Raw genomic sequence first — 57,671 nt, 5'->3', positions numbered from 1 at the left:
AATCCTTCTTTTCCATATCTATGCAAAGTATTGCAGCAGCCTGACTGTAATTATCCATTGAACCTGGTGCTATAGTCAGAAGCTCGTAGCCATGCTCATGAAGAAAGGCGGAAAGAATGTTGAGGGTGTGCCGTTCTTCTGCTAGCTTCAGAACAGAAGTATTCTCGCTGGTTGTCAGTGCTATGAGGCTTTTTTTATTTGATGCCAAAGCCTTCGCCGTCTGGTTAGGAGAATAATTTAGAAGATTGATTACGTGAAGGACCCTCTTTCTGGTCTCATCAGATATTCGTAAATCCGTGCGGCCGTTTACAACATATGAAACTGTGGCAACAGACACACCAGCCTCACGGGCAACATCTTTGATTGTAACTTTCTTTCCTGCCATTTTTGCAGCCTCCAATAAAAAATCCTATTGACATATCACAACAGTCAGTCTTAATATATAAATATAGTTTAAACGGTTAAGCAAATCCTGTCAATCAGGTTTGCTTTTAATTTTATTTGTTTGTTTAAACGGTTAAATAAAATTGGGAGGTTAGAAAATGAAAAGAAAATTATTGGTACTTTTATTGACTGCAACCTGTCTTGCAAACACATGGTTAATGACTGCCTGCGGTTCTCAAACAGCGGAATCTACAGCTACTGTTACTGCTGAAGATGAAGAAAAGGTTGAAAGTGGCTCAGAGCTTAACGAGCATACAGTGACTTATTATGACACGGATGGAACCACAGTGTTGGATACAAAGACTGTGACTCATAAGTCTGAGGCAGAAAGCTTTATTCCAGAGAAGGAGGGCTACACTTTTGTAGGTTGGTATGGAACACCTAAGCTCACTCGTAAGTTTGATTTTTCAAGGCTTATTACAGAAGATACGGCTCTTTATGCTGGATTCGTAAGCTATGCTGAGGACACACGTACTTTCGCTATAGTTGGTTCAGGCAAGAGTGAGGTTTTGGCTGAATCTGACTGGGGAAAAGTTATTGGAGAGGCACAGACACTTACAAAAGAAGAAAATCCAGATGCTAATGTTTACACCATCACTGTTGAGCTTCAGGAGGGAGATCAGTTCCAATTTGCAATTGACTCAAACTGGGCTAATCAGCGTGGCTTTGGATATTTGGAAACAGGGATGCTTGATGGCAAAACCTATTTTAAGAACGCTGGTGGATTAGGAGATACTCCTGCTGAAAAATCAAACATAGAATGTGAAGTTGCTGGCACATATACATTCTCTCTTACAACCTATCCAGCAGAGGATGTCTATGATGAGAGTGATCAGTACTACACCGAGGAGACAAGGGAGAACTTCAACTCTAATCCTTACGACACAATAACCTGGACATATTCAAACTAAAGGAGAAGACATGAATAAGCACGCACTGTTACATAACCCCGAATCAAGATATTGCTTTGCAACAGCGATTGATGAAGTTGTCATAAGACTTAGGACAGCGAGAGAAGATGCCGAAGCAGGACTGAAGGTCAGAATTATTTATGGCGTTAAATATGATTATCAAAAAGAACGATTCACAGCAGAGGTTCCTTTGAAATACAAGGATGAATTGTTTGCATATTATGAGGTTAAACTCAAAATTGATGATGTTAGATTCGTATATATTTTCCAATTGGAGGAAAAAGGAAAGATATTCTACTACAGCGAAGATGGTTTGACTGATGATTACAAATATGAGGATTGTTTTTATAATTTTTTCCAGCTGCCATATATAAATTCCAATGATGTAATGCCAATGGTGGACTGGATGAGAAGCGCAGTTTTTTATCAAATTTTTGTAGATAGATTTTGTATTGGTGACGAAGACAAAGATATGTCCTACATCGATATGAAATGGGGCGATAAGCCCACTCCTAAAAATCACGCAGGTGGCGATTTGAGGGGAATTATTAAGAAACTTGATTATTTAAAAGATTTGGGTATCTCAGCAATTTATTTAACCCCTATTTTTGAGTCAGACTCAAATCACAAATATGATATCAAGGATTATAAAAAGATTGACCCTCAGTTCGGCACCACTGATGATTTAATCGAGCTTGTGCGAAAGGCTCATGAACGTGGAATTAGAATTGTTCTTGATGCAGTGTTCAATCATTGCAGCAAAGAGATGGAACAGTTTCAGGATGTAATAAAAAATGGGAGCAAGTCGCCATACTACAATTGGTTTATTATCGATGGAGACAAGCTAAATACAAAAAAACGTAATTACGAATGTTTTGCCTATTGCGATTATATGCCAAAGCTTAATACGGCATGTCCTGGAGTACAGGAGTTTTTACTTGATATAGCAACCTATTGGATTGATGTGGCAGACATCGATGGCTGGCGTCTTGATGTGGCAGACGAGGTATCTCATGATTTCTGGCGAAGCTTCAGAAAGGCGGTCAAAGACAAAAAGTCAGAGGCTGTAATTATCGGAGAAAACTGGCATGATGCATATCCTGCATTGATGGGTGACCAGCAGGACGGTATTATGAACTACGCATATACGAAGGCGTGCCTAGATTATTTTGCCAGAGAATGCTCGGACGCAGAGGCAATGTCAGATAAGCTAAACGGAATCCTCATGCGAAACATGGAGCAGGTTAATTATATGATGTTAAATCTGTTGGATTCACATGATACACTACGATTTTTCACAGAGGTTAAAGGGAATAAAAAGAAGCTGGAAACAGCATTGGCCCTAACAATGTTTTTCCCTGGTACACCTTGCATGTATTATGGAACAGAGCAGGCTATGGAAGGTGGATATGATCCAGATTGCAGACGTTGTTTTGATTGGAATGAAGCTAACTGGGATAAGGATTTGTTAAATCATATTAAGAACCTGGTATCACTGAAAAGGCATAACAAACTTTTGCAGTATGGAGATGTTGAAATCACATCAAGAGCTAACAGACTTGTTGTAAAACGAAGCTCTAATGGTGAAAGCATAGAGCTTGAGATTACAAGTCCTACAGAGTATAGGATAAATATTTAAAGGGGGCGTAACTAATGAGAAGAAAACTTGCAATGATGCTGATTTGCGCCATAAGTGTTAGTGCGTTCAGCGGATGTGGAAAGTCAGAGGCTACAGAGGACAAAGGTGATGCAACTGCTACAGAAAACACAATCTTTAGTGGAGAGCTAGAAGAAAACGTTACAATTCAGGTGTTGGAAAATGATACCGCTATTTCTAAGGGCTATTTTCAACAATTGATTGATGCTTTCAACAAGGAATATGAGCAGTACGGTATCACAGCTGTGGACGCAAATATGGATCAATATCTTGATTTGGCCAACGATGGCCCTTATGGTTACGGCCCAGATGTGTTATATCAGGCAAATGATGTAATAATGCAGTATGCACAGGGAAAACACATCCTGCCACTACCAGTGGAAAAGCTTGAGTGCTATTCGCAGGTTCCAAAGTCTGCATGGCAAGCTTATCAAGTTGATATTGATGGGCAGACATATACCTGTGGGGTACCTGTGAATGTGCAGTGTCCAATGCTCTATTATCGCAGGGATTTATTGCCAGAGGATTGGAAAGACAATTGGGATAAGGACAGCAACGATGTTCCTGATATGGTTGAAAATTGGAATGATATGTATGCATTCTCGGTTGATAGGCACAATGAAAATGGGGACACCTATGGCTATATGAAGTCTCTTTATGATGTTTATTTTTCCAGCGGATTTTTATTTTCCTATGGTGGATATATTTTCGGAGATAATAACACTAATCCAGAGGACATAGGCTTTTCAGCAGGTGATTCTGCAAAGGGGGCCTGGGTGCTTAGTCAGTTGGCCAGTACAATGAATGAGGATTGTATTGATGATACGATTACCACAAATGCATACAGTAAGCTTGCAGATGGTACATATTTTGCCACAATGTCTACGCCAGATACCTACACTACTTTTTTCGATGAGTTGGTAAATGAATACGAAGCAGATGGCCTTTCAGAAGAAGAGGCTAGAGCTAAGGCGGAAGAGAATCTCGTGATGACAGGAATTCCAAAACTCCCTGAGAGTGGGGATTTGAAGGAGGAGAATCCAAAGCTTATAGATAGCAAGGCGATGGGTGGAGTTAATGGCTATGCAATAAGCTCGTACACAAAGAGCCCTAATGCATGTCTTGCTTTTGTGGATTTCGCCACCAAATACGACATGATTATGTTGAGAAATGAGACTCTTGGAATATCTCCTGCCAGAGAAGATGTATCAAATGAGATAGGAGGTTTGTCTGAGTCGATATATGAAAAACTTGAAAAGGGAAATATTGTGCTGATGCCATCAATTAAAGAAGTGGCACAGATATGGACACCTGGACAGACATTTTTTACTGACATTGCAAAGGATGCCTTTAGAAGTGATTCTGAGAAAAAGTATAAGGATATAGACTCTATGAGGGCTGGGCTTGAAGAGATGTGTCAGCAGATTCATGATGCAATCTTTACCTTGGAATAAGAGGCTTTTATTATGGGAAATTGTTTTGAAAAAATGGGAAATGCAATAAAGACCAGTAGCTATAAAGTGAAGCTTTCTGCACTTTTTATGGGAAGTGGGCAGATACTTTATGGTTCGGTTGCAAAGGGTTTGCTTTTTTTAGCCGTTGAAGTTGCGTTTATTCTGTATTTGGTACGTCGTGGTATTGATGACCTTACTGGATTTTTTACATTAGGTACAAATAAAGCAGATGCATGGCTTGGTACGGTTGGGGATAATTCTGTTGTAATGCTCTTGATGGGAATATTTGCATGGATTGTAATAGCTGGTTTTATCAGTCTGTATATCCTTAATTTGAAGGATGTATATGGAATCGAAGAGCAAGTTAAAAATGGGAAGAGACCAAAAACCTTCCTACAGGAGCTTCAGGAATTACTGGACAGTAAATTCTACATCACTGTGTTGATTTTGCCTGTGATCGGAATTTGTGTTTTCAATATTCTTCCAATTATATTCATGATACTAATTTCCTTTACAAACTATGGTGGTAGTATCGTTCCACCAGAGCTTGTGGATTGGGTTGGTCTGGATAATTTTCGAAAGATATTTACATTATCAAAGTTTGCGCCTACATTCGGACGAATCCTAGGCTGGAATATCTTGTGGGCTTTTGCTTCAACTACATTAAATTACTTTGCGGGGCTAGGCCTGGCACTTCTTTTGAATAAGGATTGCGTAAAGGGGAAAGCTTTTTGGCGTGCATTTCCAGTCCTTGCGTATGCAATTCCAGGATTTATAACATTGCTTGCTTTTAAGTTTATGTTTTCTTATGGTGGCCCAATCAATCAGATTATTAGAGCAAATGGTGGGGTGGCAATTGGCTTCCTTGATTTGGATGCCAAATGGTCTGCTCGTGTGATTGGCCTTTTGGTCAATTGCTGGATAAGCGTTCCGTCGATTATGCTGCTTGCTACTGGACATTTGTCGAATAGGGATATGTCACTTTATGAGGCAGCAAGAATTGATGGAGCAACTGCATTTCAGCAATTTAAAAAGCTTACCTTACCTTTCATGCTATTTGCCACCATGCCTGTTTTGTTGGGACAGTTTATTGGAAATTTCAATAACTTTGGAATTTTCTATTTCTTGAGAGGCAGATTGTATCTGGATGGATATTTCCTGGCAAGTGATACTGACCTACTAATTAACTGGCTGTATAACCTGTCCATCGACAATAATTACTATTGTATTGGTGCAGCTATTAGTTTGATTATTTTTGCGATTACATCAATTATATCGCTTGCTGTATACGTGAATTCGCCATCATTTAAAGAGGAGGATACTTTCCAATGATAAAAAGTAATTCTGCGGGTAAAATAATTGATACGACATTGACTTATGTTTGTCTTATAGCTGTCGCATTCATATTTTTCTTTCCATGTCTGTGGATTGTGTTAGCCTCGTTTTCAAAGTCGGGAAGCATTTATTCCTTTGATGGATTCTTCCCAACAAGCTATAGCATACATACCTTCAAGAAGCTGTTTACTGATACTACTATGTACAATTATCCAAGGTGGTTTTTAAACACCCTTTTTGTGGCTGTGGGAAGCTGTGTCCTTGGAACATTACTCACAATACTTACGGCTTACACAATGTCGCGTTTTGATTTTAAAGCAAGAAAGCCGATGATGAAATCAACCATGGTGCTAAGTATGTTTCCTTCATTTATGGGAATGACTGCCATATATATTTTAATGACTCAGTTTGGATTGATTAATCAGATTTGGGGATTGATACTCATTTATGCAGCAGGTGCACCAATGGGGTATCTGACACAGAAGGGTTTTTTTGATACTATCCCAAAGGCTATTGATGAGGCAGCAAAGATAGATGGAGCAAATTCAGCCCAGATATTTTGGAAAATTAATTTGCCCCTGTCAAAGCCTATTATCGTGTACACGGCATTGACTTCCTTCACTTGGCCTTGGTCAGATTTTATTTTGCCAAAGCTATTGTTAAAGGAAAAGGATTTATACACTGTTGCTGTAGGACTAATGAGTCTGGATGAAACAGAATTCGCTCGCTTTGCAGCAGGCAGCGTATTTATAGCGGTACCTATCGTATTACTGTATTTTTGTCTTGTGAAAAATATGGTCAACGGAATTGCCGAAGGCGCCGTTAAAGGTTAGTTAATAATACACCCATTAAAATAAAGAACCCCCAGTAGGCATCAAGCTCTTAGGTCTCTGAATGAGGCATGTAGCCGAAATATGATCCCAAAAGGATGATTGCTTTAGCAATCAACTTTTGTGGTCTAGTAAGCTTTAGCTTACATCTAGTAAGAGACTCTAAGGCTTGTAGCCGTAACTGGGGGCTCATTGTGTATATTATTCGTATTCTGGAACGATAGTTTTAATTGAGCCATCGCTGTTATACGAGAGCTCGCAGTACTTTACGTTTCTGCGGTGATTGATGCCGTTTGAAAGCTCGCAATCGTGATAGAAGAGGTAGGACTTTCCGTGGTACTCTACTATTGAGTGGTGGGTTGTCCAACCAAGTACTGGCTCAAGGATTCGACCCTGATAAGTAAATGGACCATATGGTGTATCTGATACCGCATATACGATATAGTGTGTGGTGCCAGTTGAGTACGAGAAGTAGTACTTTCCATTGTGCTTGTGCATCCATGGATCTTCGAAATATCTTCTGTCCTCATCGCCAGCTAAAAGCTCATTGCCATTTTCATCAAGGATTACAATATCTCTTGGAACCTCTGCAAATTCAGACATATCATCTTTCATTAAAGCAATCTTAGGCCATACAGCATGCTCATCCTTTGGTGGCTCAGTGCCATTAGAATCAAAGCTGCCAGTACGATATTTCTCGAGCTGACCGCCCCAAAGACCGCCGAAAAGAATATATACCTTCTCATCGTCATCGATGAAGGAGCAAGGGTCAATGCTGAAGCTTCCTGGTATGCACTCAGGTCGTGGTGTGAATGGTCCAGCTGGATTTTTGCTTTCTGCAATACCAAGTCTGAAGTTACCATCCTTGTCTCTTGCAGGGAAAACTAAGTAATAAACCTCATCCTTTAATACACAGTCTGGAGCCCACATCTGGCTGCTTACCCAAGGTACATCATTCTGATGTAAAACCATTCCGTGGTCGATGACTTCGTCGCTGTCCTCACTCATTGAGAAAACGTGATAATCTTCCATCTGATACTCATCGCCGTTGTCATTGTCCTCACCATTATGAGGTATGTCATGAGAAGGATAGATGTAAATTCTGTCCTGGTAAACGTGAGCAGATGGATCTGCTGTAAATAGTTCAGTAACTAGTGGGGTGTTTTGTGCTTTCATTTCTTCTGTTTTATTCTCCTGTAAGTAATAGTTTTGATGCTTTTGCGCTAGCGGGTTAGCCTTTTACCGCGCCCGCAGTCAATCCATCTACAATCTGGTTAGAGAAAGCGCAATATACAACAATAGTTGGTATGATTGCGATGATGATGGCTGCAAACATCTGTGAGTAGTTTGTATTATAAGGTCCAACGAATTTTGAAAGAGAAACAGGAAGTGTTTTCTTCATATCATCAGATATAAATACCATTGCAAGTAAGAGCTCGTTCCAGTTTCCTACGAAGGTCATAAGGCCTGTTACAAAAAGACCAGTCTTTCCTAGTGGAAGGCAAACCTTGAAGAAAATCTGGTAGATTGATGCACCGTCGATGCAGGCGCTTTCAATAAGCTCGTTTGGCATTCCCTCAAAGAATCCAACCATGATAAAGATTGTGATTGGAAGAGAGAAGGTCAAATATGGAAGAACAAGACCTGTAAGGCTGTTTGAAAGTCCAACCTTTGCAAAACGTGTGAAAAGAGGAATCAAAACGCAGTGTACAGGAATCATCATTCCGGTAAGGAAATATACAAGTGCCAGGTGTGAAAACTTCCAACGCAGACGGGCAATGCCGAATGCTGCCATGGAACCGATAATCATGCTGAGGAGCAGTGTTACAACGCAGACAATAAATGAATTCAGTGTTGCGATACCCAGCTTACCAGCTGTCCATGCGAAGGTGAAGTTTTCAAATGTTGCATCCTGCGGAAGTGCAAATGGAGCAGTGAAAATTTCTTTGTTTGTCTTAAAAGAAACATTGAAGGTCCAAAGCAATGGAGCTAAATAAAGCACTGCCATTACTATCAAAAAGATATATATAATTATTTGCCAAATAGAAACTTTTTTCATAATAAACTCCTATAGTCCACATCTGTTACGCTCTCAATCCTATGTATTACTCCGGTCAGCTTAGAATGCTTCCCTTTTGTAATACATAGAGATTTATAGCTACAGATGTTCACTTCTATTTTATAAACATTTACATCTCGTATGGTTCGGTTTTAACTACTTTATTTATAAACAACGTAACGGCGAGGCAAAGCACGAGGAGTAACACGCCGATTGCACTGGCGTAACCGTATTTGAAATACTTGAAGCCTTGCTGATAAAGGTGAGTTGCAAGCACCTCAGTCTTGTGGTTTGGACCACCCTCAGTCATGTTGAAAATCATGTCGAAGAATTTCAGAGAACCGATGGCGTTAAGTGACATTGCGGTTGCAACCATAGGTCGAACGAGCGGGAGAGTGATGTATCTAAAGCTCTTGGCCTTGCTGCAACCATCAATGTAACTTGCTTCATATAATGATTTGCTAATGCCTGAAATCTGAGCCATGTAAAGCATCATTGACTGTCCAACGTACTGCCATAAAGCAACGAATGCGATTACCCACATTGGAAGTATGATGAAGCCCTTGGTGTCCATCAACCAAAGAGGTCCTTCCATACCTATTTTCTGAAGAAGCTGATTGATACCAAGCTTTGGACTGAAAATGAACATCCACAACAAACCAAGTGCAGCAGATGAAAGAACGCATGGCAGGTAAATGATGTTTTTGAAAAGGTTTCTTCCTTTATCTATATTTGTAAGAAGAGCCGCTAGAAAGAGACCCATTATAAGCTGAGTTACGCAAGAATAAATCAGGAAGAAAATAGAATTCTTTAATGCAATTTTGAGTGTCTTGTCCTGAAGTAATCCCTGATAGTTTTTTAATCCAACCCATTTCGCTGGTGTCAAAGCGTTGTAATCACAGAAAGAATAATAAACTGATTGGCAGATTGGAATAAAAAGGATGAATGTAAATAAAATTAACGCTGGTGCCATGAAAATGACAATGGCTTTTTTATTTCGAAGTAATTTATCCATAACTTATTTTCCTTACTTTTTGCTAGTTATTTACTACCTACCATTCAGCACTAATTTAATTTTATTGGCCTCTGAATGGTAAAAAAATCGGGGCGCAGGGAAGTTGCGCCCCTATAATAAAGGTATTGAAGAAAAAGAATGTTATCGGCAGTTTGCCTTGTAGAACTCTTCCATATCGGTAGCAGCCTCTGCTGGTGTTAAGTCACCAAGGAATACTGATACCATTGTGTCATCGAAGTGTGAGCCTGTCTCTGTTGTAGGCATTGACTCATTATAGAAACCAAATGTACCCTGAGCGTTCTCAAAGATATCCATTACGTATGAAAGCTGTGCAGGTGCTGCTGAAGCATCGTACTCAACCTTTGTTACAGGAATCTTTCCACCAACCTCTGCTGTGTACTTCTGAGCTGTGTCATCTGTGAAGTATTTCATGAATGCAGCACATGCCTCAGGAGATTTTGTTGATGAGCTCATGCAGAGTGAATCAGACTTAGCAATAAGTCTCTTTACGCCTGGGAACTGGAATACACCACACTTAGACTCGAAGTCTGGGTTTTCACCGTTGATCTGACCAATTGCCCATGAACCCTGGATAAGGATTGCAGCTTCTTCGTTGTAGAAGTTTGCTGTAGCAACGTCGTTTGTATCACCAGCAGCTGTAGGCTGGAAGTATTTTGAAAGCTCTACAAGCTTTGTTGCAGCAGCTTCAAGCTTTCCATCCTCCCATGAAGCAGAACCATCTGCAAGCTTAGAAAGGTCAACGCCTTCAGCTTCACAAAGGTAACCAGCTACCATTGAAAGGCACCATGCTGTACCAGCTGAGATTGTGATTGGTGTGTAGCCAGCAGCCTGAAGCTTGTCGCAAGCTGTAAGCATTTCATCCCAGTTTGTAGGAACTTCAACGCCAGCTTTTTCAAACATCTCTGTGTTATAGAAGCAGCAAGCAGCAGCTGTATTAAGAGGTACTGCGTAAATCTTGCCGTCGTATGTCTGCTGTGTAAATACTGCATCACTTGTGAATGTATCCTTCCAACCATCGTTAAGATAGTCATCAAGTGGAGCAGCGATACCAGGTGCTACATAATCTGTAAGCTGTGGACCTGGGCTAACAATAAATACATCAGGTGTCTGGTCTGCAGCAACCAATGCATTTAACTTGTCATAGTACTCTTCGAGGTTTGTTGTAACAACGTTAACGTGATACTTGCCCTCGTAATCTTTGTTGAATCTTTCAACATTCTCCTTGTATCCAAGAGAGATAAGATCCTGTGTAGCATCAAGATCATCCCAGAACATCCAGGTAATCTCCTGTACACCGTCTGCTGATGCATCTGAGCCTGAGCTTGAAGCAGAATCAGATGAACCTGCTGATGAGCCACATCCTGTAAATAAAGATGCAACCATCATTGCTGACATTAAAGTCGCAAACAATTTCTTTTTCATTATGTCTCCTCCTTCTAACGGTTGTTCAACAGAGGCAATTTAAAAGCATCTCCGTTGAATCAGACAAATGAACTTCCCCCTATTCAGTTTTGACATTGACAAACCACAGACACGTCAAATCTGTTTCATTTGTCTGTTAACTTTTCTCTTGTATTTAATTTAGCACACAATTTGTTCACATTCATTTAAATTGTTGTTAGTTGATTATTAAATCTTGCTAATTTGTTAGGGCTTGATAACGTTGTATTGTATAATATTGACTATCAAATTGCAGAGCATTGGGTAAAGTTGCACAAATGTGGATAAAATTGTTGAGAATTTTTGCAAAAATAGCTTGATTATTTACAGAATATGCGCAAGAATTGAAGACGGAGGTTTTTATCAATTATTGCCCTTGATGGGGCTGGAAGGAGAAGGATGTTATGATCGAAAGCCTGGATGGGATTTTTGAGACCGTAAACTATAAGCAGAGCACTAGCTTGAAGCTTTATGATAATACACAGTACGAAGACTATCCAATGCACTGGCACCCAGCAATTGAAATTATTATGCCAGTGGAAAATACTTACAAAATGGTTTTTTCAAATGGGGAAGTAATGCTTCAGGAGGGGGATATCTGCATTATTTGTCCAGGGTGTGTGCACTCTATCGTTGCGCCGCCTACAGGTCGCCGAATTATTTTTCAGCCAAACACCACCACCCTTAGATTCATGAGGGATGTGGAGGTTCTGTTTTCAATTATGTCCCCATATTGTGTCATCACAAAGGAAGAGTATCCTGAGATTCACGGTATAGTAAAAGAGATGCTCATCGATATCCGCGAGGAGTATATGGCAAACGAGCCATTTTCCGAGGTGAATATCTACAGCAAGCTCCTGAAGATGCTAGTTTTAATTGGAACCAACTACTCCAACACTAACGTAAATACGAATTACAATCCAATCGTAAAAGAAGAGTATGCTCCAAAATTTATGGAGATTTGTGACTACATTAACGCACACTGCTCAGAGGATTTGAAGCTTGATGATATCGCCGACATGAGCGGCTTCAGCAAGTTCTATTTTGAACGACTCTTCAAGCAGTTCACTGGCACCAGCTTCTACAAATACGTTAATCAAAAACGTATTGCAAAAGCACAGGATCTTTTGGTGGAGCCAGGCATTTCCGTTACTGATGTAGCACTTAATTGTGGCTTCACTTCAATATCTTCGTTTATACGTATGTTCAAGCTTCAGAAAGGCTGCACTCCTACAGAATTCAAAAGTATGTACTGGAGTACCGATGCCAAGAAACCGAACATTTCGTAATACTACGTGGGACAATGTATACCCTGCGGCTCTACACTGTGTAGTGTGGGGCCGCTATTTAGTACCATAAAAGTGTAGTTGTTAGAGAGTAATTAACTCTGACATCTGCACTTATTTTTTTATAATAAGGGGAGTAATTGGTATGGCGAGCCGCTTTTTGGATTATCACATCCGGCAACAAAAACTGTCAACCAACCCCTTATTATAAGTATTCGCTTAAGCAGGTAGGGATAAGCTCCCGTGTAACCAACTAAAATGAATGGTAATAAGTGTGGGTGGTAAACAATTACTAATTCAAGTATAGGAGGTTATGTATGATCAGCGTAGGTATTGATGTTTCAAAGGAGAAAAGTACAGTGTGTATACTGAAACCTTATGGAGAGATTGTCGCAAGCCCATTTGAGGTAATGCACACAGAGAGTGAGTTGAAGAATCTGATTCAAATGATTCAGCGGCTGGATGGAGAAATTCGTATAGTTATGGAGGCAACCGGCATATATCATTTGCCAATGTTGTCAGCGCTTCAAGACCAGAACTTTTTTCTTGATATTGAAATTCAAGGGATGAAAGGAATGAATGAAAGAGATGCTTTCTGTAAATTTTTAGATAAGTGCTCACTATCAGAACAAAAAAGGATCTTCATTGCAGATCGAGGTTATGCAACTTTTAATATTTTTGCGCATGCAATTAACAATAATCAACTATTTTTGATTCGCATTAAGGAAAATGATGCTCTCGCCCTTTGCTGTAAAGACAAGCATGTGGTTGAGGATTGTCTTTTTGACGGGAATTTTACTATAAATATCGGACGTATACGCCATGGAAAAAATTGTAAATATGAAAACTATCATTTAATAAGAAAAGAATACCGTTATGATTTTATCGAGTATGGCGAAGATAAAGTGGATTTATTAAGACTTCGTGTTTTAAAATTTCCTCTTTCGTCTGGGGTGTCTGAATATATCGTAACTAATCTTCCTAGGGATGTATTTTCATTAGACACAATAAAAGAACTTTATAACTTAAGATGGGGTGAAGAAACGGCCTTTCGGTACTTAAAATATGCGGGAAATATGGTTCATATTCATTCGTTAAAATCAGATTTCTTAATCCAGGAAATATATGGGAAATTGACGCTATATAATTTTTCATCATGTATCGCAAATTCCATAACAAAAAGAGAAAGTGCAAGCAACACTTATACATACAACTTCAATCACTCACAGATACAGAAGTTTGTACGTCTTTACATAATTGGAGTAGTGAAGGATTTAGAGAAATTAATAAACAGATTCTTAGTACCAGTCCGACCGGGACGTAAATTCAAAAGAATAATACGTCGCCAGTCAGCTGTACCGTTATCCTACCGATAACTCAAAACAATTAAATACCTTTCAGTAGGCAGTCTCCCCAGACTGTCTGTTTGCCTTTTTCAAAAATAATATTTTTGACCGTAAACCCGAGAACTGGCTGTATTATGTTTTGAATCATCATGATTTTTATGATACTAAATTTTTTGTATTTTTGCTATCTAAATGACATTGGGACGGCGGCACAAGTGCGACAGCAACACGATGTTGCATAAAGCACGGTGCATATACATACAAAACTCATTTTTTTAATTCCACTTAGCGAATGGAGTATGAATGCAATTATCCTAAGCTTTGTGCAGAGGGGCTTATTTAGACTTCAATGTGTCTGTGTTGTGTAATACAGTGGCTTCGAAGTGCAAAACCAATAGAAGGACACCCACATAAAGCTCCACTAGCAGCTTAAGAAAATCTAACATTTTGTTCAAATGCTGCATGAGAACTGGGAAGGGGGCATGGCGTCTTGGGCTGTGGCCAGTGGGGGGCGGGCAGGCTGCGGCAGGAGGCATTGGGCTATGAGCATATATAAATGGGTACAACAATAGCGGCCCCTTGAAAAAATCAAGGAGCCGCAGGGTTATAGAAGTCCAGCCATTACGAAGACGAGAGGTGAATTCCAGTAAATGGTTATTTCGTTAAGTGAATAGCAGTCCACGTGGTCAATGTAGCATTTCATAGGTGCAGAATCTTTTGGAAGGGTCTGGGCCTTTTCATCCTGGAGGCCAATGTTTGGTCCGCCGGAAACAAGTCCTGGCCAAGGCTGTTCGATATTATCCACAGCTGTTGGACGAAGATGAGGGTTCTTGAATGCTTTCTCACCGCTTCCTGTTACGTAGCTGGTGTCCATGCTGTTGCAGCCAAGGAGATAATCCAGACCGGCTGTTATCGTATTTACGAATTCGGCTTTTGGTTCAAGTTTGTTGGCAACAGTGAGAACCATCATATATTTGAGAAGCTCCATGTTGCTGCCCCAAATAAAGTCTTCCTTAAGCATGCAAAGACCAAATCCGTTTGTCATGGCATGTTTGCAAAGGCGATTTGCTTCATCGAGAAAGCTTGCTCTGGCAAGTTCAGTAAGCTCATTTTTTTCGCCTTTTAGAATAAGAGAGAGGGAACCGAAACCAGCAACATCGCCCCAACCAAAGCAAGTGAAAATATTTCCATGGTATTCCTTTGGAGTGTCTGACTTATCGTGGGCCTTTATTGCAGGGATTAAAGCACATGCGTCTTCGTAATACTTTTTGTCGCCTGTTACCTCGTACATTGAGCAGGCTGCCCAAAATCTGTTTGAGAAATCCTCAGGTTCTGGATACTCTCCGGTGTTAGAGCCTTCTGCATTTTTGAAAAGCTTTGCTTCAGGATTGAGGTCAAGCCACTCGTATGCCTTGTTTGCTCTTTCTAATAGAAGATTCGCATATGCGGTATCGTAATCCTTGTAGATTGTATAGGCTAAAGCGAAGGTCGCAGCAATATCAGCAGTTGCAAGGGATGAGGTTGGGAAAAGGAATAGTTCTTCCTTGTCATCCTCCGGCATAATGAATGGCGCGTGGCTGAAGGTGGTTACCTTGTGCCAAACGCTGCCGTCTTCACGCTGCATTTTCATAAGGAAATCAAGCTCTACTTTAACCTCTGCGAGGATGTTTGGAAGGACACCCTTGTCACATTTTTCTTCAGGAATTTCGAAATCAACATCCAAAAGATTCCTAAACAAGCGAGTGCCATAAAGAAGGTGTGCCACAGCAACAGCGCCTGCAGTAGAGTATCTGCCATAATCGCCAGCGTCGTGCCAGCCACCACAAACATCAACAGGTTCAACGTCCTCACCATAGACAGTGGCCTTTGTCATGTGACAAGGCTCGTGGTAATAATCACCAGCATATTTTTTATCAAGTGCATCACCGCATCTGAGATAGTAGAAGCATTTGCAGATATCGTGCATTAGTTTGTCGTAAACATTCTCAGAAATTTCGAAGGAAGTACTTGTTGCATCGTTTGCGACAACTTTATATTTTCCAGACTGACTAAGCTGGCTGAAATCGGCTACAAACGTATCTTCACCAGATATTTCATCTGTGCCGAAGTGGCTGGTCTGACCCTTTAATACTTCTTTGCCATCAGAATCTTTTACAGTGAATTCATCAGCATTAAAGTTGAGGACAGCCTTCTTTTCAGCCTTTGGAAGAAAGCCAACCTGATTTACAAAGATTTTTTTCATAATAGAAAACCACCCTTTCTAAAACGTTTAAGTATAGTATAGCAATAACTTGCCCAAAAGAATAGAAGGTATTTTGGCTATATTAACTGTAAAGTATTTTTTGCGACGACCGATATAAAAATCGAAGACTAGATACAGGGAAGTATGATGTCTCAAATAACATAATCTATAAATGGTTTGACCATGGGATTACAAGGAGGTATAGCTATGGTAGGTATCAACGGATTAAGCAGTCTTTACAATCAGTATGATGTAAACAGACTGAAGAAGAATAAGACAGCAGAAAAGGCTGAGACTTCAGAGGTAAAAAAGACTGAAACCAAGAAGGCAGAGAGTACAGAGAGCAAGCTTTCTGATAAGGGCAAGGAGTATCTGAAGACCCTTCGTGAGAAATATAAGGATTACGATTTTATAATTGCTGATACAAAGGAAGATCAGGACGCCCTGGCAGCAGCAAGTGATAAAGAAATATCTGTTATGATTTCAAGCTCTGAGCTTGAAAAAATGGCAGAGGATGAAGAATATGGAAATGAGCGCCTGAAACAGATGGAAGATGCTGTTGAGATGAGCAAGAAACTGATGGATGAGCTTGCTGAGAAGGGTGATTTGGATGATGATACAGGAATCAACAAGATTACAATTGAGCTTGCTGATGACGGTTCTATAAAGCTTTTTGCCGAGCTAGAGAAATCTTCAGCTAAACAGAGAGAGCGAATCCAGGCCAACAGAGAGAAGCAGAAGGAAGAGGCAAAGGCAGAGGAGAAAAAAACAAAGGCAAGCGCTTATGAGAAATCCTATGAGAAGAATGAGGAGTATAGACAGCGCACCACTGTCGAAGCATCTTCAGCAGAAGAGCTCTTAGAAAAGATTCGTGGAATAGACTGGACGGCTGTTCCTTATGACGAGATTAAAACAGGTGAGAAGATTGATTTTGCAGTATAATCAACCAGAAGTTTATATACCATCAACTTTTTGTTGATGGATATTGGGGTAGGTTTACAGTATTATACTCGTCGAACCCCAAAACATTTTTATATAACTCCCCTAAATTATATAAAAATAAAATCATTTCTCCCAAATAACATTAATATATCCCGTCAGGCCCGATTTGCCTGACGGGCTTTTTTGTATTAAAATCCACTTATGAATATGAGAAATTTAAAATGCTTCCAAATTGTATATGAGGAAAAGAATCTGCAGGTGGCAGCCGGAAAGCTTTTCTTATCACCACAGGGTCTTAGCAAAATAATCAAGAGCCTTGAGGAAGAGTGCGGCATGCCGCTTTTTGTGCGTTCTAAGGACGGTTTTATGCCTACTGAGGCAGGCAAAATCTATTACGAGAAATCCCATGAGATTTTGAAGGATATTAATGAAATGTTTTTTTCTATTGGTTCCTTAGTCAAAAGAGAAAAGCACTTCAGAATTGGGTTTTCAGCAGGTGTAATCAGAACTATTGACATTCCAGCGGTTAATCGATTTATGAAAGCAAATCCTGAGATAGTTGCTAACTGGGACGAACAGGATAACGAGATAGTATTAGAGCAGGTTTTAAATGGCGTAATTGACTGTGGACTGGTCGTAGGCAGACCAAATGTGCAAGGCTTGATTTGTCAGTTGATAAAGTCTGTGGAAATCGTGCTTTATGTGTATAAAGGCCATAAATTTTGGGACAGAGAGCAGATAAACATTATTGATTTGACAGATGAGCCGATTGTTTCCATGAATAGAAAATATCACATTTATCAAAATCTTATGAATGCATGTCACATGAAAGACTTTCATCCTAATATAGTAGCCAGGGTTGTAGACGGCGCCACTATTTATAGCTTGGTTCGCAATGGTATCGGTGTAGGAATTTCACCAAAGCTATTCCCGAAGGATGATAATATCCGTGCCATTCCTATCACAGATGCATATAGCTGGGATCTTTACGGTGTTTATTTGGAAAACTCACCAGATGCTGAGATGGCAAAACGGTTTATAAACGTGACGCTTGGTGAATAGAGAGAAATCATATTTTATTCACTGAATGTTTCTGCAATAGTAGATGTAGAAGACAATGCACCGAAGGTAGCAGTAGAGGGACTTGGTAATATCCTTACAGAAGAAGAGAAGAACTCTGCAACTGGCAATAAGGATATTGAAGTAAAGCTTGAAGTAAAAAATGAGTCAGAGGAAATTGCACCTCAGGTTGAAGCAATTAAAGAGATGCTTAGTCCAGGCTTCAAGGTTGGTAAGGCTTTAGAGATGAATCTTTGGAAGAATACCACAGTTTGGGACGCTCTTGGAAATAAGGATACCAGCCAATCTAAGAGTGAGAACATTGGTGAAAAGAATAACACTGTTCTTCAGATTGCATTAGAATTATCTGATCTTGTTACCAAGGGACTTGAGGCATTCCGTTTCCATGGAACAAAGGCTGAGGCATTGACAACCCTTAATGAAAAGGCTACAGACCCAATCCAGTATAAGGATAATACGTATTTCTTTGACAAACTGACTAATTATCTTTTCGTATATGCAAGTGGATTTTCATCTTATGTACTTGCAATAATAGATGAAGATTATGTTCCTCCTGTATCAGGTGGCTCATCAGACAATAAAGATGCTAAGACGGTGCCTGTTTACAGATTGTACAACACTTTAACAGGTGAGCACCTTTATACAATAGATGTAGTTGAAAGAGCAAGTCTTCTCAAAAATGAGACGGCCTCAGGCTGGATAGATGAGGGAATTGCATGGTATGTATCTGACAAGGCTGGTAAGCCAGTTTACAGACTTCTTGATATGACAGGCGGTTCAGAACATATATACACAACTGATGCTAATCTTCGATCAGAATATGTATTAAAGGGTTGGAGAGATGAAGGAATATGCTGGTATGCACCAGTAGTAGCTGGTAGAGAAGTGTTCAAGCTTCAAGACAAGAATGGACGCGTATTCTACACCATATCAGAAGCTGAAAAAAAGGCTTGTGAAGAGATTGGATGTGTAGCAGAACAGAATGAGTTTACAGCATACTAATAATTTTTGATTCGTATCTTCTCTACATAATAGCCCCAGGGTGACTCCATATAGAGCCGCTCCGGGGCTATTTTCTTTTCCGGAGGGAATTTAGCAAAACTACTTTCTACATTGTTGGATAAATTCAAAGCTGGGTAGCTGGCTTTATAAATAGACGATTAATCAACCTTGTTCTTTCGTCTATTGATTGATAAATTTTTTCTAAAATCTGAGATTTTTATCAATGGATAACGAGAATATGCGGGATTGAGCGTTCTACATTTATAAATTCTTGTGTTTTGGAAGAATTATTATCAATGGCGTCAACGCAAAGTCTTATAGCACTGTTTAGAATTGATAAAGTCATTCAGAGAGCTCGGCCCCAGAAGGAGGAATGCATATAAGGTGATCATCGCATGAGAGAATTCAAAGGGCTTGAAGGTGAGTTGGAAATCGCAACTAAATCTAACGAAAAAGAGTAATATATGTAAGCTTCGCTTGGTAGACAGGCGAAGCTTTCTTTTTTACTATTAAGAAAAATGTTAAAATATTTAGCAAAGGTGGTAGAAATATGAGAAAGACATACTTAGATAATGTTCGTTGGATAACAGTAGTGCTAGTTGTCATATATCATGTAATCTACATATTCAACGGCGTAGTTGTGCATGGGATTATCGGTCCATTCAGTGACCATCAGCCACAGGATACATATCAGTACATAGTGTATCCATGGTTTATGTTGCTCCTGTTTGTGGTGTCAGGCATGTCAGCTCGCTACGAACTGAATAAGCGAACAGAGAAGGAATTCATCAGAGTAAGGACGAGAAAATTTCTTGTGCCTTCAACAATCGGCCTTCTGGTGTTTGGATGGGTTCTTGGCTACTATAACATGCTGATGGGCGGTGCATTTGATACCATGGACAATGTACCAAAGCCGGTTCTTTTCCTGATAATGGCAGTCAGCGGTTGCGGCGTTTTGTGGTACGTTCAGATGCTATGGCTCTTCAGCCTAGTTCTTGTGCTTATTAGAAAGATTGAAAAAGACAGATTATATAATATCTGTGGGAAGGCCAATCTTTTGATAGTTATGCTGTTTGTTATACCTGTATATGGCGCAGCGCAGATACTTAATACACCGATGATAGTGGTGTACAGATTTGGTATCTATGGGCTTGGCTTCTTAATCGGCTATTTTGTATTTTCTCATGACAAAGTGATGGAACGACTTGGCAAAAATTGGCTGATTTTAAGCATCATCGCCCTAGTATCCTGTGTAGCCTTTGTAATTCTTTATATAGGTCAGCCTTATGCCGATCACGTTGTTCTAGATACAATCATGTGCAATGTATTTGCATGGTTTGGAACAATTGGCATACTTGCCTTCATGAAAAAATGGGGCAATTTCCAGAATGCTTTTTCAAAATGGATGTGCAAAAAATCATGGGGATTATATGTATTCCATTATCTGATGATAGCGGTCAGCGGATGGTATTTGCATACACTATGCCCAGCCCTTGCGCCTGTCATCGTATACCTGCTGGTTACAATAGCAGCCTTCGCAGGCTCATACCTTTTGTATGAGATAATTAGTCGCATACCTTTCTTAAGATGGTGCGTTCTGGGGATAAAAAAGGAGAAGAAGGAATGAGTTTTGCTGACAACCTTATTGAATTAAGAAAGTATGACTTCTTGTGGGCTACTTAAGGAAAAAGCCCACAAGAACTTGGCTTTGCCAAGCAATATTTTCTTTCAGAAAATATTGGTCCATGTCCGGTTCTTGATTTTCTGAGGAAAATCAAAAACCTATAGCAATCTGTCACAGGAGGATGTCGCAGATAAGATAGGCGTATCCCCGAAAGAAAAACATATCTTTGGAATGGTCAAAGTTGGGGATAAGGGGTAGATTGTTATTCCCGCCAAGGCAAGAAAAATCTTCGATATTAAAACAGGTGACAATCTGGTTGTTCGCGGAGATGAATTCTAGGGTATAGCTCTTATAAAGGAAAAATTCAACAAGCTTGATTACCCTCTAATTGAATATTGAACGTAACATAGAGCAGTTATCTCAAATTGAGATAGCTGCTTTTTTGTGAAGACTTTTGTGGGTCCAGGCAGTACTAGAGAAGAAAATGCTTGCAGTACTGCCCTGGAGAAGAGAGATGAGCAGTACTAGGAAGAAAAATGCTTGCAGCACTGCCCTGGAGAAGAGAGATGAGCAGTACTAGGAAGAAAAAAGCTTGCAGTACTGCCTTGGAGAAGAGAGATGAGCAGTACTAGGAAGAAATATGCTTGCAGTACTGCTCTGGAGAAGAGAAATGAGCAGTACTAGGAAGAAAAATGCTTGCAGTACTGCCCTGGAGAAGAGAGACGGGCAGTACTAGGAAGAAAAATGCTTGCAGTACTGCCTTGGAGAAGAGAGATGAGCAGTACTAGGAAGAAAAATGCTTGCAGTACTGCTCTGGAGAAGAGAAATGAGCAGTACTAGGAAGAAAAATGCTTGCAGTACTGCTCTGGAGAAGAGAAATGAGCAGTACTAGGAAGAAAAATGCTTGCAGTACTGCCCTGGAGAAGAGAGACGGGCAGTACTAGAAGCAAAAATGAATGTAGCACTGCCCCAGAGAAGAGAAAAGAGCAGTGCAAAAGAAGAAACCGCCACCAGCACTGTCCGAAACTAGAAAAAATGCCCAGGGTAGAGAAATAAATAGAAATGTGGTAATATACAAAAGGCTATGACCAAAAGTGTCATAAATATTGAAAATACAGTAAATCATTACTTTTAGAAGGAGATATAATTCCTTCCTTACATATCGTCACGTAAAATCACGTGAAGTGGTTTTAAATGGCACATGAATGGCAAAAAAATGGCACATATTAATCAATTTGGAAACGTTTCATGCCAAATATAATAGGTAAACCTAGGAGGGGTAGTAACACCTAGGTTTTTTACATAGGACAGTTATTTCGAAAGAGATAGCTGTTCTTTTTTATTATCACTTTTGAATTGTGTATTCCTTGCTGGATGAGGATTCTGTATAATTAAACATAAAATAATTTAGCTACAATAGGAGGGACATAATATGGAACGAAAAATTATTTTGGAAACAGAGAGATTGTTTCTTAGGGAAATGAATACTGATGATTTCGAGGCACTATACAAAGTCCTTGCCGATAGAGACATCATGCAGCATTATCCATATACCTTTGACGAGAAAAGAGTCAATGATTGGATTGAAAGAAATATGAACCGATATCATGAGAATGGTTTTGGGCTCTGGGCTGTATGTTTGAAAGATACTAGAGAGATGATTGGTGACTGTGGATTGACACTTCAGAATATTGAGGGGAAGATGCTCCCTGAGATTGGTTATCATATCCGCGCAGATCATCAGCGAAAAGGTTATGCTAAGGAAGCAGCAACTGCTGTACGAGATTGGGCGTTTGCAAACACGGATTACCCTGCACTCTATTCATATTGCAAATATACAAATGTCGGTTCTTATAAGACTGCAGAATCTATAGGTATGCATTTCGAGAAGGAATACCCAGATCCCGAAAACAAGATTACTCATGTATCGGTAATCTTTCGTGAAGAGACGACAGTCGCATAAATCGCAATTTATAGGAGGCTTGAAGTGGGTTATACAGATAACAAGGTAAAGGTTACAGTAGTAGAAAGTCATTGTCCAAAGTACAAAGTTGGAGATGTTATTCGTTTTATAGGCAGTGACCTTGATAAAGATAACAGTGATAATGTTTGCATGGTTGCAATGCAGGCAATAATCCTTTCATTTATGCTTTTAGAAGAGGGGGCAATTTAAAAAATGGACCTTATCAGTGTATTGATTGTGGAGAGACTGTAGTATTTAATATTGAAATTGAATCATAAAAATCGGCATTTGTGGGGGAATTATGGACAAGAATTTACTAGATTTTTTAATAACAGCTAAGAAGGCTACTTATGCAGGCAAAGGTGCTGAGACAACTTCATCAAGGATAAAATCGCATGATTTGATTTATGAAGATGGAGATTATATGTATTACGATACATATATAGGAACTGGCAAATTTGCTGGAGAAGAGGCTCTTTGGATTAAAGATGTTCCTTATTGGAGCATGAACTATATTGGTAGAGTTATTGGTGCCAATTTCAGTGGAGATTTTTTGAAAGAAGCGCTACTTCTAGTTCCAGAAGAAAAGCCATTCCGAGGACCAGCAGATTATACTAAAGGTGATTACACATATCATTGTGATGTAGATGGCTCGTTTGACTGGTTCCAGGGAAAAGAAATCATTAGTTATAAAGGCAATGAAATCTATGAATGTGTTTTTCATGGAGGTTTAGTCGAATAAGACAACTTCGAATTTCTCGGGGAGTAGATAATATGAATATAGTAATATATGGTTCTCAATATGGTACAGCAAAGCGATATGCTGAAGAATTATCAAATCGTCTTGGATTTGAGTTGAAATCATATGAGGAAGTGGCAGACGTCAATTTATACGATACAATTATTTATGTTGGTGCATTATATGCTGGCGGAGTACTGGGGATGAAAAAGACATTTAAAGGCATGAAGGATAGCAATGGGCATACGATAGTAATTGCTACTGTGGGACTTGCAGATCCAACAGACAAGACGAATACGGACACGATAAAGAAGGGCATGAAGAATCAACTGCCAACAGAAGTATATGATAGAGCTTCTATTTTCCATTTGAGAGGTGGAATAGATTATTCAAAGCTAGGATTTAAGCACAAAACCATGATGGGAATGTTATATAAAAAAGCTGTAACACTGCCAGAAGACAAGAAAACTTCTGAAGTAAGGGCAATGATAGAAACCTATAATAAACAGGTGGATTTTGTGGATTTAATCACGATAGAGCCAATTGTCAAAGCATGTTTTGAAAAATATTAGCAGGTTTGTTGAGAAGGAGGTTTTATATGTCTTCAAGTAAAGATTATTTGGAATTCATTTTAGAACAGCTATCATCACTTGATGAAATTTCATACAAGGCAATGATGGGGGAATATATCATTTATTATCAGGGTAAGATTATCGGCGGAATCTATGATGATAGATTTCTTGTAAAACCAACTAAATCTGCAAAACAGATGATGGCTAACGCTCAATATGAAACACCCTATGAGGGAGCCAAGGAAATGCTTTTGGTTGATGACATAGATAACAAAGATTTCTTGAATAAGCTTTTGAATTCTATGGTTGATGAATTGCCTGCTCCAAAGAAAAAGAAATAAGCAAATCCAATTTGTATGGGAGAACATGGATGGAACTGAAGAGAATAGATTGCAAACTAACAGTCTGTAAGGTAACTGAGGTATCAAGTATCAATTTAGAGTCGGATTTTTATTTTATTGGTAAGACAGATGAAGAGGTATCGTTAGTTTGTAAAACAGAAGATACTCCTATAAATACGGTGGAACGAGATGATGGATGGCGAGGTTTTCGCATTCAAGGAGTTCTTGATTTTTCATTAATTGGAATTTTGTCAAAACTTTCAGGTATTCTTGCAGAGCACAAAATTGGAATCTTTGCAGTATCGACATATAACACAGATTATATTCTTGTAAAAGAAGAAAATTTTGAGCGTGCATTGAACGTATTGGCTGCTGAAGGATATACAGTGGTATAACTTCAAATTTGTGGGAGGACATAATGGAACAGTACTTGCGAGAAACACAGATGTTAGATTATTCCAATAAAAGTATTCAAGAGTTAATTGAAAAACGGGGTTGGAGAAATCTAGATGAATACCAGCGGTTGAAAGCCATATATAATTATATAAGGGATGAAATTCTCTTTGGTTATAATATAGATGATTGTATTCCTGCTTCTAAAGTATTGGCTGATGGTTATGGTCAGTGCAATACAAAAGGGACTCTATTTATGGCGCTGCTCAGGAGTTGTGGAATTCCGTGTCGTGTGCATGGATTTACCATTGACAAAAAATTACAGGAAGGCGCTATGACAGGATTCGTATATAGAAATGCACCTCAGAATATTTTCCATAGCTGGGTAGAAGTATATTTTGAAGGAATATGGTATGAACTAGAAGCATTTATTTTAGATAGAGCGTATTTAGAAAAATTACAAGAGATGAATCTTGATTGTAGCGGTGCTTTTTGCGGTTATGGTGTGGCTGTAACAGATTTCAGAAATCCTGTAATTGACTTTGATAGGAATAATACTTACATACAGAGTGAAGGTATAAACCAAGACTTCGGGATATATGATTGCCCAGATGAGTTGTTAAAAGAGCATCATCAGGAAATGACAGCACTCAAAGCTTTTGCATACAGAAATCTCGGTAGACATTTGATGAATCGAAATGTTAGAAAGATTAGAAATTGATAATTTCCAATTAGTCGATCTAATTGAATATTGAACGTAACATAGAGCAGTTATCTCAAATTGAGATAGCTGCTTTTTTGTGAAGAGTTTTGTGGGTCCAGGCAGTACTAGAGAAGAAAATGCTTGCAGTACTGCCCTGGAGAAGAGAGATGAGCAGTACTAGAGAAGAAAATGCTTGCAGTACTGCCCTGGAGAAGAGAGATGAGCAGTACTAGAGAAGAAAATGCTTGCAGTACTGCCCTAGAGAAGAGAGATGAGCAGTACTAGGAAGAAAAATGCTTGCAGTACTGCTCTGGAGAAGAGAAATGAGCAGTACTAGGAAGAAAAATGCTTGCAGTACTGCTCGGGAGAAGAGAAATGGGCAGTGCTAGAGAAGAAAATGCTTGCAGTACTGCTCGGGAGAAGAGAAATGAGCAGTGCTAGACAGAAAAATGAATGCAGCACTGCCCAGGAGAAGAGAGATGAGCAGTGCTAGAAGCAAAAATGAATGTAGCACTGCCCAAAAGAAGAGAAGCGGGCAGTGCAAAAGAAAAAAATGCCACCAGCACTGCCCGAAACTAAAAAAATACCCAGGGTGGAGAAATAAATAGAAATGTGGTAATATACATAGGATTTAGACTAAATTTTAAATACGCAAGAATATTTATATATAGAAGGAGATATATTACTATGAAGCTTGGCATTGTTGGATTGCCTAATGTCGGAAAATCGACACTTTTTAATTCACTTACAAAGGCAGGAGCACTTGCAGCAAACTATCCATTTGCTACAATCGACCCAAACGTTGGTGTTGTATCAGTTCCTGATAAGCGTCTTGATGTACTCACAAAGATGTACAATTCAAAGAAGACAGTTCCAGCTACAATCGAGTTCGTTGATATCGCTGGTCTTGTAAAGGGCGCTTCAAAGGGTGAGGGACTTGGAAACCAGTTCCTTGCAAACATCCGTGAGGTAGATGCAATCGTTCACGTTGTACGTTGTTTTGAGGATGCAAACGTAGTTCACGTTGATGGTTCTATTGATTCGCTCAGAGATATCGAGACAATCAACCTTGAGCTTCTTTTTGCAGATATGGAAGTTATGGAGCGTCGTTACTCTAAGACAGAGAGAAGCGCTCGTATGGATAAGACACTTCAGAAGGAAGCTGCTATGCAGAAGCGTCTTTTAGATCACATGGAAGCTGGAAATATGGCAAAGACCTTCGAGCTTAACGATGAGGATGAGGAAGGCTACTTCAAGGAGTACAACCTTCTTACAGCTAAGCCAGTTATCTATGCTGCAAATGTTGAGGACGAGGACCTTGCAGATGATGGCGCTAATAATAAGAACGTACAGGCTGTTCGTGAGTATGCTGCAAAGGAAGGTTCTGAGGTATTCGTAATCTCAGCTCAGATTGAGCAGGAGATTTCAGAGCTTGAGTCAGAGGAAGAGAAGCAGGAGTTCTTAGAGGCTATGGGTCTTTCTGAGTCAGGTCTTGATAAGCTTATCACTGCATCTTACAGACTTCTTGGTCTTATCTCTTACCTTACATCTGGAGAGGACGAGACACGTGCTTGGACAATCAAGAAGGGAACAAAGGCTCCACAGGCTGCTGGAAAGATTCACACAGATTTCGAGCGTGGATTCATCAAGGCAGAAGTAGTTAGCTACGATGACCTTATGGCAAACGGTTCTATGGCTGCTGCCAAGGAAAAGGGACTTGTTCGTATGGAAGGTAAGGAGTATATTGTAAGTGATGGAGATGTAATCACTTTCAGATTCAACGTATAAGGAGGTTCATATGAAGATTACTAATATTAAGGACACAGAAGCATTCTTTAAGGTAATTGATAGCTGTGTTGGAACAGTTGAGCTTGTTACAAACGAAGGCGACAGATTAAATCTTAAGTCTAAGCTTTCGCAGTTTGTTTCTCTTGCAAATATCTTCCAGGCAGATTCAAGCATCATTCCTGAGCTTGAACTTATCGCATATGAGCCTGAGGATTCAAAGAGATTGTTAGACTTCATGATTAACCAGTAACTAGCAGGCAGGAGGGGCCCACTTGTGGGAGTTGCCTGTCTGCCACAGCAGGCCCATTGCCGAAGGCAATTATTCATGGGCCTTGCTTTCCCGATTATGTATGAAAAAAGTATTATAGGGCTCCGATAGCGGGCCCTATTTTTATGGAGAATAAAATGAGAGCATACGAAAGATTATTAAATTATGTAAAGGTTTTTACTACAAGTGATGAGGATAGCACTTCAGTGCCTTCTACAGCCCGCCAGTTTGATTTGGCAAAGCTTCTTGTTGAGGAGCTCAAGGGTCTTGGTGTAGAGGATGCACATGTTGATGACAAGTGCTATGTCTATGGAACTATCCCTGCAACAGCAGGCTACGAGGACAAGAAGGTTGTAGGCTTTATCGCACACATGGACACTGCACCGGATTTTTGCGGCGAAAACGTAAATGCGATAATTGAAGAGAATTATAATGGTGAGGATGTTGTCCTTGGAACATCAGGTCGTGTTATAAAGGTGGCGGATTTCCCACACCTTAAGACATTAAAGGGACGCACACTTATTCATACAGATGGTACAACTCTTCTTGGTGCAGATGATAAGGCTGGAATCGCTGAGATTATGACTTTTGTTGAGGAGATTCTTAAGAGTAATCAGCCTCACGGTAAAATCTGTATCGGCTTCACACCTGATGAGGAAATAGGCGCTGGTGCAGACCACTTTGATGTTGAGCACTTTGGAGCTGACTTCGCATATACTGTAGACGGTGGCGAAGAAAATGCAGTTGAGTATGAGAACTTTAATGCAGCAGCCGCTGAGGTTAAGTTTAACGGAGTAAATATCCACCCAGGTGATGCAAAGGACATTATGGTAAATGCAGCACTTGTTGCTATGGAGTTTAATGCACTCCTTCCACCTTCAGAGGTGCCATCACAGACAGAGGGTTATCAGGGATTCTTCCATCTTACAGATATGTCTGGTGATGTTGCTGAGGCTACACTTTCATATATTATTCGTGATCACGATGAAGAGAAGTTTGCTTACAAGAAAAAGATTATGGAGCACGCTTCAAACATCATCAATCAGAAGTATGGCGAAGGCACATGCGAGCTTAATATCAAGGATCAGTACCAGAACATGCTTGAGATGATTAAGCCTCATATGTTCTTAATAGATTATGCTTTCGATGCATTAAAGGATGCAGGAGAAAATCCAAAGGCTGTTGCAATCCGTGGCGGCACAGATGGAGCACGTCTTTCATTTATGGGTCTTCCTTGTCCAAACCTTGGTACAGGTGGATATAATTTCCACGGCCCAATGGAGCACATCACAGCCGAGGGCATGGATACAGTCGTTAAAGTGCTTCACGGAATCGTAAAGCGATTTGCAAATGACTAAAATATTTTAGGAGCCAGAAGGCAACAAGCAGGAATAGTTAAAGTCAGTTTGTAAGCAGCAAGCTCTTAGTGCTCTTTGCAAGAACATGTAGTTCGGCAAAGAGTATCTAAGGCTTGTAGCTGTAACAAACTGGTCAGAAAAGTTGGGGCTTGTTGGCTTGACTGGCGGACTAGGGGGAATATATGTCAGCTGAGAGACGAAAAGAGCTTTTAATTGATGTTTTAATGGATGCCTTGTCAGGCTTATGCATTGGTATCGCTTTGTATAATTTTGCAGCCGATGCAAAATTCCCATTGACAGGACTGACTGGTATCGCTATGATTTTCTATCAGTACTGGGGATGGAAAATCGGTATCGCTACAATCATCATGAACATTCCACTTATTGTGTGGGCCTACAAGGTACTTGGCAAGAAATTCCTGCTGAAATCCTTCAAGACTATGGCAATTGGCACAGTCATGATGGATTATGTTGCACCTCTTATTCCTAAAGTGGAGGTAGGGAATTTGCTTTTAAATGCACTTGTTGTTGGTGTATTTACAGGCCTTGGATATGCGCTTGTTTATATGCGCAATTCATCAACAGGTGGAGCAGACTTCATCATGATGATTATCAAGGCTAAGCATCCACATATGTCACTGGGAAGAATCTTCTTCATAGTGGATACAGTGATTATTGTTATCGATACAATTGCTTATGCCCATTCCTTTGAAGCGCTTTGCTATGGTTTTGTAATCAGCTATATTGGTTCACTTGTGGTGGACAAGGTGATGATTTCTGCAGATGCAGGTATGATGTGTATGATTGTCACCAACAAGGCAGAGGCTATTGCAGATGCAATCGACAAGGCTGTTGAGCGCGGTACAACTATTTTCACTGCAAAGGGTGGATACAAGGGCGACGAGAGACAGGTTCTGATGTGTGCCTGCTCAGACAAGCAGATGTATCAGGTCAATCGTGTTGCAAAAAAGATTGACGTGGACGCATTTATTGTCATAATGGAATCAAAGGCAGTGTATGGCGAGGGGTTCAAACGTTTCAAACCATAAGGAGTATTTATAATTATGTCAGAGAAAATTTGCGTTCTTGGTGTTGCAGGAGGTTCTGCATCAGGCAAGACTACAATCATCAACAAGTTACAGGATTTTTTTGGAGAGGACATTGCGGTTATTAGCCATGACTCTTACTACAAGGCTCATCCAGAGATGACCTATGAGGAGCGTAGCCAGCTGAATTACGACCATCCAGATTCCTTTGAATCTGACAGAATGGCAGAGGATGTGAGAAAGCTCATTAAGGGCTATGCTATCGATATGCCTGTTTATGATTATGTAAACCACAACCGTTCTAATGAGACTGTCCACATTGAGCCAAAGACTGTTATTGTCATGGAAGGTATTCTTATTCTTGAGAATAAGGAGCTCCGCGACTTGATGGATATCAAGATTTTTGTTGATACTGATGCTGACGAGCGCCTCATGCGCCGTATCAAGCGCGATATGATTGAAAGAGGTCGAAGCATTGAGTCAATCATTGATCAGTACTCAAAGACTGTTAAGCCTATGCACGAGGAATTTGTAGAGCCATCTAAGAAGCATGCTGACATCATCATCCCTCGTGGTGGAGAGAATGAGGCAGGCCTCGAGATGCTCATCACGTACATGAACAAAAAGCTGCACGTAGAGGAATAGAATTGTGCACTTTGATATTTACGCCACAGGTGTTTTTGTTTATTCAACCAAAAATGCCTGCGGCCTTTTTTAATCCTTTTTTTTGGAATGCTTCTATGCTAGAATGGAATGGCAATAATTGATAAATTTTTATCAATATGTAGTAGTTCTATTAAAGGGAGAAATAATTAAAATGGGAAAAAAGCCTATAGTGTTGGCTGTTGCTGGTAAAGGTGGAGTAGGTAAAACTTCGCTTGCATCGGTGATGGTCAAGTTGTTAGTGGAAGCTTATCCTGACAAGAAAATCTTAGCAATTGATGCGGATCCAGCTGTTGGTTTATCTACAGCACTTGGCGTTGAGCCAGAGCTTACTCTCGATGACATTCGTAAGGAAGCTGTTGAGGCCGCTGAAAACGGAGATGCTAAGGCAACCGTTGAGGTCCTTGGTGAAGCAAGATATCGTATCTTCGATGCTATGGTTGAGATGGATGGCTTTTCTTTTATTGCGATCGGACGCCCAGAGGCAGCTGGTTGCTACTGCAAGATTAACACATATCTTAAAGAGGTCATTGCACAGGTGGCCGATAATTTCGACTATATAGTCATCGACGGCGAGGCTGGAATCGAGCAGATTAATCGCCGCGTCATGGAAAAGGTTACTCACCTTGTTCTTATCACAGATTCTAGTAAGAAGGGCTGTGGCGTTGTAAAGACTATCAAGGAAGTGGCAGACAATCTTGTAATGTATGACAAAATCGGTGTGGTTGTGAATCGCGTGCCTTCCGAGGATGTTTTGCAGTACATGGATTTAGCGGATATTCCACTTTTAGGATGGATTCCTGCAGACGCAAATCTTACAGAGCGTGATCTCAAAGGAGAATCCGTATTCTATATCCCAAGCGAAGCACCAATCGTAACAGGTTTACGTAGCTCATTGGAGAAGATGGGAGTAATTTAATATTTATATTGAGCCAAGCAAAAGATAGATATATACATTCAAAGAGACCTTTAGGTGCCATCCCTACTTAGATGGCAGTTTACTGGCATCTTATGTAGGGCAATGAGCACCGCAAGAGCGAAAGCGCGTCTCTGGAATGTATATGTCTAGCTTGCGCTAGGCGGACTAGGGAGAATTATAAAAATGAAGGATTTAAAGCATCTTTATTATTTTGAGAATCTTCTCATGGATGCTGACAATGAGCTGGTTAGACAAGCTCAGGCTGATGGCAGAATTTGTGTGGGTTCAGTGTGCTATCAGATTCCTGAGGTTCTCATGAACCTTGGCAATGCATTTACTGTTAGACTTCGTGCACCACGCACAGGTTCTATGGAAATGGGAACCTATTACCTTACCAGTTTGCTTTGCGAGTATTCGCGAGCATTGCTTGAGCGTGCCATCGAAGGTGGTTATCAGTTTTTAGATTGTCTTATGGCTCCAGATGGCTGCACCATGATCAACCGTTGCGTTGAGAACATGGAGCTTTTGAAAATCAATGAGAAGGAACATTTCTTTTATAAGTACTTAGAGGTTCCAATGAAAGCAGATGATAATGGCCTTAACCTCTATGTTAGTCAGTGCAAGGAAAAGATTCTTACGCCATTACATGAAAAGTTTGGCATTGATATTAGTGATGAAGCACTCAGAAAATCAGTGGAAGAGCATAATAAAATCTGCCGCATCATTACTGAGCTTGGAAACTTCCGTAAGGAAGAAAAGCCTCGTATCACAGGGTATGAATTCCATATTATTACTATGTGTACTTATGTGTGTCCACAGGACCTTCTCCTAGAGAAGCTTGAGGAGACACTTGAGGAAGTTAAGAATCGCCAGCCAGATGAGAAGTGGCCATATCGTGCAAGAGTTGCAGTGGTTGGTTCAGAGATTGACGATATCGATATGATTAAGCTTATCGAGGATTCAGGTGCTTACGTATGCGCCGACAGATTCTGCTTCGGTTCATTACCAGGCCGCGAGGAAATCATCCTTAATGATGATGAGGATGTTCTCACTCAGATTTGCCGTCATTACATGATGACATGCATGTGCCCACGTCATATGGATACACCTAAGATGAATAGAAGACGTGAGTACGTAGATGAAATCGCAAAGAAATATAAGGCCGATGGAATCATCTACGAACAGATGAAGTTCTGTGATCCATGGGCATATGAGAGAATGGTGGGAAGCCATGTGCTTCGTGAGGAGTATGGTTACCCAGTTCTTACAATCGATAGACCTTATGCAGTAGGCAATTCGGGACAGATTCGTACCCGCGTTCAAGCCTTCGTGGAGAGTATCGAAATTAAGAAAATCCAAGGAGGAATCAAGAGTGGGGAAAGCAATTGGAAGCTCTCAACTAGGGAAGCTTTATAGTGGTGACAAAAAAGTATTTAAACATAGAGAGTGGAGAGGTATCAGGGACACTTGGTACGATTACACCAGATGGCTGGGCATTATGGCCATGCTTGGTAAATTCATGCTCCACCCAAAGAACGTAAAGGGCTTCTTCAGATATCGTTGGATGCAGAATTATTTGGCAGTTCCAATGATGATTGATAAGCATTCCATGGGACTTCGTGGAACACAGCTTCGCATCTGCCGTGAGGAATATGATTTGGTTGCAAGCGATGTTGCGAAGCTTTTGACCAAGATTTTCTCAATGGACCAGAACCTTGGCGCCAGCCCAGAGGCTTCAAAGCATGTAGTCCTTATGGATGAAAACGAAATGACAAACATCATGTGTGGATTCCCAAATCTTGAGGGACTCAGCTGGGAGACAGCAAGCTGTTACGTTTGCGTACTCCTTCAGGGAGATGCCATGACACACTATCTTGATGTAGTTCAGGAATGTGGTATGCCTGGTGATGTTTGTCCAATGCCAGCATCTGAGGCTGGTATTTGTATCGATGGTGATATGCCAATCTTTGGTAAGTGTGCTGTTCAGTGTAACACTACCTGTGATGGTTCACTTATGGGAAATGGTGTTATTTCAAGAGCACTGGAGCGTAATGGAATTCCGGTTCATCAGCTTGCTACACCACTTCGTCACACTGAGCCTGGTGTTCAGGAATATGCTGCCCAGGAAGTTAGAAATGCTATCAAGTTCATCGAGGAACAGACAGGCGAGAAGTTCGACTGGGATTACTATTTCGAGTGTGCTAAGCGAATCAACATCGGTGCAAGAGAGTGTTCTGAGTGGCTTGAAATCACAAAGACAGATTATCCACAGGTTGTTGGTAATAATATTTTGCTCTATCGTGAGACAGAGTACATGGCAATCGCAGGAAAGGTTCCAGCCTTTGCCACTCTTGATAAAAAGATTACAAAGATGGCTACAGAAGCCTACAAGAACAAGAACATGCTCGCTAAGGAATACCGTCATCGTGCGGTAATTTGGGGAGTTCAGTCTCAGTTCTACACAGATTTCGTTGCATGGCTTATGAACTGTTGGGGAATTCTTCCAATGTTTGATATGCTTACAATGGTTTCTCTTGATCCGATTTCAGAGGATGATAAGGAACAGGCTATTTACGATATGGCACATCAGTATGAAAACATGATTATGAGAAACCGTACTCATGGTGGTTATGAGGTTCTTCTTGACGATCTTTGGAGATATTGTGAGGAGTTCTGTGCAGACATGGTTATCCTTTGGGAGCACATTGCCTGCAAGGCCCTTGATGGTATGCACGGTATGTTCGAGCAGCAGGCTCGTGAGCATGGCATCAAACTCGTATGGGTTAATCATGACCTCTACGACCCACGCGTCATTCCACGTAAGAACCTTCGCCAAGACGTAAACCGCTACATGCGCAGCGTCCTCCGCGAAGAGCCTCTCGATCCTTCATTAGAGGACTACGATGATACTAACTTGTGGTAAATACGTATTTTAAATTATTTAGACGAGTCGAAAATTTGGGGTGACTGTATTTCTTCAAGGAGACCTTTAAGCACCATCGTTACTTATAAGGTGCGAAGCAGCTTATTACGTAACGTAATGAGCGCGACAAGAGCGAAAGCGTGTCTCCGGAAGAGATACAGGCAGCACAAATTGTAGACGGACTAGGAGAATAGAAAAATGAGATATTTTGGTGGTTGTGACTCAGGTAGTACTTATACTAAATGTGTCATTATTGATGAGAATGGAAAGATGGTAGCAGACGTTACCCTCAAGAGCCGCATCAATGCAGTGCTCTCATGCCAGGATGCCCTTGACCAGGCAGTGGCTCAGGTTCCAGATTTAAATAGTGCCCAGGACTTAACTTACCTTGTAGGTACTGGTTATGGTCGTAACAAGGTTCCATTTGCAGATGAGAACATTTCAGAGATTAGCTGCCACGCTATGGGTGTTCACGTAGCTGACCCGAGCGTAAAGGCTATTATCGATATCGGTGGACAGGATGTTAAGGGTATCGCAGTTGATACTGATGGTACAGTTCTTAACTTTGCCATGAATGATAAGTGTGCTGCCGGTACAGGCCGTTTCTTCGAGGCAATGGCAAGAGCATTTGAAATGGATTTAGACGAGTTCTCATGCCTTTCACTTAAGGCAAAGAATGTTATTCCAATCACAGCTCAGTGTACAGTATTTGCTGAGTCAGAGGTTATCTCACTTGTAGGTGAAGGTAAGCCTATGGATGAAATCGCAGCAGGTATTGAGCTTTCAGTTGCTAAGCGTTGCTTTGTAATGTCAAAAAAGGCTGGTGCTGTAGACCACATCACACTTACTGGTGGTTGTGCAAAGAATGCAGGTCTTAAGGCTGCAATTGAGCAGGTTCTCAAGCTCAAGGTTACAGAACTTCCAATTGACCCACAGCTTATGGGTGCACTTGGCGCAGCCGAGTTCGCACGTCAAAAAGGAATGTAATCCGCCAGTTAAGGAGTTTATTATGTTGAAAGTACTTTTAATAATTGCAATCGTATTTGTATGCTTATTCGTGTTATCGCTGATTGTATACTTCTTCAATTTGGATATGAAGCTTACAAGCGCAATTCAGCCGCTTATTGCGAAGCACTACGATAAGATTAAGAGAGATAGAAAGATTTAAAAAGTCAAATGAAGTTATATGACGAAAGTATAAAGTCGTTGTTGGATTCAGTTGATTTCTCTGAAGCCCGAAAGCTTGATATCGTAAATACGAATTGGGAGGATGTGGGAGACCATAATCTCATCCTTCGTGCAGATATGGCTTTTGAGCTTGGAGGAGGAACTTATCCTGCAGTCAGTGCCATGGGTGTCACAAGCAACAGTGAATTTGTTCCAGCGGATGAGGTCATTTTGATTGGTCCAGATTTGAAGGACATCAAGGCTGACCAGCCATATGCCAGAATTTCAATTGTTCGTGTGGATGATGCAAACATGGGTGATGGCAACGCACTTTATAATGCTATTAGAAAAATTGAATATGTGAGATATCACATTAATCCAAAGGGCTACATGACTCGTATCTCTGCCAAGGGTGGTAGAGAGCCGGTTCGAGTTTCTGCTGAGGCCATCAAAGAAGGTCTCGGTTTCGCCCAGGTAGGAAAGCTATTTTTAGACACCTACCATGAAAATCAAAATATCGAAGCTGTAAAGCTCATATTTATAACTGATCCGAATTTCGATTACAAATCACTTTCGGAGCGGGCAAAGCATCTTGAAGATATCACTGGCACCATAGATCATATCTTCAAGAATGTAACGATGGACTGCGGAAGCTGTTCATTACAGAAGATTTGCGATGAGGTTGAGGGCCTTCGTGAACTTCATTTTAAGGAAAGAAAGGGAGTATAAGGAAATGCCAGAAATGAGTAAAGCAATTATCCCACCACACATGGGGGATAAGGAGCCAAGCAAGAAGATTATCGAGCTTGGAAGAAAGATTACAGACGTTATGCCACACAAGATGTTTGGTGTAAAGGTTGAGGATCCAGAGTACTGGGGTCTTGCAGAAATCGTAACAGAGGAGATGGCTGAAGTTGGCCTTACAATGAAGGTTCGCCATCACTATACATTTGATGAACTTTGCAAAATGAATCCTGAGAAGGCAAAGGATAAGGAGGCTTTCCAGAAGCTTCTTGATGATATGTCATACATCGGTCTTTTAGAGTACGATTATGGCAATCACTACGATCACAACGGACGTACAGCTCCACAGTCAGAGAGAAGATACACACTTCCTATCTTCGTTCCAGGTTCTGCAGAGCTTTTCAACATGGAAGAGTCAGTTCCAGGTGAGCGTTCAAACAATAGATTAAAGCAGCACCCAGCTGTTGCATCATTCTTTGAGAGAATGACATATTTACCACTTGATGGACTTACACACCTTATCCCACCAGGAGGTGCTGGTGTAGGTATGCACGTTATTCCTGTAGAGAAGGCTATCGAGTTCGAAAATGAGAAGCTTGACCTTGAGCAGATTTCATATTGGCTCAAGAAATACGAAGGCCACATCGGTGTAGGTCAGTGTTCATGCCGTGTATCACGTGCCTGCCTTGAAGAAGGCTGCGGTGATGATGAGATGAATTGGTGTATCGGTCTGGGTGATTTCGCAGATTACTGCCGTGAGACTGGTAAGGGTCACGATATCACATACGAAGAGGCTATGCGTATCGTTGAGCGTGCTGAGACACTTGGTTACGTTCACCAGATCACAAACATCGATGGTGAGAACAAGATCTTTGGTCTTTGCAACTGTAACGTAAACATTTGTAACGCCCTTCGTACATCACAGCTTTTCAACACTCCTAACATGTCACGTTCAGCTTACACAGCACACGTTGAGGCAGAGAAGTGTGTAGCTTGTGGTAAGTGTGTTGAGTACTGCCCAGCTGGTGCAGTTAAGCTTGGTCAGAAGCTTTGCAAGAAGGACGGCTCACAGGTAGAGTATCCAAAGGTAGTTCTTCCAGACAGAGTTCACTGGGGCAAGGATAAATATGACGAGGATTATCGTGATAACAACCGTAAGAACTGCTACGAGACTGGTACAGCTCCATGTAAGGTAGCTTGTCCTGCTCACGTTTCTGTTCAGGGTTATGTAAATATGGCTAAGGAAGGCAGATATGAGGATGCTCTTGCCCTTATCAAGAAGGACAACCCTTTCCCAGCTATCTGCGGTCGTGTATGTAACAAGAGATGTGAGGCTGCTTGTACTCGTGGTACAATCGATGCTCCTGTTGCTATCGACGATATTAAGAAGTTTATTGCTGAGCGCGATCTTCACGCTGAGACAAGATACATTCCACCAATCGATATCCCTTCAAACCGCTTAACACAGTGGGATGACAAGATTGCTATCATTGGTGCAGGTCCTGCAGGTCTTTCTTGCGCTTACTACCTTGCAACAAAGGGTTACAAGCCAACAGTATTCGAGAAGAACAGTCGTCCAGGTGGTATGCTCACATGGGGTATTCCAACATGGAAGCTTGAGAAGGATGTTGTTGAGGCAGAAATCGACGTTATCCGTCAGCTTGGTGTTGAGATTAAGTGCAACGTTGAAGTTGGTAAGGACATCACTCTTGATGAGCTTCGTGCTCAGGGCTACAAGGCATTCTATGTTGCAATTGGATGCCAGGGCGGAAAGATTCCACCAATTCCAGGAACAGATGCAAAGAACGGTATCGACATCGCTGTTACATTCCTTCACAAGGCACTTGAGGATCAGAGCCAGAAGATGGATGGCAATGTAGTTGTTGTCGGTGGTGGTAACGTAGCTATCGACTGTGTACGTACAGCTGCTAGATTTGGTGCTGGCAACCCTCAGATGTTCTGTCTTGAGTCAAGAGATGAGATGCCTGCAAACAATATCGAAATTACAGAGACACTTGAAGAGGATATCGCAATCAACAATGGTTGGGGTCCAAAGGAAATCCTTAAGGATGCTGAGGGCAATGTAGCAGGTATCGTATTCAAAAAGTGTACATCAGTTAAGGATGCTGAGGGCAAGTTCAATCCACAGTATGATGAGAACGAGACTATGACAGTAGAGTGCAAGAACATCATCTTCGCTATCGGTCAGGGTATCGAGTGGGGCGGACTCCTCGGTGAGAACGAGAAGGTTGAGTTCTGGCATGGAAATTACCCAGTTGCTGATAAGCTCACATACCAGACAGCACAGCCAGATATCTTTGTTGGTGGTGATGTTTACTCAGGTCCTAAGTTCGCTATCGATGCTATCGAGGCAGGTAAGTGCGCTGCTGATTCACTTCACAGATTCGTACAGCCAGGCTGCTCTATGACAATCGGAAAGAACCGTCGTGACTTTATCGAGCTTGACAAGGACAACATTCTTGTGGAAGAATATGATACAGCAGGACGTAATGAGCCAGCTATTGATACAAGCATTGATATGAAGCATTCATTCAGAGACGCACACCTTACTCTTACAGAGGAGCAGGTTAAGGCAGAGGCTAGCCGTTGCCTTAAGTGTGGTGCTTCTGTAGTTGATGAGAATAAGTGTATCGGATGTGGTGTCTGCACAACTAAGTGTGCATTTGACGCTATCAAGCTTCACAGAACTCATCCAGAGTGTACACACATGGTCCCATCTGAAGATAAGTTCAAGCATATCGGTGCATACGCTATCAAGCGTGCGGCTAAGATTGCGTTCTCAAAGAAGTCAGATGCTGAAAAGCAGGCTGAGCGCGAGCACAAGGCGTATAAGAAGGCAAATAAATAGTCTTCAGGCCTTTGATTAGCCAGATATATACAAAACTTACACAACCTTGGCAAGCGCGAGCAGGGGATACCGTGCCGAGCGAGGGAGGACCTACGCCGGCGGGAGGACCCTCGCGAGAGTGCGGAGGGTGCCCTGCGGGAGCTTGAAAGATTAGATTTGTTTTGTATATATATGGCGTCTTAGAGTTAGAGAGGAAGTATAAATAATGCATGAATTAGGTATTGTGTTTCATGTAGCGAAACAGGTAGAGGAAGTTGCTATTGAGAACAACGCTGAGCACATCAACGAGGTAGTGCTCTCAATCGGTGAGGTTTCCACAGTCATTCCAGATTATTTGATTGACTGCTGGGCTTGGAATGCGAAAAAGTACCCAAGACTTGATGGCAGCAAGCTCACTTGCGAAACAATTAAGGCTGTGACCTTCTGCGAGGATTGCAAGCAGGAGTACGAAACAGTTGCCCACGGTAAGACCTGTCCACATTGTGGCAGCGGCAACACATATCTTGTCACAGGAAATGAAGTTATTCTTAAAGAAGTTATAGCTGATTAATAGAAATCCCACGGCATCTGCCGTGGGATTTTTGCAATTTACAATAAATTAATCTACATTTCGATTTTGAGTTTGCGTACAACAGCAACATCCTTCTCCTCAGTCATTCTGCGGTAGATGTTTGCAAGCAAAGCGCCTGAGATGTTGTGCCATACAGAGAAGATGGCGCCAGGTACTGTGGCCATTGCAAGATTAGGAAATGCTGTGGCTGCAAGTGAAGTAGCAAGTCCTGAGTTTTGCATTCCAATTTCAACAGAAAGTGCCTTTTTCTTAGCAAGTGGAAGTTTAAGGGCTATTCCAAGGAGTAATCCGCAGCTATAACCAAGAAGATTATGAAGGATTACAACTACAAAGATTACAGCGCCAGTTGTAAGAATCTGCTGTGAGTTGTGAGATACAACGGCTGCAACAATCAGTGTGATTGCCAGCACTGAAACAAGTGGAAGTGCTTCCTTTACCTTAGTAGTGAATTTTCCAAAGAAGTGGTTAATGACGAAGCCCAGTGCGATTGGAATGATAACTACCTTGATAATTGATAGGAACATAGCAAGCACATCAACAGATACTGTTGTGTGAAGGAATAAATATGTGATAACAGGTGTAAGCAGTGGTGCAAGAAGAGTGTTTACGCTAGTCATGCCAACAGATAAAGCTACATCACCTTCGCTAAGATATGTGATGACGTTGCTGGATGTACCACCAGGACAAGTTCCAACTAGAATAACACCTGCAAGCAGTCCAGCCTCAAGACCGAAGGTCTTTCCCAGTATAAATGCAAGCAGAGGCATTATTGTGAATTGGGCAATACAGCCAATAAGAATATCCTTTGGATGAGTGAATACTAAAACAAAATCTTCAGGCTTAATTGTAAGACCCATTCCAAACATGACTATCATAAGGAGATAGTTAATCCAACTAGTCTGAATCCAAAGGCATGTGCCTGGCTTAAAAAGAGCCAGCGCTGCGACTACAAGTACAATGATAGCCATGTACTTTCCGATAAAGCTACTGATTTGTTTCATAACATAATTCCATCCTTTCTTATAAATAATAGTTTAACGCTTTAAAGTGATAGCGTTATAAACAAAATAGCACTTGTTAAAATATTTTTCAATAAGTGTGAGACACATCTGTTGATATGGGAAATATTGTTAGTTATAATTTTTAATAAGAATGAATTTTACAGAATATTTACAATAGAAAGGTATATATGAAGAAAACACAAGGGATTTTACAGTACATATTTATTATAGTTGGAGCCATAATGGCCAGTTTTTCAGTCGCACTGATTATATTGCCAAATGACGCCATTGATTATGGAACAGCAGGGGTTGCCATCATTATCAGCAAGCTTACTGGGCTTTCACTGGCGCCTCTTGTATTTTTAGTATTTATACCTTTTATAATAGCAGGACACGTAGTGCTTGGAAAAAGCTTCACTATCAAAGCTACAGTCGGTTCTTTGACCTACACTTTGGGAATACATTTTTTCGAGGAGATTCCCTTCGAGCTTAACACCGAGCATTTCCTTGCAGTTGCTTTTGGTGGGGCAATCCTTGGGGCAGGCCTATCCCTTATCCTTCGAAATGGTGGATGTATAGATGGTTCTGAGATATTAGCCAACATAGTTGTTAAGCGCCTATCTGATAAAACAGGTCGAAATTACAGCATGACTCCCGTTTTGCTTGCATTCAATGCATTAGTTTATTTCACAGTGTTTTTCACGATAGATATGACAGCGGCATTGCTTAGTCTTTTGGTTTATGTGGTGGCTACCACTGTTATCGATCATTACACAGACCATTTCGAAGCCATTAAGCAGGTTACCATTATCACCCAGGACCCAGATAACATTATTGCTGACATAAAGAAACAGCTGAACAAAACCTGTACCATCATGGACTCTAGAGGTGCAATCGCTGGCGAAAACAATACATTAATATGCTATATAAGCTACTTCGAACTTCCAATAATGAAGGACATTATCTCTGCTAATGCTGGAAGCTTTAGTACAGTGTCTACAATTGATGAGATATTGAGGTAAGAAGTGACTGATTCTAGGATTTTTGGGTATTTTATATAATAATTGACACCGCTTTTTATTAAAAGTAACATATTGCACAGAGTAAGTGTAAATGGTATCTTAATATGCGTATTAAGGATTGTAACTTTCGAGGCATTACCTTTTCGACTTACTATGTTCGAAAAGGTTTTTTTTATGCCCAAAATCCTAAAGAGAGGTTCTAACATGCTAATTGTCAAAAAAATCAATAATAACGTGGCCATTGGACAAGACGGCAATGGAAGAGAAATCATTGTAACCGGAAAAGGTATTGGATTTCCTCAAATGCCTTATGAGGTGACAGATTTATCTCTTATCGACAGAACCTATTACAATATTGAACCAAGCCACCAGCGATTACTTGAAACAGTATCGCCAGAACTATTGAGCTTTGTTACACAATTAGTTGATGTAGCCTCTAGCAAACTAGATGGTCAGCTTAATCCTAATTTGGTTTTTATTTTGGCGGATCATATCAACTTCGCAATTAATAGAACCAAGCAGGGCTTAACACTTGGATTACCATACTCAGAAGAAATGGCTTTTCACTATCCTGAGATAAATAAGCTCGCTATATGGATGGTTAAGAAGATAAATGATTGGGCAGGAATTCATCTTGAAAAAGGAGAGGTAACTAGTTTAGTCATTCATCTGATGGGAGCTCTTCAAAAGCCAACAAAGGTTGGCGAGACTACTGAGAGACGAACAGAAAGAATCGTCAAAAAGTTAGATAGCATAATTGAAGAGGAATTAGACATAAAGCTTGATAAAAAGAGTTTTTACTATTTCAGATATAAAAATCATATCAAATACTTTGTAAGAAGGCGTGAGAGAAACGAGCAGTATTCACAGAATACCGAGTTGCTTGAAAGCCTTAAGGTAAAGAACCCTGAGCAATACGAATGTGTAAAGAAGATTGACGAGTTCCTAACCAAAGAATTTGATAAAGAGTGTTCTGAAGAGGAACAGGCATATTTATTATTACATATAGTTGGGTTATCAACACAAGAGGATCGTAACCAATTGGGCGTCACCTCAGAGAAGTAAGCAGGTCTTACTTTCTCTGGGGTTTTTTTATATTATTTTTTAGTCGAATGGACTTTAAACAAAAGGAGAAAAAATGGGAAAGAGTACGTATGAACAACTTGCAAATGAAGTTGTGGATCTCTTAGGAGGAAAGAGCAATGTTGAGTTTTTCAGTCATTGCGTAACAAGATTAAGATTTAATCTTAAGGACCAGAGCCTTGTAAAAAAAGAAGAAATCGAAAAGCTTCCTGGTGTTTTAGGTTCGCAGTGGGCTGCAAATCAGTTCCAGATTATTATTGGTCAGGGCGTTAACGAAGCTTATGATTTGATTTGTAAAGTTGGTGGCTTTGAGAAGAAGGGTACAGTTGATGAGGTTATCGATGGTGACCTTAATGAAAAGAAATCAGGCAATGTTGTGAATCGTGTATTGGACACACTTGCAGGAATCTTCACACCAGTTATTCCATCAATGATTGGCTGTGCAATGATAAAGGCCGTTCTTATTGTTTTAAAGACCTTTAACCTTATCGATCTTGATGGACAGCTTTATGCTATCTTAACTTTTGTAGGCGATGCAGCTTATTATTTCTTACCAATGCTTTTAGCTTGGAGTGCTGCTAAGAAGTTTAAGACCAATGTAGGTTTTGCACTTACATTAGCTGGTGTATTACTTCATCCTTCATTCAGTGCATTAATGTCAGCTGGAGAGCCAGTCAAGTTACTTGGTTTACCTATCACAAATGCAACTTATTCATCATCAGTTATACCAATCATCTTAGTTGTCTGGGTTTTATCTTATGTTGAAAGATTCGTAGACAAGATTGTTCCAAATATTGTAAAGGCTATCTTAAAGCCATTACTTGTAATTATAATCATGTTCCCACTTACACTTATTGTACTTGGACCTCTTGGTGCAATTGTAGGTAATGGATTAGCAGCAGTAGTAACATTTATCAATACACATGCTGGTTGGTTAGTATCAGCACTTATCGGCGGTATCTTCCCATTCTTGATTATGACTGGTATGCACTATAGCCTTGGACCTGTAGTTATGACAGTTTATGCTGCAACAGGTGTTGATAGCATTGTTGGACCTGGTATGTTGGTTCACAGCTTTACTCAGAGTGCTGCTGCTCTTGCAGTTGCATTAAAGACAAAGAATGCTAATACAAAGCAGGTAGGTTTATCAACAAGTTTAACTGCTGCATTAGGTGTTACAGAGCCTGCTATGTTTGGTGTTAACCTTAAGTTCAAGAAGCCTCTAGCTGCTGTTGTTATCGGTGGTGTTGCCGGTGGTTTCTACGCTGGTTTAATGGGTGTTGGCCGTTCAGCGCTTGGTATCACAGGTTTACTTACATTCCCTGCATTCATCACAGAGAATCCTATGAGCATGGTTCACGCAATCATTGCTTCAGCAATCGGTTTTGTCGTTACATTTATTCTTACATTTATTTTAGGTTTTGAAGACACAGAAGAATAATACGAGGTAATAATACATTATGAGTAATTCAATATTTCCAGAAAACTTTTTATGGGGAGGAGCTACCGCAGCAAATCAGCTTGAAGGAGCTTGGAATATAGATGGTAAAGGACCTAGTACTGCAGATATGATGACAGGGGGCACAGTTGACACTCCAAGAAGAATCACAAAAGTGACAGAGGAAGGTACATACTATCCATCACACGAAGCAATAGATTTTTATCATCACTACAAAGAAGATATAAAGCTATTTGCAGAAATGGGATTTAAAGCATACAGAATGTCGATAGCCTGGTCGCGAATCTTTCCTGATTGCGATCAGCAAGAGCCAAATGAAGCAGGCCTTGCTTTTTACGATGATGTATTTAAAGAGTTGAAAAAATATGGTATTGAGCCAATCGTGACTATATCACATTACGAAGCACCATTTACACTTACACAAAGGTACAATGGCTGGGTTGGAAGAGAAGCTATTGATTGCTTTATGCGTTATTGTAAAGTGTTATTCGAAAGATATAGTAAAACAGTAAAATATTGGATTACATTTAATGAAATAAACAGCCTGCTGGTTCCAGCAGGTGGTTATCTTGGTGGAGCGCTTTTGATTGATGACAGTGGCAGATTCAATGTTACTGATATCGACAGCAAGCAAATTCGAATGCAGGCACTTCATCATCAGTTTGTTGCCAGTGCACGTGCAGTTAAATTAGCTCATGAAATTAATCCTGAAATGAAGGTCGGCTGCATGATTAATTATAGCTGCGGCTATCCTAGCACCTGTAAACCAGAGGATGTTATCTTTGCAATGCAGAAAGATCAGATTAGTAATATGCTTTGCGGTGATGTTCAAGTTCGTGGAAAATACCCAGCCTTTGCTAAGCGTTATTTTGAAGAGAACAATATCCATATAAAAATGGAAGCTGGAGATCTTGAGGATATCGCTCAGGGATGCGTGGATTTTTATACATTTAGTTATTATAAATCCCATGTTATGGGAACCAGACCAGAAGGGGATGAGACTCAGGGAAATGTATTTGGAGGCTTTAAAAATCCTTATCTGAAAGCATCTGATTGGGGCTGGCAAATTGATCCAGAGGGACTCCGCTATGTATTGAATCATGTATATGATCGCTATCAGATTCCAATCATGATTGTGGAAAACGGACTAGGCGCTGTTGATACGGTAGAACCAGATGGTTCAATTAATGACGATTACAGAATTTCTTTCCTAAGAGAGCACATTGAACAAATGAGAGAAGCTGTAAGGGATGGCGTTGAGCTTATGGGTTATACCGCATGGGGATGTATCGATCTTGTCAGTGCATCTACAGGTGAAATGAAGAAAAGATATGGTTTCATTTACGTCGATAAAAACAATGACGGAACAGGTACAATGAAGCGATTTAAGAAGAAATCATTTTATTGGTATCAAAAAGTAATAAAAAGCAATGGAAGAGACTTGGATTAGTCTTGAAAGGAGTAATATGGGATTATTTGATATGTTAAAAAAGACAGATGCTAAGGTAGAGTTTCCTTTATCTGTAAATGCAACTGCAGATGGTAGTATTGTTGCTATGGAAGATATTCCTGATGCAGTTTTTGCACAGGGATTAGTGGGACCTTGTATCGGAATTGAGCCAACAAATGGAACCATTGTTGCTCCTTGTGATGGTCAAATTCTTCAGCTTTCAGACACATTGCATGCATTTGGCATTGAGGGAATTGGCGGAGTTCAGATTCTTGTTCATATAGGTATTGATACTGTTAGTATGAATGGAGAGGGATTTACTGCAAAGGTAAAGGTTGGCGACAAAGTTAAAGCTGGTCAGCCTATTGTCGAAGTTGATTTTGATAAAGTTAGAGAAGCAGGACATCCAACAGTAGTTATAACTATTCTCTCAAATGCAAATGCTTTTAAGGAAGTTAATTTCACAAACGAAGCAACAGTTACAAAAGAAAAGGTATTATTTGAAGTAGATAAATAATCAAAGTAAATACCCTAAAATTTTACAAGTGTATAATATTTAATGTACTATGGGCTCCAAATCGGAGCCCATTATTTGTATAATGAAAATATATCTCAATAAGCTTATATTCGATTGCGCAAAATCAAATATCATATTATAGTATGAGCTGACAAAGTTTTATGTGAGGTCATTTATGGAAAAATATAATGTTACAGGAATGAGTTGCGCCGCCTGTCAGGCAAGGGTGGAAAAGGCCGTTTCGGCTGTGCCTGGCGTGGAGAACTGTGCGGTTAGCCTTCTGACCAACTCCATGGGAGTGGAGGGGAGCGCTGATTCCTCAGAGATAATAAAAGCAATTGAAAATGCAGGATATGGAGCAAGCCTTGCGTCAGATGGTGGAGCAGATGGTGAGACCAAGCAGCCTAATTATGATGATGCTTTAGCGGATACTGAGAGTCCAAAAATCAGGAAGCGTCTGATAGCTTCTCTGATTTTGTTAGTGCCGCTGATGTATGTGAGCATGGGACACATGATGTGGAACTGGCCGCTACCGACATTTTTAGACGGCAATCACGTTGCCATGGGAATCTACGAGCTGGTGCTTGCGGGACTTGTTATGGTGATAAACCAGAAGTTTTTCATCAGCGGTTTCAAGGGAGTGATTCACGGAGCACCAAATATGGATACACTTGTGGCTATGGGCTCGGCTGCATCATTTGTATACAGCTTATATGCACTGTTTGCTATGACAGGTGCGCAGCTTAATGGTGATGAAGCAAGAGTTATGGCACTTATGGATGATTTCTATTTTGAATCCGCAGCCATGATTCTCACACTTATCACAGTTGGAAAGCTTTTGGAATCGATTTCGAAGGGGCGAACCACAGATGCTCTGAAGGATTTGATGAAGCTTGCGGCTAAGACCGCTGTCATCCTAAAGGATGGTGCTGAAGTAGAGGTACCAATTGAGCAGGTAAAGATTGGAGACAGATTTGTAGTAAAACCAGGTGATAATATCCCTGTTGATGGAGTAGTTATAGATGGCAGCAGTGCAGTTAACGAGTCTGCTTTGACAGGTGAGAGTATTCCAGTAGATAAGCAGATTGGTGACACAGTTTCTGCCGCCACCAGTAATGAAAGTGGCTATCTGGTTTGTGAGGCCACCAGAGTTGGAAAAGATACAACACTTTCGCAGATTATTCAGATGGTTAGTGACGCTGCGGCAACAAAGGCACCAATTGCAAAGATTGCAGACAGAGTATCAGGTATATTTGTTCCTACTGTTATAGGCATTGCACTTATTACATTTTTAATTTGGCTTTTTGTGGACCAGCCTTTTGGATTTGCTCTATCGCGAGCAATATCAGTATTAGTAATCAGCTGTCCATGTGCCCTTGGACTTGCCACACCGGTTGCTATAATGGTCGGTAATGGCATGGGTGCTAAGCATGGTATTATGTTTAAGACGGCAGTTTCTCTCGAGGAGACCGGCAAGGTACAGATAGTTGCGCTCGATAAGACTGGCACTATTACGAAGGGTGAGCCAAAGGTCATTGGAATCTTTGAGGCAGAGGGGACAGATGATGTTGATTTGCTTCGTACAGCCTTCGCTCTTGAAAATAAGTCCGAGCATCCGCTTGCAAAGGCTATTGTGGCCTATGGGCTTGGTGAGGGACTTGAGCCAGCAGAGGTTTCAGATTTTAAGGTGCTCTCAGGAAATGGTTTAACAGGAATTCTTGATGGCAAACAGGTTTATGGTGGAAATCTTGAGTTCATCAGTTCAAAGGTGTTGATAGAAGATATTTATCTTGGACTTGCTGATACTCTTTCTGAAAAGGGCGAGACACCCTTATTCTTTGCAAGTGATGAAAGGTTCTTAGGAATCATTTCTGTTGCAGATGTAATAAAGGAGGACTCACCAGAGGCAATCAAGCAGCTTAAGAATATGGGAATCCATGTGGTGATGCTTACTGGTGATAATCCAAAGACCGCTGCCGCTATTGCAGCGGAGGCTGGCGTAGATGAGGTGGTTGCTGGAGTGAAGCCTGATGGCAAGGAAGAGGTCATTCGAAAGCTTCAGGAGTTTGGAAAAGTTGCGATGGTAGGCGATGGAATTAACGATGCCCCAGCCCTTACCAGAGCTGACATGGGAATTGCCATTGGCGCCGGTACAGATGTTGCCATTGATGCGGCTGATGTAGTATTGATGAAGAGTAGATTGACAGATGTTGCGGCGGCAGTTCGACTTAGCCGGGCCACACTTACTAATATTCATGAGAATCTGTTCTGGGCATTTTTCTATAATGTGATTGGAATACCTCTTGCAGCAGGTGCTTACATTCATGCTTTTGGTTGGACACTAAATCCTATGTTTGGAGCTGCTGCCATGAGTCTTTCCAGCTTTTGCGTAGTGACAAATGCGCTACGTCTGAACCTTTTCAAGATGACAAATCACGAAAAGGATAAGCCACTTAAGAATTCGCTAGGACATGAGCCATTATTAGAATCAAAAACAATAGTTTCTAAGGAGGAAGATAACACTATGGAAATTACAGTTAAGGGAATGATGTGTCAGCACTGTGAGGCACATGTAAAGGAAGCTTTGGAGAAACTTGCAGGGGTTGAGGAGGCTACAGCAAACCACGATGAAAACCTTGTAACACTTAAAACTTCGGGCGAAGTAGCGGAGGCAGATATCAAGGCTGCAGTAGAAGGAGCTGGCTACGAATTTGTTAGAATTAATTCATAGTTAAGTCCTGTTTTTTCATAAATTTTTCACATTAAATGACGATAATAGATGTGTGAGGTGATGAATATGCCACACACATCTATTTTTCTTTTGAGGGGAGTGATTCATCTATGAAAAATTACAACTTAAGAAGATTCAAGACTATATCAATGATGGTGCTCCTTATATTTTCATTTATAGGAACGTCCTTCACTGCAGAGGCCAAAAAGTCCAAGAGCGACGACCAAAAGGTGGTGGTTATTGACCCAGGCTGTCAGGCTATTGAAAACAATACCAAGGAGTCTGTCGGTCCAGGAGCCTGGAAGTGGGCTGAAGATGACATGGTTGGAGCAACAGGAGCCGTTACTTCGAATAATGAGTATGATATAAATCTTCTGGTAGCACTGAAAACTCAAAAAGAGCTGGAAAAACAGGGCTACAGGGTGGAGATGACAAGAATCACCAATGATGTAAATATTAGTAGTGCTGAGCGTGCAATGTTTGCCAATACGCTAGAGGCAGATTTGTACGTTACTATACGCTCAAGTGCCAAGAGTAGCAAGTCATCTGGAATTACAGTGGTATGCGAGACAGAGGACAATCCTTATAATTTCGTAACTTACAGTTATTGCCGTCTTTTAGCAGACACACTCAGAGGTTGTCTTGCTGAACGAACTGCGGATGCAAGCAAGGATGTGGTGGAGACTGATGATATCATTGGTATAAACTGGTGCCAGATGCCAAATGCTATCGTTATTGTTGGAAATATCAAAAACGAGAGTGATGATCAGAAGCTTGCAAATGAAGAGTATCAACAGAAGTTGGCAGAGGGAATTGCAGCAGGTGTGGACAGTTATTTCGAGCAGAGATAAGAGTTGAATTAGTTTCTTCAGGGAGAGCAGATTTTGCTCTCCCTTTTAAGTTTCGAAAAAAGTTGTTGACAAACAAAATTAAATTGCGTACAATCTAAATATAAAATAGATTGCGCACAATCAAAAGTTATGAAATGGTTTCAGTAAGGAGGAAACGTCATGGGATTTTATGATTTAACAGTAGAGCAGGCAAACGGAGAGCAGCTTTCAATGAAGGATTTCGAGGGAAAGGTAGTAATGGTTGTAAATACAGCTACAGGCTGCGGATTCACACCACATTACGAGGATATCGAAAGGATTTACGAAGCATATCACGAGCAGGGATTTGAGGTAGTTGATGTACCATGCAACCAGTTTGCAGGACAGGCTCCAGAGAGCGATGATGAGATTCACGAGTTCTGCCAGCTCCACTATAATACACAGTTCCCTCAGATGAAGAAGGCTGAAGTTAATGGCGAGAATGCAATTGAGCTTTTCAAATATCTCAAGTCGCAGAAGGGCTTTGAGGGATTTGGTAAGGGACCAAAGGCTTTTGCGATGGGAGCCATGCTTAAGACTATTGATAAGGATTACAAGAACAATCCAGAAATTAAATGGAACTTCACAAAGTTTATCGTTGATCGCCAGGGAAATGTAGTGGCACGTTTTGAGCCTACAGCAGACATGAAAGAAGTTGAGAAGTGCGTTGCATCCCTTATGTAAAATAGGTAAAATATTCTCCGGAGAGTAATATCTGAACAGCATTTCTAGATAGGGGACAGAATTCCCTTTTTGAACGGAGAATAGTTATGAGTTTTGAGTTTGTTTTTGACAAGTTAAATAATTACAAAGCTAATTTAAGCCGGGAGTGGCTTTTAACCAATGGCCTTGGTGGATATGCAGGCAGCACTGTCATCGGTGCCCATATGCGAACCCATCAGGGCTATTTGATTGCCAGCCTTCATCCACCGGTTGACAGATACCTCGTTTTTTCAAAGACCAATGAACGTCTTGTCTGTGGCAGCCGTATTTACGATTTGACTACAGCACAGCACAAAGGTCCATACACCAGCGAGTTTAATCAGGGCAATATGCACCTGAAGTCTTTTAAATATGATGGCACCATCACCTACACTTACGAGGCAGGTGGCATGCGTCTCACCAAGACCATATCTCTTGTATATGGAAAGAATCAGTGCGTGATTGCATACACTCTGGAAAACAATGGTCCAGAGGCAGGTGTCGTTATCACTCCTCTTATGAATTTCAGAGAGCATGGTGAGCACATGACTGTGGATGATTTGCGATGGGCGCTTCCAGATGAAGTCTTTACGGAAATCCGTGATGAAAAGACTGGCAATGTGGGATTTTGTTACAAGCCGGTAGGTCATTCGGATGTGCGAGTTTCGCTGGTCAGTGCAGGCTGCGAGATGGTGAAGCGCAACAACATCTACGATGAGAATATGGAGCTTCAGTTTGAAATCGATAATGAGGCAGACGGTTTGGATTGTCATTTGAAGCCTTATGATTTTGTAATGGAGGTAGCTGCTGGCGGAGTTTCCAGAGCATCCTTCGTATGCACAGTGGATGTTTGTCAAAAGGATGGAAAGAAAAAGACAGTTCTGCCAGCCTTGCCAACTGTGGAGATTGACACAGCCTTTATAGAGATAGAGCGCGCTAAGAAACGTGTGTCAGATTTAATAGATGCAGCAGGCTTTGAGGAGACTGATGAGCTGGCGCAGATTCTTACAGTTGCGGCAGACCAGTTTATTGTTGACAGGGCATCAACTGGGCAGAAGACTATCATGGCTGGTTATCCTTGGTTCACCGACTGGGGACGTGATACCATGATTGCCTTCACAGGTCTTTGTCTTGAAACAGGACGATTTGAGGATGCAAAGTCAATTCTCATTTCATTTTCGAAATATATCAAAAATGGTCTTGTCCCAAATATGTTTCCTGATGATGGAAAAGAGCCGCTCTACAATACAGCGGATGCATCACTTTGGTACTTCTATGCAGTATACAATTATCTGAAATATGTGGATAGTGATGATGCGTGGAAGTTCGTGGAGAATGAGATTTTCCCTAGCCTTCAGGAGATAATGGGGGCCTATAGAAAGGGCACACTTTTCTCAATAGGTATGGATGATGATGCGCTTATGAGGGCTGGTAGCGGACTAGACCAGGTAACCTGGATGGATGTTCGCATAGGAGATGAGGTTGTCACACCTCGTCATGGTAAGCCAGTGGAGATAAATGCTCTTTGGTATAATGCCCTCATGACTATGGAGGAGATTTCCCGTGGCATTGCCCGACGTACCCACAATAAGCCGGAATATTATCTGGCTTACGCAGGTGGCTGTTCACAGCTTGCCATGTGGGTAAAGGATGCCTTCAATGAGGAGTTTTGGAATGAAGAGGGTGGATACCTATATGATGTGGTTGGCGACGATTTCAAAGATGCCACACTCAGACCAAATCAGATATTTGCAGTAAGCCTTCCATTTACTATGCTTGACCCACAGAAAGAAAAGTCAGTTGTTAATGTGGTTAAGGATAGACTTTATGTTGGTGTGGGCCTTCGCTCTTTGGATGTGGATGATCCTCAGTATGTTGGCGTATATCAGGGCGCTCTCGAGAAGCGAGATCATGCTTATCACCAGGGTACAGCCTGGGGATTTCTGCTTGGAGCCTTCATCGAAAGCTACCTGAAGGTTGGCGGTGGTACACCACAGTCCATCGAGGAAGCAAAAGCATTCTTCGAACCAGTGGAGCAGCATCTGCTTCAAAACTGCATCGGCTCTATTTCAGAAATTTTTGATGGAGATGAACCTCACCCTGGTCGAGGTTGCTACGCTCAGGCGTGGTCGGTAGGAGAGGTGCTTAGGGCATATGCGTTATTAAAGAGTGAATAAAGCCTTCTGTATCACAAAGGCTTCTCCTTGATGAGGTGGAAAACTAAAGTAATTAGTATTTTTAAATTATTTATGATAAAGTATATCTGACTTATTAAAAGAATTTGGAGGATTATAAAATGTTACCAGAGCAGTCAATTGAATTTAGATACGACACACAGCTTCTTATCGAGGGCGAGGATCTCGATGAGGATGCCATCAATGATTATATTACAGAGAATTTTGTAGGTGATTGCCTTCTTGCAGTAGGTGATGAGGAGCTTATCAAGATTCACTATCATACAAATGAGCCATGGAAGGTTCTTGAGTATTGCCGTACACTTGGCGAGATTTACGATATCGTAATCGAAGATATGGATAGACAGGCAAGAGGTTTACAAGGCTAGGAGGCTTTTTGTTTAACATAGTTAAAGAAAAGGTCTCCCACAAACCAGCCTCTTTGCCGAAGGCAATCCTGGATGGCTGTGTTTTTCCCGTTTGTTAGGAGTTTATTATGAAAAAAGAGAGTTTTGTACTTCGTGGAGGCATTGCCTTCTCTGAGAGTCAGAACAGTATAATTACATATTATAGAGGCTATTTGGTCTGTGTGGATGGTATCTGTAAGGGCGCATTCACAGAATTGCCAGAGGAGTATAAGGGGCTGCCACTTTATGATTATGGCGAGCGTTTGATTATCCCTGGTATGACAGATTTGCATGTTCATGCTCCTCAGTATTCCTTCCGTGGAATCGGCATGGATGCTGAGCTATTGGAATGGCTTTCCACGTACACCTTCCCAGAGGAGGCCAAGTATTCAAACATGGACTATGCCCGTCATGCGTATGCCTTTTTTACTGCGGATCTGCGACGTTGCTTTACAACCCGTGCAGTAGTTTTCGGAACACTTCACAACGAAGCTACAATTGAGCTGATGAACCAGCTTGAAGAGACCGGACTTATCACTTATGTTGGCAAGGTCAACATGGATAGGAATGGTGGCGCAGGGCTTGAGGAAGAGAGTGCAGAGACATCTCTTGAGCACACTCGTAAATGGCTTGAAGCTATCGAAGACAAGTATGTAAATACTAAGCCAATTCTCACACCTCGCTTTATACCTTCATGCTCAGATGAGCTAATGAAGGGACTGGGCAAGCTGTCAGCTGAGAAGGACCTCAGAATCCAGTCACATCTTTCAGAGAACCACTCTGAAATTGCCTGGGTGAAGGAGCTTGTTCCTGAGTCGACCTGTTATGCAAATGCTTACGAGATGTTTGACACAATGGGTACACCAGAGCGTCCTACAATTATGGCTCATTGTGTTCATTCAGATGAGAGAGAGATGGAGATTCTAAAGAAGCATGGTGCTTACATTGCTCACTGTGCGGATTCAAACATGAATCTTACATCGGGAATTGCGCCGATCCGCAAGTTCCTTGATTACGGTATTAATATTGGTCTTGCCACTGATGTTGCTGCTGGCTCATCAATGAACATGGTAAAGACCATGCTGATTACACTTCAGGCATCGAAGATGTATTATCGTCTTGTGGATCAGAATGTTAAGCCACTCACCTTTGAGGAGGTATTCTATCTGGCTACTGCAGGTGGCGGAAGTTACTTCGGAAAGGTCGGAACCTTCAAGCCGGGTTATGATTTTGATGCATTGGTTATAGACGACAGCAAGATGTTCTCAATGAGAGATATGTCTATCCGAGAACGCATCGAGCGTATGTGTTATAACGATGCAGACGCCTTCATAAAAGACAAATTTGTAAAGGGTAAAAAAGTATTCACCGCCATTGATTAATGGCGGTTTTTTTATGCCTAAACTCGTGTTAAAAAGGATTGAATTTTTTGTGTAATAAAAGTGACTAGCATTGACTAGACACTTTTTTGGGTATATGGTGAAAACATACCAATATGGGGTTTTTGTCGATATACACATTGTCCAATTTGTATCTTACATTTTTGTGCGAAAAGACTAAAATGGGGGATATGTTGGCTTGAGAACCCCATAAAAAGGGGTCTAAGCAGTAAAAAAGAATAGGAGGTGTTTTCTTGGATTTAGCGGAAAAGCTTGTTGAAGAGCTAAATTGCGAGACTGTCTTCACCATCCACGTTGGTAGCTTGGAAATTCCAATTTTGGAATCAGTTGTAGTTACTTGGATTGTAATGGCTATCTTGATTCTCTTTGGTTTTTTGATGACCAGAGGACTTAAGACCCAGAACATCGGTAAGAGACAGGCATTTGCCGAGTTTGTTTATGAGAAACTGACGGGCATTGTTGGAGGTACACTCGGCGAGGAAGGAGAGGCTTATGTTCCTTATCTCGTTACAGTACTTCTTTACATCGGTGTATCAGACATCATCGGCTTGTTTGGTTTCAAATCACCAACAAAGGATTTGAATGTCACTATTGCGTTGGCGCTCATGAGTATTATTCTCGTGGAAGCCGCTGGTATTTACCAAAAGGGAACGAAGAAATGGCTACATGCATTTGTTGAGCCAGTTCCTATCGTTACACCATTCAACATTCTCGATGTATTCACAAGACCATTGTCTTTGTGTATGCGACTTTTCGGAAATGTACTTGGTGCATTCGTAATCATGGAAATGCTTAAGATAGTAGTTCCACCGATTATTCCAGCTATCTTCAGCGTATATTTCGATATTTTCGATGGATTACTTCAGGCGTACGTATTTGTATTCCTGACATCGTTATACATCAAGGAAGCTATTGAATAACATTATCATCAGGAGGAAAAATTTATGAACACATTAGTTGCTATTGGAGCAGGTATCGCAGTTATCACAGGTCTTGGCGCAGGTATCGGTATCGGTATTGCTACAGGTAAGGCATGCGAAGGTATCGCACGTCAGCCAGAGGCAGAAGGAAAAATTCAGAAGTCACTTATCTTAGGTTGTGCCCTTGCAGAGGCAACAGCTATTTACGGTTTCGTTGTCGCTCTTATGATTATGGTTATGTTGTAATTAAACCGTTTATTGAAGTTGGAATAGAAAAAGAGGATAGATAACGATGATTAATATTTCATTTTGGAATATTCTCTGGACAGTTATAAACTTACTTATTCTATTTGTTGCGATGAAGCTTGTGTTCTTCAAGCCAATTGCCAAGACTATTGAAAAGCGTCAGGAAGAAGCTAACGATGTCATTGACAAGGCCGTAACAAGAGAAAAAGAGGCTAAGCAGCTGGCTCAGGAATATCAGGATAAGCTTGATTCTGTCGAAGAGCAGAAGAAACAGATTATTGCCGAGGCAAGAAAGACTGCTGATGGTCAGTACCAGCAGATCGTATCTACAGCAAAGGATGATGCTAAGAGCATCCGCGACAATGCGGTTGTTGAGGCATATCACGAGAAGGAAAAGATTATTGCCAGTGCAAAGAAGGAAATTGCTGAGATGGTTCTTGATGCAACCACAAAGGTAATTGGTAGCAAGGCAGGGGCTGCAGTTGACAGCGAACTGTTTGATGATTTTTTGGATAAAGCAGGTGAATAAAATTGACACAGACTACTAATAATTACGTTAGAGAATTATATAGCCTAAGAAATGCAAGCTCATATTTACAGTCAACAGCTTCTATTATCGAAGCTGTGCCTGCAATCGGAGAGGAACTTTGTGATCCTACAGTTGCTTTCGCAAAGAAAGAGCAAATCATCGAAAGAATTTTCCCTAGAGAAATCCGCAACTTCTTAAAGTTACTTTGTGAGAACGGCGATTTCGATCTGTTCGATGAGATAGTAGCTGATTACAAGACAGCACGCGAAAATTCTGCAGGAAAGGTATCTTCTGCAAAGCTTCGTTATGTCACAGAGCCTACCGAGGAACAGCTTGATGGCATTAGGAAATTCCTAGCAAAAGAATATGATAATGAATTTATCGAAATTAAATTAGAGCAGGATGAGTCACTTAAGAGTGGATTCGTTCTTTCAGTTGGCACCAAGGAGTACGATTGGAGTGAGCAGGGCCGTATCGACCAGCTTACACAGAAGCTTAAGGCTGCTGTTGGTGTCAGCTCAGTTGACCAGGGTATCCTTTCAATCCTTAAGTCAAGCATTTCAGATTTCGAGCTTGAGGCTAAGGATCAGGAAGTTGGTATCGTAAACTGGGTTGGTGATGGTATCGCCAACGTTGACGGTATTGACCATGCATTTTATGGTGAAATCGTTATTTTTGATTGCGGCGTAAATGGTATGGTACAGGATATCCGCCGCGATGAGATTGGTGTCATTCTCTTTGGTCGTGACACTGAGGTTAAGGAAGGCTCAAAGGTAGTTCGTACCGGCAAGATGGCTGGTATCCCTGTTGGTGATGCTTTCCTTGGTCGTATTGTAAATGCTCTTGGTGAGCCACTTGATGGCATGGGCGATATTGATGAAGCTGGCTTCCGTCCAGTTGAGTGCCCAGCACCTTCAATTGTTGAGAGAGAGTCTGTAAGCCAGCCAATGGAGACAGGTCTTCTTTCTATCGATTCAATGTTCCCTATCGGCCGTGGACAGCGTGAGCTTATCATCGGCGATAGACAGACAGGTAAGACTTCAATTGCCACTGATACAATTATCAATCAGAAGGGCAAGGGTGTTATCTGCGTTTACGTTGCCATCGGTCAGAAGGCATCTACAATTGCAAAGCTTGTTAACACATTAAAGGAGCATGACGCTATGGACTACACAATCATCGTTAGTGCCACAGCATCAGACCCAGCTCCACTTCAGTATATTGCACCTTATGCAGGTACAGCACTTGCAGAGTATTTCATGTACTCAGGCAAGGACGTTCTCATCGTTTACGATGATTTGTCAAAGCATGCTGTTGCATACCGTGCTATTTCATTGTTGCTCGAGCGTTCGCCAGGACGTGAGGCATATCCAGGTGATGTATTCTATCTTCACTCAAGACTTCTTGAGCGTTCAGCTAGAATTACCAAGGAAGTTGGTGGTGGTT

The 57,671-nt window shown here is 41.0% G+C and carries 53 protein-coding genes (2 of these 53 cut by a window edge); 46 read left to right on the top strand and 7 right to left on the bottom strand.

Annotated elements, in window-relative coordinates; genetic code table 11:
• Positions 1–385 carry the 5' portion of a LacI family DNA-binding transcriptional regulator gene (locus FXF36_RS16560; RefSeq protein WP_151622970.1) on the bottom strand. The gene continues 410 nt to the left of window position 1, outside the view, so the window shows 385 of its 795 coding nt (coding positions 1–385); it begins with the start codon at positions 383–385; its stop codon lies beyond the left edge, outside the window.
• 157 nt (positions 386–542) lie between these two features.
• Between FXF36_RS16560 and FXF36_RS06210 the strand changes: the two genes are divergently transcribed.
• The 5 genes from FXF36_RS06210 to FXF36_RS06190 are packed head-to-tail and all read left to right on the top strand — an operon-like array spanning position 543 to position 6,634.
• Positions 543–1,355, top strand: a complete 813-nt coding sequence (locus FXF36_RS06210; RefSeq protein WP_151622969.1) for an InlB B-repeat-containing protein — start codon at positions 543–545, stop codon at positions 1,353–1,355.
• A gap of 10 nt (positions 1,356–1,365) precedes the next feature.
• A complete protein-coding gene (locus FXF36_RS06205; RefSeq protein ID WP_151622968.1) occupies positions 1,366–2,994 on the top strand; it encodes a glycoside hydrolase family 13 protein in 1,629 nt (542 codons plus the stop codon).
• A 14-nt stretch (positions 2,995–3,008) separates the two neighbouring features.
• Positions 3,009–4,466, top strand: coding sequence for a sugar ABC transporter substrate-binding protein (locus tag FXF36_RS06200; RefSeq protein ID WP_151622967.1), 1,458 nt, complete (start codon positions 3,009–3,011; stop codon positions 4,464–4,466).
• A 12-nt stretch (positions 4,467–4,478) separates the two neighbouring features.
• Positions 4,479–5,798 carry a carbohydrate ABC transporter permease gene (locus FXF36_RS06195; protein WP_151622966.1) on the top strand — a complete coding sequence of 440 codons (1,320 nt, stop codon included), beginning with the start codon at positions 4,479–4,481 and terminating at the stop codon, positions 5,796–5,798.
• Positions 5,795–6,634 (top strand): sugar ABC transporter permease, encoded by an 840-nt coding sequence (locus FXF36_RS06190; RefSeq protein ID WP_151622965.1) that lies wholly within the window; start codon positions 5,795–5,797, stop codon positions 6,632–6,634. Before FXF36_RS06195 ends, FXF36_RS06190 begins: the two co-directional genes overlap by 4 nt.
• 198 nt (positions 6,635–6,832) lie before the next feature.
• Here FXF36_RS06190 and FXF36_RS06185 read toward each other — a convergent pair whose 3' ends face one another.
• From FXF36_RS06185 to FXF36_RS06170, 4 genes are all read right to left on the bottom strand, one after another.
• Positions 6,833–7,807, bottom strand: a complete 975-nt coding sequence (locus tag FXF36_RS06185) for a glycoside hydrolase family 43 protein (RefSeq protein WP_151622964.1) — start codon at positions 7,805–7,807, stop codon at positions 6,833–6,835.
• A gap of 55 nt (positions 7,808–7,862) precedes the next feature.
• Entirely contained in the window at positions 7,863–8,690 is an 828-nt protein-coding gene (locus tag FXF36_RS06180; protein ID WP_151622963.1) for a carbohydrate ABC transporter permease, read from the bottom strand.
• A 130-nt stretch (positions 8,691–8,820) separates the two neighbouring features.
• Complete coding sequence (locus FXF36_RS06175) at positions 8,821–9,705, bottom strand: carbohydrate ABC transporter permease (protein ID WP_151622962.1); 885 nt, start codon at positions 9,703–9,705, stop codon at positions 8,821–8,823.
• Positions 9,706–9,846: 141 nt separating this feature from the next.
• A complete protein-coding gene (locus FXF36_RS06170; protein WP_151622961.1) occupies positions 9,847–11,148 on the bottom strand; it encodes an ABC transporter substrate-binding protein in 1,302 nt (433 codons plus the stop codon).
• A 422-nt stretch (positions 11,149–11,570) separates the two neighbouring features.
• Here FXF36_RS06170 and FXF36_RS06165 point away from each other — a divergent pair, with 422 nt between their 5' ends.
• Positions 11,571–12,455, top strand: coding sequence for a helix-turn-helix domain-containing protein (locus tag FXF36_RS06165; RefSeq protein WP_151622960.1), 885 nt, complete (start codon positions 11,571–11,573; stop codon positions 12,453–12,455).
• 314 nt (positions 12,456–12,769) lie between these two features.
• Complete coding sequence (locus tag FXF36_RS06160; protein ID WP_151622959.1) at positions 12,770–13,828, top strand: transposase; 1,059 nt, start codon at positions 12,770–12,772, stop codon at positions 13,826–13,828.
• 574 nt (positions 13,829–14,402) lie between these two features.
• Here FXF36_RS06160 and FXF36_RS06155 read toward each other — a convergent pair.
• Entirely contained in the window at positions 14,403–16,040 is a 1,638-nt protein-coding gene (locus FXF36_RS06155; protein ID WP_151622958.1) for a glycoside hydrolase family 9 protein, read from the bottom strand.
• A gap of 207 nt (positions 16,041–16,247) precedes the next feature.
• On the opposite strand from FXF36_RS06155, the gene FXF36_RS06150 reads away from it, so the two are divergent.
• From FXF36_RS06150 to FXF36_RS06035, 24 genes are all read left to right on the top strand, one after another.
• Entirely contained in the window at positions 16,248–16,982 is a 735-nt protein-coding gene (locus FXF36_RS06150; protein WP_151622957.1) for a DUF6033 family protein, read from the top strand.
• 207 nt (positions 16,983–17,189) lie between these two features.
• The gene (locus tag FXF36_RS06145; RefSeq protein ID WP_167511306.1) at positions 17,190–18,044 is read left to right on the top strand and encodes a LysR family transcriptional regulator; all 855 of its coding nucleotides are present in this window, start codon (positions 17,190–17,192) and stop codon (positions 18,042–18,044) included.
• 204 nt (positions 18,045–18,248) lie between these two features.
• Positions 18,249–19,064 carry a hypothetical protein gene (locus FXF36_RS06140; RefSeq protein ID WP_151622955.1) on the top strand — a complete coding sequence of 272 codons (816 nt, stop codon included), beginning with the start codon at positions 18,249–18,251 and terminating at the stop codon, positions 19,062–19,064.
• 550 nt (positions 19,065–19,614) lie between these two features.
• Positions 19,615–20,691, top strand: a complete 1,077-nt coding sequence (locus tag FXF36_RS06135) for an acyltransferase family protein (protein ID WP_151622954.1) — start codon at positions 19,615–19,617, stop codon at positions 20,689–20,691.
• A gap of 1,429 nt (positions 20,692–22,120) precedes the next feature.
• Positions 22,121–22,651: a GNAT family N-acetyltransferase gene (locus FXF36_RS06125; RefSeq protein WP_151622953.1), complete on the top strand. Its 531-nt coding sequence runs from the start codon at positions 22,121–22,123 to the stop codon at positions 22,649–22,651.
• Positions 22,652–22,675: 24 nt separating this feature from the next.
• Positions 22,676–22,861 carry a TIGR04076 family protein gene (locus FXF36_RS06120; RefSeq protein WP_151622952.1) on the top strand — a complete coding sequence of 62 codons (186 nt, stop codon included), beginning with the start codon at positions 22,676–22,678 and terminating at the stop codon, positions 22,859–22,861.
• Positions 22,862–22,952: 91 nt separating this feature from the next.
• Complete coding sequence (locus FXF36_RS06115; RefSeq protein WP_151622951.1) at positions 22,953–23,393, top strand: DUF5680 domain-containing protein; 441 nt, start codon at positions 22,953–22,955, stop codon at positions 23,391–23,393.
• A gap of 32 nt (positions 23,394–23,425) precedes the next feature.
• Complete coding sequence (locus FXF36_RS06110) at positions 23,426–23,962, top strand: flavodoxin domain-containing protein (RefSeq protein ID WP_151622950.1); 537 nt, start codon at positions 23,426–23,428, stop codon at positions 23,960–23,962.
• A gap of 26 nt (positions 23,963–23,988) precedes the next feature.
• Positions 23,989–24,303, top strand: coding sequence for a TfoX/Sxy family protein (locus FXF36_RS06105; RefSeq protein WP_151622949.1), 315 nt, complete (start codon positions 23,989–23,991; stop codon positions 24,301–24,303).
• 29 nt (positions 24,304–24,332) lie between these two features.
• On the top strand, positions 24,333–24,698 hold the full coding sequence (locus tag FXF36_RS06100) for an ACT domain-containing protein (protein WP_027438426.1): 366 nt from the start codon (positions 24,333–24,335) through the stop codon (positions 24,696–24,698).
• Positions 24,699–24,718: 20 nt separating this feature from the next.
• A complete protein-coding gene (locus FXF36_RS06095) occupies positions 24,719–25,417 on the top strand; it encodes a transglutaminase-like domain-containing protein (RefSeq protein WP_524538437.1) in 699 nt (232 codons plus the stop codon).
• 669 nt (positions 25,418–26,086) lie between these two features.
• Positions 26,087–27,187, top strand: a complete 1,101-nt coding sequence (ychF, locus tag FXF36_RS06090; RefSeq protein ID WP_151622947.1) for a redox-regulated ATPase YchF — start codon at positions 26,087–26,089, stop codon at positions 27,185–27,187.
• 10 nt (positions 27,188–27,197) lie between these two features.
• A complete protein-coding gene (locus tag FXF36_RS06085; protein ID WP_151622946.1) occupies positions 27,198–27,437 on the top strand; it encodes a polya polymerase in 240 nt (79 codons plus the stop codon).
• A gap of 155 nt (positions 27,438–27,592) precedes the next feature.
• Complete coding sequence (gene pepT, locus FXF36_RS06080; protein WP_151622945.1) at positions 27,593–28,813, top strand: peptidase T; 1,221 nt, start codon at positions 27,593–27,595, stop codon at positions 28,811–28,813.
• Between the two features lie 182 nt (positions 28,814–28,995).
• Positions 28,996–29,862: a YitT family protein gene (locus FXF36_RS06075; protein WP_151622944.1), complete on the top strand. Its 867-nt coding sequence runs from the start codon at positions 28,996–28,998 to the stop codon at positions 29,860–29,862.
• A gap of 15 nt (positions 29,863–29,877) precedes the next feature.
• Positions 29,878–30,504 (top strand): uridine kinase, encoded by a 627-nt coding sequence (udk, locus tag FXF36_RS06070; protein WP_151622943.1) that lies wholly within the window; start codon positions 29,878–29,880, stop codon positions 30,502–30,504.
• A 172-nt stretch (positions 30,505–30,676) separates the two neighbouring features.
• Complete coding sequence (locus FXF36_RS06065; RefSeq protein WP_151622942.1) at positions 30,677–31,441, top strand: ATP-binding protein; 765 nt, start codon at positions 30,677–30,679, stop codon at positions 31,439–31,441.
• Positions 31,442–31,624: 183 nt separating this feature from the next.
• Positions 31,625–32,857, top strand: coding sequence for a 2-hydroxyacyl-CoA dehydratase family protein (locus tag FXF36_RS06060; protein ID WP_151622941.1), 1,233 nt, complete (start codon positions 31,625–31,627; stop codon positions 32,855–32,857).
• Positions 32,814–34,364, top strand: a complete 1,551-nt coding sequence (locus tag FXF36_RS06055) for a 2-hydroxyacyl-CoA dehydratase family protein (RefSeq protein ID WP_151622940.1) — start codon at positions 32,814–32,816, stop codon at positions 34,362–34,364. Before FXF36_RS06060 ends, FXF36_RS06055 begins: the two co-directional genes overlap by 44 nt.
• Before the next feature lie 198 nt (positions 34,365–34,562).
• Entirely contained in the window at positions 34,563–35,351 is a 789-nt protein-coding gene (locus FXF36_RS06050) for an acyl-CoA dehydratase activase (RefSeq protein WP_151622939.1), read from the top strand.
• Positions 35,352–35,373: 22 nt separating this feature from the next.
• The gene (locus tag FXF36_RS16245; protein WP_167511305.1) at positions 35,374–35,532 is read left to right on the top strand and encodes a hypothetical protein; all 159 of its coding nucleotides are present in this window, start codon (positions 35,374–35,376) and stop codon (positions 35,530–35,532) included.
• Positions 35,533–35,540: 8 nt separating this feature from the next.
• The gene (locus FXF36_RS06045) at positions 35,541–36,260 is read left to right on the top strand and encodes a carbon monoxide dehydrogenase (protein ID WP_151622938.1); all 720 of its coding nucleotides are present in this window, start codon (positions 35,541–35,543) and stop codon (positions 36,258–36,260) included.
• Between the two features lie 4 nt (positions 36,261–36,264).
• Entirely contained in the window at positions 36,265–39,144 is a 2,880-nt protein-coding gene (locus tag FXF36_RS06040; protein WP_243143585.1) for an FAD-dependent oxidoreductase, read from the top strand.
• A 205-nt stretch (positions 39,145–39,349) separates the two neighbouring features.
• Positions 39,350–39,694 (top strand): hydrogenase maturation nickel metallochaperone HypA, encoded by a 345-nt coding sequence (locus FXF36_RS06035; RefSeq protein ID WP_028243097.1) that lies wholly within the window; start codon positions 39,350–39,352, stop codon positions 39,692–39,694.
• Between the two features lie 53 nt (positions 39,695–39,747).
• Here FXF36_RS06035 and FXF36_RS06030 read toward each other — a convergent pair whose 3' ends face one another.
• Positions 39,748–40,716, bottom strand: coding sequence for a bile acid:sodium symporter family protein (locus FXF36_RS06030; protein ID WP_151622937.1), 969 nt, complete (start codon positions 40,714–40,716; stop codon positions 39,748–39,750).
• 188 nt (positions 40,717–40,904) lie between these two features.
• Here FXF36_RS06030 and FXF36_RS06025 point away from each other — a divergent pair, with 188 nt between their 5' ends.
• The 15 genes from FXF36_RS06025 to atpA all read left to right on the top strand — a co-directional run.
• The gene (locus FXF36_RS06025) at positions 40,905–41,738 is read left to right on the top strand and encodes a YitT family protein (protein ID WP_151622936.1); all 834 of its coding nucleotides are present in this window, start codon (positions 40,905–40,907) and stop codon (positions 41,736–41,738) included.
• A gap of 204 nt (positions 41,739–41,942) precedes the next feature.
• Positions 41,943–42,803, top strand: a complete 861-nt coding sequence (locus FXF36_RS06020; RefSeq protein ID WP_167511304.1) for a PRD domain-containing protein — start codon at positions 41,943–41,945, stop codon at positions 42,801–42,803.
• A gap of 73 nt (positions 42,804–42,876) precedes the next feature.
• Entirely contained in the window at positions 42,877–44,262 is a 1,386-nt protein-coding gene (locus FXF36_RS06015) for a PTS transporter subunit EIIC (protein WP_151622934.1), read from the top strand.
• A 19-nt stretch (positions 44,263–44,281) separates the two neighbouring features.
• Positions 44,282–45,730 carry a glycoside hydrolase family 1 protein gene (locus tag FXF36_RS06010; RefSeq protein ID WP_151622933.1) on the top strand — a complete coding sequence of 483 codons (1,449 nt, stop codon included), beginning with the start codon at positions 44,282–44,284 and terminating at the stop codon, positions 45,728–45,730.
• Positions 45,731–45,746: 16 nt separating this feature from the next.
• Positions 45,747–46,247, top strand: a complete 501-nt coding sequence (locus tag FXF36_RS06005; RefSeq protein WP_151622932.1) for a PTS sugar transporter subunit IIA — start codon at positions 45,747–45,749, stop codon at positions 46,245–46,247.
• A 175-nt stretch (positions 46,248–46,422) separates the two neighbouring features.
• Entirely contained in the window at positions 46,423–48,978 is a 2,556-nt protein-coding gene (locus FXF36_RS06000; protein ID WP_151622931.1) for a heavy metal translocating P-type ATPase, read from the top strand.
• 110 nt (positions 48,979–49,088) lie between these two features.
• A complete protein-coding gene (locus tag FXF36_RS05995; protein ID WP_151622930.1) occupies positions 49,089–49,829 on the top strand; it encodes an N-acetylmuramoyl-L-alanine amidase family protein in 741 nt (246 codons plus the stop codon).
• A 159-nt stretch (positions 49,830–49,988) separates the two neighbouring features.
• Entirely contained in the window at positions 49,989–50,531 is a 543-nt protein-coding gene (locus tag FXF36_RS05990; RefSeq protein ID WP_151622929.1) for a glutathione peroxidase, read from the top strand.
• A gap of 86 nt (positions 50,532–50,617) precedes the next feature.
• Positions 50,618–52,726, top strand: a complete 2,109-nt coding sequence (locus FXF36_RS05985) for an amylo-alpha-1,6-glucosidase (RefSeq protein WP_151622928.1) — start codon at positions 50,618–50,620, stop codon at positions 52,724–52,726.
• 119 nt (positions 52,727–52,845) lie between these two features.
• On the top strand, positions 52,846–53,112 hold the full coding sequence (locus FXF36_RS05980) for a fatty acid kinase subunit FakA-related protein (protein WP_151622927.1): 267 nt from the start codon (positions 52,846–52,848) through the stop codon (positions 53,110–53,112).
• Between the two features lie 107 nt (positions 53,113–53,219).
• Positions 53,220–54,512, top strand: a complete 1,293-nt coding sequence (locus FXF36_RS05975; RefSeq protein WP_151622926.1) for an amidohydrolase family protein — start codon at positions 53,220–53,222, stop codon at positions 54,510–54,512.
• Between the two features lie 251 nt (positions 54,513–54,763).
• Entirely contained in the window at positions 54,764–55,450 is a 687-nt protein-coding gene (locus tag FXF36_RS05970; RefSeq protein ID WP_151622925.1) for a F0F1 ATP synthase subunit A, read from the top strand.
• A 24-nt stretch (positions 55,451–55,474) separates the two neighbouring features.
• Positions 55,475–55,696, top strand: coding sequence for an ATP synthase F0 subunit C (gene atpE / locus FXF36_RS05965; protein WP_151622924.1), 222 nt, complete (start codon positions 55,475–55,477; stop codon positions 55,694–55,696).
• A 46-nt stretch (positions 55,697–55,742) separates the two neighbouring features.
• Positions 55,743–56,225 carry a F0F1 ATP synthase subunit B gene (locus tag FXF36_RS05960; protein WP_151622923.1) on the top strand — a complete coding sequence of 161 codons (483 nt, stop codon included), beginning with the start codon at positions 55,743–55,745 and terminating at the stop codon, positions 56,223–56,225.
• A 2-nt stretch (positions 56,226–56,227) separates the two neighbouring features.
• On the top strand, positions 56,228–57,671 hold the 5' portion of the coding sequence (gene atpA, locus FXF36_RS05955) for a F0F1 ATP synthase subunit alpha (RefSeq protein ID WP_151622922.1). Its footprint extends 572 nt past the window's final position; only the first 1,444 of its 2,016 coding nucleotides appear in the window; its start codon is at positions 56,228–56,230; the stop codon falls past the right edge of the window.

Source organism: Pseudobutyrivibrio xylanivorans, from assembly GCF_008935055.1.
GTDB classification, from domain to species: Bacteria; Bacillota; Clostridia; order Lachnospirales; family Lachnospiraceae; genus Pseudobutyrivibrio; species Pseudobutyrivibrio xylanivorans_A.
Note: the sequence above shows the minus strand (reverse complement) of the source record. Positions and strands in the feature narration are given on the sequence as shown.

Coding starts and splice junctions, on each gene's coding strand:
- pepT (WP_151622945.1), top strand. CDS start 27,593: ATGAGAGCATACGAAAGATTATTAAATTATGTAAAGGTTTTTACTACA.
- FXF36_RS06210 (WP_151622969.1), top strand. CDS start 543: ATGAAAAGAAAATTATTGGTACTTTTATTGACTGCAACCTGTCTTGCA.
- FXF36_RS16245 (WP_167511305.1), top strand. CDS start 35,374: ATGTTGAAAGTACTTTTAATAATTGCAATCGTATTTGTATGCTTATTC.
- FXF36_RS06085 (WP_151622946.1), top strand. CDS start 27,198: ATGAAGATTACTAATATTAAGGACACAGAAGCATTCTTTAAGGTAATT.
- FXF36_RS05960 (WP_151622923.1), top strand. CDS start 55,743: ATGATTAATATTTCATTTTGGAATATTCTCTGGACAGTTATAAACTTA.
- FXF36_RS06025 (WP_151622936.1), top strand. CDS start 40,905: ATGAAGAAAACACAAGGGATTTTACAGTACATATTTATTATAGTTGGA.
- FXF36_RS05980 (WP_151622927.1), top strand. CDS start 52,846: ATGTTACCAGAGCAGTCAATTGAATTTAGATACGACACACAGCTTCTT.
- FXF36_RS06115 (WP_151622951.1), top strand. CDS start 22,953: ATGGACAAGAATTTACTAGATTTTTTAATAACAGCTAAGAAGGCTACT.
- atpE (WP_151622924.1), top strand. CDS start 55,475: ATGAACACATTAGTTGCTATTGGAGCAGGTATCGCAGTTATCACAGGT.
- FXF36_RS05995 (WP_151622930.1), top strand. CDS start 49,089: ATGAAAAATTACAACTTAAGAAGATTCAAGACTATATCAATGATGGTG.
- FXF36_RS06165 (WP_151622960.1), top strand. CDS start 11,571: ATGATCGAAAGCCTGGATGGGATTTTTGAGACCGTAAACTATAAGCAG.
- FXF36_RS06010 (WP_151622933.1), top strand. CDS start 44,282: ATGAGTAATTCAATATTTCCAGAAAACTTTTTATGGGGAGGAGCTACC.
- FXF36_RS06140 (WP_151622955.1), top strand. CDS start 18,249: ATGCTTAGTCCAGGCTTCAAGGTTGGTAAGGCTTTAGAGATGAATCTT.
- FXF36_RS06040 (WP_243143585.1), top strand. CDS start 36,265: ATGCCAGAAATGAGTAAAGCAATTATCCCACCACACATGGGGGATAAG.
- FXF36_RS06020 (WP_167511304.1), top strand. CDS start 41,943: ATGCTAATTGTCAAAAAAATCAATAATAACGTGGCCATTGGACAAGAC.
- FXF36_RS06065 (WP_151622942.1), top strand. CDS start 30,677: ATGGGAAAAAAGCCTATAGTGTTGGCTGTTGCTGGTAAAGGTGGAGTA.
- FXF36_RS06005 (WP_151622932.1), top strand. CDS start 45,747: ATGGGATTATTTGATATGTTAAAAAAGACAGATGCTAAGGTAGAGTTT.
- FXF36_RS06200 (WP_151622967.1), top strand. CDS start 3,009: ATGAGAAGAAAACTTGCAATGATGCTGATTTGCGCCATAAGTGTTAGT.
- FXF36_RS06100 (WP_027438426.1), top strand. CDS start 24,333: ATGGAACTGAAGAGAATAGATTGCAAACTAACAGTCTGTAAGGTAACT.
- FXF36_RS06045 (WP_151622938.1), top strand. CDS start 35,541: ATGAAGTTATATGACGAAAGTATAAAGTCGTTGTTGGATTCAGTTGAT.
- FXF36_RS06000 (WP_151622931.1), top strand. CDS start 46,423: ATGGAAAAATATAATGTTACAGGAATGAGTTGCGCCGCCTGTCAGGCA.
- FXF36_RS06015 (WP_151622934.1), top strand. CDS start 42,877: ATGGGAAAGAGTACGTATGAACAACTTGCAAATGAAGTTGTGGATCTC.
- FXF36_RS06050 (WP_151622939.1), top strand. CDS start 34,563: ATGAGATATTTTGGTGGTTGTGACTCAGGTAGTACTTATACTAAATGT.
- FXF36_RS06145 (WP_167511306.1), top strand. CDS start 17,190: ATGAGAAATTTAAAATGCTTCCAAATTGTATATGAGGAAAAGAATCTG.
- ychF (WP_151622947.1), top strand. CDS start 26,087: ATGAAGCTTGGCATTGTTGGATTGCCTAATGTCGGAAAATCGACACTT.
- FXF36_RS06150 (WP_151622957.1), top strand. CDS start 16,248: ATGGTAGGTATCAACGGATTAAGCAGTCTTTACAATCAGTATGATGTA.
- FXF36_RS06205 (WP_151622968.1), top strand. CDS start 1,366: ATGAATAAGCACGCACTGTTACATAACCCCGAATCAAGATATTGCTTT.
- FXF36_RS06075 (WP_151622944.1), top strand. CDS start 28,996: ATGTCAGCTGAGAGACGAAAAGAGCTTTTAATTGATGTTTTAATGGAT.
- FXF36_RS06160 (WP_151622959.1), top strand. CDS start 12,770: ATGATCAGCGTAGGTATTGATGTTTCAAAGGAGAAAAGTACAGTGTGT.
- FXF36_RS06185 (WP_151622964.1), bottom strand. CDS start 7,807: ATGAAAGCACAAAACACCCCACTAGTTACTGAACTATTTACAGCAGAT.
- FXF36_RS06110 (WP_151622950.1), top strand. CDS start 23,426: ATGAATATAGTAATATATGGTTCTCAATATGGTACAGCAAAGCGATAT.
- FXF36_RS06175 (WP_151622962.1), bottom strand. CDS start 9,705: ATGGATAAATTACTTCGAAATAAAAAAGCCATTGTCATTTTCATGGCA.
- FXF36_RS06030 (WP_151622937.1), bottom strand. CDS start 40,716: ATGAAACAAATCAGTAGCTTTATCGGAAAGTACATGGCTATCATTGTA.
- FXF36_RS06035 (WP_028243097.1), top strand. CDS start 39,350: ATGCATGAATTAGGTATTGTGTTTCATGTAGCGAAACAGGTAGAGGAA.
- FXF36_RS06135 (WP_151622954.1), top strand. CDS start 19,615: ATGAGAAAGACATACTTAGATAATGTTCGTTGGATAACAGTAGTGCTA.
- FXF36_RS06170 (WP_151622961.1), bottom strand. CDS start 11,148: ATGAAAAAGAAATTGTTTGCGACTTTAATGTCAGCAATGATGGTTGCA.
- FXF36_RS06190 (WP_151622965.1), top strand. CDS start 5,795: ATGATAAAAAGTAATTCTGCGGGTAAAATAATTGATACGACATTGACT.
- FXF36_RS05990 (WP_151622929.1), top strand. CDS start 49,989: ATGGGATTTTATGATTTAACAGTAGAGCAGGCAAACGGAGAGCAGCTT.
- FXF36_RS05975 (WP_151622926.1), top strand. CDS start 53,220: ATGAAAAAAGAGAGTTTTGTACTTCGTGGAGGCATTGCCTTCTCTGAG.
- FXF36_RS06060 (WP_151622941.1), top strand. CDS start 31,625: ATGAAGGATTTAAAGCATCTTTATTATTTTGAGAATCTTCTCATGGAT.
- udk (WP_151622943.1), top strand. CDS start 29,878: ATGTCAGAGAAAATTTGCGTTCTTGGTGTTGCAGGAGGTTCTGCATCA.
- FXF36_RS06125 (WP_151622953.1), top strand. CDS start 22,121: ATGGAACGAAAAATTATTTTGGAAACAGAGAGATTGTTTCTTAGGGAA.
- FXF36_RS06180 (WP_151622963.1), bottom strand. CDS start 8,690: ATGAAAAAAGTTTCTATTTGGCAAATAATTATATATATCTTTTTGATA.
- FXF36_RS06155 (WP_151622958.1), bottom strand. CDS start 16,040: ATGAAAAAAATCTTTGTAAATCAGGTTGGCTTTCTTCCAAAGGCTGAA.
- FXF36_RS06195 (WP_151622966.1), top strand. CDS start 4,479: ATGGGAAATTGTTTTGAAAAAATGGGAAATGCAATAAAGACCAGTAGC.
- FXF36_RS05985 (WP_151622928.1), top strand. CDS start 50,618: ATGAGTTTTGAGTTTGTTTTTGACAAGTTAAATAATTACAAAGCTAAT.
- FXF36_RS06105 (WP_151622949.1), top strand. CDS start 23,989: ATGTCTTCAAGTAAAGATTATTTGGAATTCATTTTAGAACAGCTATCA.